46 protein-coding genes and 4 pseudogenes are annotated in these 57,671 nt (G+C 68.2%); 31 read left to right on the top strand and 19 right to left on the bottom strand.

The features are described 5' to 3' along the window. The first annotated feature begins 383 nt into the window (after window positions 1-383). From FHR82_RS12200 to FHR82_RS12175, 5 genes are all read left to right on the top strand, one after another. Complete coding sequence (locus FHR82_RS12200; RefSeq protein ID WP_184810366.1) at window positions 384-734, top strand: hypothetical protein; 351 nt, start codon at window positions 384-386, stop codon at window positions 732-734. After that, window positions 731-2,836 carry an AAA family ATPase gene (locus tag FHR82_RS12195; protein WP_184810365.1) on the top strand — a complete coding sequence of 702 codons (2,106 nt, stop codon included), beginning with the start codon at window positions 731-733 and terminating at the stop codon, window positions 2,834-2,836. Before FHR82_RS12200 ends, FHR82_RS12195 begins: the two co-directional genes overlap by 4 nt. Then, entirely contained in the window at window positions 2,836-4,104 is a 1,269-nt protein-coding gene (locus FHR82_RS48270) for a 5-methylcytosine restriction system specificity protein McrC (RefSeq protein ID WP_184810364.1), read from the top strand. Before FHR82_RS12195 ends, FHR82_RS48270 begins: the two co-directional genes overlap by 1 nt. Window positions 4,105-4,231: 127 nt before the next feature. After that, entirely contained in the window at window positions 4,232-4,936 is a 705-nt protein-coding gene (locus FHR82_RS12185; protein WP_184810363.1) for a hypothetical protein, read from the top strand. A gap of 878 nt (window positions 4,937-5,814) precedes the next feature. Beyond that, window positions 5,815-6,651 (top strand): hypothetical protein, encoded by an 837-nt coding sequence (locus FHR82_RS12175; RefSeq protein ID WP_184810362.1) that lies wholly within the window; start codon window positions 5,815-5,817, stop codon window positions 6,649-6,651. Window positions 6,652-6,655: 4 nt separating this feature from the next. Here the strand turns inward: FHR82_RS12175 and FHR82_RS12170 are convergent, their stop codons facing one another. From FHR82_RS12170 to FHR82_RS47995, 3 genes and pseudogenes are all read right to left on the bottom strand, one after another. Continuing rightward, complete coding sequence (locus FHR82_RS12170; protein WP_184810361.1) at window positions 6,656-7,540, bottom strand: DUF4231 domain-containing protein; 885 nt, start codon at window positions 7,538-7,540, stop codon at window positions 6,656-6,658. A 199-nt stretch (window positions 7,541-7,739) separates the two neighbouring features. Next, window positions 7,740-7,970, bottom strand: a pseudogene (locus FHR82_RS48000) (hypothetical protein); the annotation flags it as partial. 157 nt (window positions 7,971-8,127) lie between these two features. Continuing rightward, window positions 8,128-8,421 (bottom strand): annotated as a pseudogene (locus tag FHR82_RS47995) (DUF4231 domain-containing protein); the annotation flags it as partial. A gap of 212 nt (window positions 8,422-8,633) precedes the next feature. Between FHR82_RS47995 and FHR82_RS12160 the strand changes: the two are divergent. Continuing rightward, window positions 8,634-10,241: a hypothetical protein gene (locus FHR82_RS12160; RefSeq protein ID WP_184810360.1), complete on the top strand. Its 1,608-nt coding sequence runs from the start codon at window positions 8,634-8,636 to the stop codon at window positions 10,239-10,241. On the opposite strand, the gene FHR82_RS12155 is transcribed toward FHR82_RS12160, so the two are convergent. Beyond that, window positions 10,230-10,577, bottom strand: a complete 348-nt coding sequence (locus FHR82_RS12155; RefSeq protein WP_184810359.1) for a site-specific integrase — start codon at window positions 10,575-10,577, stop codon at window positions 10,230-10,232. The two genes, FHR82_RS12160 and FHR82_RS12155, sit on opposite strands and share 12 nt — an antisense overlap. Window positions 10,578-10,871: 294 nt before the next feature. Here FHR82_RS12155 and FHR82_RS12150 point away from each other — a divergent pair, with 294 nt between their 5' ends. Continuing rightward, the gene (locus FHR82_RS12150) at window positions 10,872-11,276 is read left to right on the top strand and encodes a transposase family protein (RefSeq protein WP_184810358.1); all 405 of its coding nucleotides are present in this window, start codon (window positions 10,872-10,874) and stop codon (window positions 11,274-11,276) included. Between the two features lie 630 nt (window positions 11,277-11,906). Here FHR82_RS12150 and FHR82_RS12145 read toward each other — a convergent pair. Continuing rightward, window positions 11,907-12,386 (bottom strand): DUF6326 family protein, encoded by a 480-nt coding sequence (locus FHR82_RS12145; protein ID WP_184810357.1) that lies wholly within the window; start codon window positions 12,384-12,386, stop codon window positions 11,907-11,909. 223 nt (window positions 12,387-12,609) lie between these two features. Between FHR82_RS12145 and FHR82_RS47365 the strand changes: the two genes are divergently transcribed. Together FHR82_RS47365 and FHR82_RS12135 are read left to right on the top strand one after the other, a co-directional pair. Continuing rightward, entirely contained in the window at window positions 12,610-13,839 is a 1,230-nt protein-coding gene (locus FHR82_RS47365; RefSeq protein WP_264082976.1) for a sensor histidine kinase, read from the top strand. Between the two features lie 51 nt (window positions 13,840-13,890). Further along, complete coding sequence (locus tag FHR82_RS12135; protein ID WP_184810355.1) at window positions 13,891-14,553, top strand: response regulator; 663 nt, start codon at window positions 13,891-13,893, stop codon at window positions 14,551-14,553. A gap of 1,242 nt (window positions 14,554-15,795) precedes the next feature. Here FHR82_RS12135 and FHR82_RS12130 read toward each other — a convergent pair. The 3 genes from FHR82_RS12130 to FHR82_RS12120 form a co-directional block, all read right to left on the bottom strand. Then, window positions 15,796-16,827, bottom strand: coding sequence for a class I SAM-dependent methyltransferase (locus tag FHR82_RS12130; protein ID WP_184810354.1), 1,032 nt, complete (start codon window positions 16,825-16,827; stop codon window positions 15,796-15,798). Between the two features lie 11 nt (window positions 16,828-16,838). Continuing rightward, entirely contained in the window at window positions 16,839-17,882 is a 1,044-nt protein-coding gene (locus FHR82_RS12125; protein ID WP_225943767.1) for a pyridoxal phosphate-dependent aminotransferase, read from the bottom strand. Between the two features lie 99 nt (window positions 17,883-17,981). After that, a complete protein-coding gene (locus FHR82_RS12120; RefSeq protein WP_184810352.1) occupies window positions 17,982-18,677 on the bottom strand; it encodes a helix-turn-helix transcriptional regulator in 696 nt (231 codons plus the stop codon). 280 nt (window positions 18,678-18,957) lie between these two features. On the opposite strand from FHR82_RS12120, the gene FHR82_RS12115 reads away from it, so the two are divergent. From FHR82_RS12115 to FHR82_RS12065, 11 genes are read left to right on the top strand one after another with little or no spacing between them, the layout of a single operon-like run. Then, window positions 18,958-19,167 (top strand): MbtH family protein, encoded by a 210-nt coding sequence (locus tag FHR82_RS12115; protein WP_184810351.1) that lies wholly within the window; start codon window positions 18,958-18,960, stop codon window positions 19,165-19,167. After that, window positions 19,167-20,480: an aminotransferase-like domain-containing protein gene (locus FHR82_RS12110; protein ID WP_184810350.1), complete on the top strand. Its 1,314-nt coding sequence runs from the start codon at window positions 19,167-19,169 to the stop codon at window positions 20,478-20,480. Before FHR82_RS12115 ends, FHR82_RS12110 begins: the two co-directional genes overlap by 1 nt. After that, window positions 20,477-26,752 carry a non-ribosomal peptide synthetase gene (locus FHR82_RS12105; protein ID WP_184810349.1) on the top strand — a complete coding sequence of 2,092 codons (6,276 nt, stop codon included), beginning with the start codon at window positions 20,477-20,479 and terminating at the stop codon, window positions 26,750-26,752. The genes FHR82_RS12110 and FHR82_RS12105 overlap by 4 nt, the downstream gene beginning before the upstream one ends. A gap of 1 nt (window position 26,753) precedes the next feature. Then, window positions 26,754-27,575, top strand: coding sequence for a class I SAM-dependent methyltransferase (locus FHR82_RS12100; protein ID WP_184810348.1), 822 nt, complete (start codon window positions 26,754-26,756; stop codon window positions 27,573-27,575). Next, window positions 27,572-31,453: a non-ribosomal peptide synthetase gene (locus tag FHR82_RS12095; protein ID WP_184810347.1), complete on the top strand. Its 3,882-nt coding sequence runs from the start codon at window positions 27,572-27,574 to the stop codon at window positions 31,451-31,453. Before FHR82_RS12100 ends, FHR82_RS12095 begins: the two co-directional genes overlap by 4 nt. Window positions 31,454-31,498: 45 nt before the next feature. Further along, window positions 31,499-32,629 carry a 3,5-dihydroxyphenylacetyl-CoA synthase DpgA gene (gene dpgA, locus FHR82_RS12090; RefSeq protein ID WP_311771023.1) on the top strand — a complete coding sequence of 377 codons (1,131 nt, stop codon included), beginning with the start codon at window positions 31,499-31,501 and terminating at the stop codon, window positions 32,627-32,629. 22 nt (window positions 32,630-32,651) lie between these two features. Then, window positions 32,652-33,314: an enoyl-CoA-hydratase DpgB gene (gene dpgB / locus FHR82_RS12085; RefSeq protein WP_184810345.1), complete on the top strand. Its 663-nt coding sequence runs from the start codon at window positions 32,652-32,654 to the stop codon at window positions 33,312-33,314. Next, window positions 33,301-34,602 carry a (3,5-dihydroxyphenyl)acetyl-CoA 1,2-dioxygenase DpgC gene (gene dpgC, locus FHR82_RS12080; RefSeq protein ID WP_184810344.1) on the top strand — a complete coding sequence of 434 codons (1,302 nt, stop codon included), beginning with the start codon at window positions 33,301-33,303 and terminating at the stop codon, window positions 34,600-34,602. The genes dpgB and dpgC overlap by 14 nt, the downstream gene beginning before the upstream one ends. Then, window positions 34,599-35,393, top strand: a complete 795-nt coding sequence (dpgD, locus tag FHR82_RS12075; RefSeq protein ID WP_184810343.1) for an enoyl-CoA-hydratase DpgD — start codon at window positions 34,599-34,601, stop codon at window positions 35,391-35,393. Before dpgC ends, dpgD begins: the two co-directional genes overlap by 4 nt. A 5-nt stretch (window positions 35,394-35,398) precedes the next feature. Next, window positions 35,399-36,649, top strand: coding sequence for an MFS transporter (locus FHR82_RS12070; RefSeq protein ID WP_221463624.1), 1,251 nt, complete (start codon window positions 35,399-35,401; stop codon window positions 36,647-36,649). Further along, window positions 36,646-37,821, top strand: a complete 1,176-nt coding sequence (locus tag FHR82_RS12065) for a nucleotide disphospho-sugar-binding domain-containing protein (protein WP_184810341.1) — start codon at window positions 36,646-36,648, stop codon at window positions 37,819-37,821. Before FHR82_RS12070 ends, FHR82_RS12065 begins: the two co-directional genes overlap by 4 nt. A gap of 579 nt (window positions 37,822-38,400) precedes the next feature. Here the strand turns inward: FHR82_RS12065 and FHR82_RS12055 are convergent. Together FHR82_RS12055 and FHR82_RS12050 are read right to left on the bottom strand one after the other, a co-directional pair. Further along, window positions 38,401-39,150 (bottom strand): tetratricopeptide repeat protein, encoded by a 750-nt coding sequence (locus FHR82_RS12055; RefSeq protein ID WP_184810339.1) that lies wholly within the window; start codon window positions 39,148-39,150, stop codon window positions 38,401-38,403. 47 nt (window positions 39,151-39,197) lie between these two features. Further along, window positions 39,198-39,467, bottom strand: coding sequence for a hypothetical protein (locus FHR82_RS12050; protein ID WP_184810338.1), 270 nt, complete (start codon window positions 39,465-39,467; stop codon window positions 39,198-39,200). Between the two features lie 249 nt (window positions 39,468-39,716). Here FHR82_RS12050 and FHR82_RS12045 point away from each other — a divergent pair, with 249 nt between their 5' ends. From FHR82_RS12045 to FHR82_RS12035, 3 genes are all read left to right on the top strand, one after another. Continuing rightward, window positions 39,717-41,003: an erythromycin esterase family protein gene (locus FHR82_RS12045; RefSeq protein ID WP_192772839.1), complete on the top strand. Its 1,287-nt coding sequence runs from the start codon at window positions 39,717-39,719 to the stop codon at window positions 41,001-41,003. A gap of 145 nt (window positions 41,004-41,148) precedes the next feature. Then, window positions 41,149-41,994, top strand: a complete 846-nt coding sequence (locus FHR82_RS12040; RefSeq protein ID WP_184810336.1) for a DUF2398 family protein — start codon at window positions 41,149-41,151, stop codon at window positions 41,992-41,994. After that, the gene (locus FHR82_RS12035; protein ID WP_184810335.1) at window positions 41,975-42,184 is read left to right on the top strand and encodes a hypothetical protein; all 210 of its coding nucleotides are present in this window, start codon (window positions 41,975-41,977) and stop codon (window positions 42,182-42,184) included. Before FHR82_RS12040 ends, FHR82_RS12035 begins: the two co-directional genes overlap by 20 nt. A gap of 518 nt (window positions 42,185-42,702) precedes the next feature. On the opposite strand, the gene FHR82_RS12030 is transcribed toward FHR82_RS12035, so the two are convergent. Next, window positions 42,703-42,861 carry a hypothetical protein gene (locus FHR82_RS12030; protein WP_184810334.1) on the bottom strand — a complete coding sequence of 53 codons (159 nt, stop codon included), beginning with the start codon at window positions 42,859-42,861 and terminating at the stop codon, window positions 42,703-42,705. A 454-nt stretch (window positions 42,862-43,315) separates the two neighbouring features. Between FHR82_RS12030 and qcrC the strand changes: the two genes are divergently transcribed. From qcrC to FHR82_RS12010, 4 genes are read left to right on the top strand one after another with little or no spacing between them, the layout of a single operon-like run. Continuing rightward, window positions 43,316-44,095, top strand: coding sequence for a cytochrome bc1 complex diheme cytochrome c subunit (gene qcrC, locus FHR82_RS12025; RefSeq protein WP_184810333.1), 780 nt, complete (start codon window positions 43,316-43,318; stop codon window positions 44,093-44,095). Continuing rightward, window positions 44,092-45,213, top strand: coding sequence for a cytochrome bc1 complex Rieske iron-sulfur subunit (qcrA, locus tag FHR82_RS12020; protein WP_184810332.1), 1,122 nt, complete (start codon window positions 44,092-44,094; stop codon window positions 45,211-45,213). The genes qcrC and qcrA overlap by 4 nt, the downstream gene beginning before the upstream one ends. After that, the gene (gene qcrB / locus FHR82_RS12015; RefSeq protein ID WP_184810331.1) at window positions 45,210-46,847 is read left to right on the top strand and encodes a cytochrome bc1 complex cytochrome b subunit; all 1,638 of its coding nucleotides are present in this window, start codon (window positions 45,210-45,212) and stop codon (window positions 46,845-46,847) included. Before qcrA ends, qcrB begins: the two co-directional genes overlap by 4 nt. Further along, on the top strand, window positions 46,831-47,190 hold the full coding sequence (locus FHR82_RS12010; protein ID WP_311771022.1) for a DUF3099 domain-containing protein: 360 nt from the start codon (window positions 46,831-46,833) through the stop codon (window positions 47,188-47,190). The genes qcrB and FHR82_RS12010 overlap by 17 nt, the downstream gene beginning before the upstream one ends. A gap of 1,196 nt (window positions 47,191-48,386) precedes the next feature. On the opposite strand, the gene FHR82_RS12005 is transcribed toward FHR82_RS12010, so the two are convergent. Then, window positions 48,387-48,629: a hypothetical protein gene (locus tag FHR82_RS12005; protein ID WP_184810330.1), complete on the bottom strand. Its 243-nt coding sequence runs from the start codon at window positions 48,627-48,629 to the stop codon at window positions 48,387-48,389. Between the two features lie 1,100 nt (window positions 48,630-49,729). Between FHR82_RS12005 and FHR82_RS12000 the strand changes: the two genes are divergently transcribed. Genes FHR82_RS12000 through FHR82_RS47360 form a run of 3 tightly spaced genes read left to right on the top strand, consistent with a single transcriptional unit; the run spans window position 49,730 to window position 52,402 of the window. Continuing rightward, window positions 49,730-50,944, top strand: coding sequence for a hypothetical protein (locus tag FHR82_RS12000; RefSeq protein WP_184810329.1), 1,215 nt, complete (start codon window positions 49,730-49,732; stop codon window positions 50,942-50,944). Between the two features lie 19 nt (window positions 50,945-50,963). Further along, on the top strand, window positions 50,964-51,347 hold the full coding sequence (locus FHR82_RS11995) for a hemerythrin domain-containing protein (RefSeq protein WP_184810328.1): 384 nt from the start codon (window positions 50,964-50,966) through the stop codon (window positions 51,345-51,347). 2 nt (window positions 51,348-51,349) lie between these two features. Continuing rightward, window positions 51,350-52,402, top strand: a complete 1,053-nt coding sequence (locus FHR82_RS47360) for a hemerythrin domain-containing protein (RefSeq protein ID WP_184810327.1) — start codon at window positions 51,350-51,352, stop codon at window positions 52,400-52,402. A 184-nt stretch (window positions 52,403-52,586) separates the two neighbouring features. On the opposite strand, the gene FHR82_RS11985 is transcribed toward FHR82_RS47360, so the two are convergent. The 4 genes and pseudogenes from FHR82_RS11985 to FHR82_RS47985 form a co-directional block, all read right to left on the bottom strand. Beyond that, window positions 52,587-52,904: a class I SAM-dependent methyltransferase gene (locus tag FHR82_RS11985; protein ID WP_184810326.1), complete on the bottom strand. Its 318-nt coding sequence runs from the start codon at window positions 52,902-52,904 to the stop codon at window positions 52,587-52,589. 181 nt (window positions 52,905-53,085) lie between these two features. Next, window positions 53,086-53,463 carry a WGxxGxxG family protein gene (locus FHR82_RS11980; RefSeq protein WP_184810325.1) on the bottom strand — a complete coding sequence of 126 codons (378 nt, stop codon included), beginning with the start codon at window positions 53,461-53,463 and terminating at the stop codon, window positions 53,086-53,088. Between the two features lie 177 nt (window positions 53,464-53,640). Next, window positions 53,641-53,981 (bottom strand): annotated as a pseudogene (locus FHR82_RS47990) (catalase/peroxidase HPI); the annotation flags it as partial. 30 nt (window positions 53,982-54,011) lie between these two features. Continuing rightward, window positions 54,012-54,260: pseudogene (locus tag FHR82_RS47985) on the bottom strand (protein kinase); the annotation flags it as partial. Window positions 54,261-55,198: 938 nt separating this feature from the next. On the opposite strand from FHR82_RS47985, the gene FHR82_RS11970 reads away from it, so the two are divergent. Then, entirely contained in the window at window positions 55,199-56,026 is an 828-nt protein-coding gene (locus tag FHR82_RS11970) for an ANTAR domain-containing protein (RefSeq protein ID WP_225944151.1), read from the top strand. Window positions 56,027-56,464: 438 nt separating this feature from the next. On the opposite strand, the gene FHR82_RS11965 is transcribed toward FHR82_RS11970, so the two are convergent. The 3 genes from FHR82_RS11965 to FHR82_RS45205 form a co-directional block, all read right to left on the bottom strand. After that, window positions 56,465-56,761, bottom strand: a complete 297-nt coding sequence (locus FHR82_RS11965) for an anti-sigma factor antagonist (RefSeq protein WP_184810322.1) — start codon at window positions 56,759-56,761, stop codon at window positions 56,465-56,467. A 108-nt stretch (window positions 56,762-56,869) separates the two neighbouring features. Further along, entirely contained in the window at window positions 56,870-57,082 is a 213-nt protein-coding gene (locus FHR82_RS11960; RefSeq protein WP_184810321.1) for a hypothetical protein, read from the bottom strand. 159 nt (window positions 57,083-57,241) lie between these two features. Continuing rightward, window positions 57,242-57,514, bottom strand: coding sequence for a cytochrome P450 family protein (locus FHR82_RS45205; protein ID WP_221463623.1), 273 nt, complete (start codon window positions 57,512-57,514; stop codon window positions 57,242-57,244). Window positions 57,515-57,671: the final 157 nt, after the last annotated feature.

The following is a 57,671-nucleotide window of genomic DNA, read 5'->3' as shown; positions in this document are numbered from 1 at the left end:
GTGATAACACAACGAACGGACGTACGCGCATCGGCATGAGCGGAAGTCGAAGATGGGTTGGGGAGCCAAGGCTGTGCCAGGGGTGAAGGCGTGGGCCATTACGTTCCTGGCGCGGGGGTGTTGCTGCCGATCCCGGTTCTCTGTTCCTGCGTGGCCACAGGGGCGGAGGTGTCTGGTGCGGATCGAGCGCTTCATCTGTGATGAGGGAGAAGGAAAAAATCAGGAGAGTTCACTATGCCGTTGATGAGGTAAGTTGCATTCAACTGACCTGAGCTACTTTGTTTTATGCAGGGGGTTCTTTATTTTCGCAGGTCGCGGAAATATGCAAACCGCGCTGACGGACAAGTTCACTTGTCGTTAGGGCGTGGGTTACGGCTCGTGTAGTGGAACTCGCCTACGTCACATACGACATGGCGGGGTTCGCCCGGAATCACGGCGGTGCCGGAGCGCCGTTTCGGTGGGGTGAGGAGCGGCGGTTCTGGTTGCGGGCCGAACTCGACGCGGCCTACTTCCATCTGTACGGCGTGCCGCGCGACGACGTGGACTACATCATGGACACGTTCCGCGCCTTCAAGAACAACGACCCGGAGCGGTTCGCCCGTACCAAGCAGGCGATCCTCGACATCTACGAAGACATGGCCAAGGCCATAGAGACCGGCGAGCCCTACCAGACCAGGCTCGACCCGCCGCCCGGCCACGGTCCGCGTCACCCGGCCAAGGGAGACAGCCAGTGACGTTCGCCGACCGGAACGCTCTCTACCTGCGTACCGCGATGGAGGTGTTGCGCGACGCGAAGGGACCGCTGCGTCGCCAAGAGGTCGCCGAGCGGGTTCGTGAGCGGGTTGATCTCGCCGACGACATGCTTTCGGTCGACGAACGCGGTCGGGTGAGATGGCAGGTCCAGATGGGCTTCCGCACCGGCGAGGCCGCGACGGTCGGTTGGCTGACCAAGGGCGGCGGCTCCTGGACTGTCACCGAGACCGGCCTCCAGGCGTTGCTCGACTTCCCTGGCACCGAGCTGCTGAACGAGCTGCGCCGCCTCTACCGTGCTCGCAACCAGGCCACGAAGAACCGCCAGTACCGCGACCCGCGCTGGGCCACGGTGTTGAGCGCCCTCGAACTCGTCGGGCCCGGAAACTGGACCACCTACGGCGACCTGGCCAACCTGGTCGGCATGTCCGGCCAGGGCATCGGCGGTTTCATGGCCGAACACAAGACTGCAAACGGTTATCGGGTCCTGACGCAGAACGGCACGATCTCACCGAACTTCCAGTGGTGGGACCCGGACCGCACAGACCTCCCGCGAGAGGTGCTCGAAGCCGAAGGTGTGGAGTTCGACGACCGTGGGCGTGCGAGTCCCGGCCAGCGGCTCACCACCGACGACTTCCGTGACCTGCTTGGCGACCTCCTTCCCCAGCCCACCACGCGACGGGCGTGGTTGGTGCGGGGGTCGTCCGTCGACGGGCGGGACCTGGTGCCGGTGTGGCTGCGCAGGCAGTCGGTTTCGCTGGCCGCGTCCGGTCTGCGTGCTATCTCCCCGCCCGTGCCGCGTACTGACCTGAAGTCGTTCGTGGACGAGGACTACCAGCACAAGCCCTACTCCGCCCGTGAGGCGAAGGTGAACGAGTTCGACGCCTTCTGCAACCGGATGCGGGTGGGCGATCTCGTGCTCACCACCACCGGTGGCAAGACCTACGTGGGCCGGATCGCCGGGGACGCCGAGTACGTCAGCTCCAGCGACAAGCGCTCCAACCTACGTCGTCGGACGACCTGGCTCAACGACACCGGTCCGGTGCCGTTCGCGAAGCTGCCGGACCCGTTGCCGGCGAAACTGCACAACCAGTCCGACGTCGTGGATCTCACCGAGAACCTCGCCGCGGTCGAAACACTGTTGCGCGACCTGGACGTCGAGGTCGAGGCACCCACTCCCACGCCCCAGAGGACGCTGGCCTTCACGCCGGTCAGTCCGGAGCTGGCCGACGAGCTGATGATCGACCAGGCCTGGTTGCAACGCCAGACCGACCTGTTGTGGCACCGCCGCCAGTTGATCCTCTACGGGCCGCCCGGCACCGGCAAGACGTTCCTCGCCCGCAAGATCGCCCAGCACCTGGCCGAGCCGAGCGCGATCAAGCTCGTGCAGTTCCATCCCTCCTACACGTACGAGGATTTCTTCGAGGGCTTCCGGCCGGTGCAACGCGACGACGGACAGCTGGCGTTCGAACTGCGGCCCGGCCCGTTCCGTGCGCTGGTCGACGACGCTCGTCAGCATCCGTCCGATCCCTACATCCTGATCATCGACGAGATCAACCGGGCGAACCTCGCCAAGGTGTTCGGTGAGCTGTACTTCCTCCTGGAGTACCGGGACGACTCGATCAGCCTGCTCTACTCGACCGAGGCAGACTTCACCCTGCCGAAGAACGTGTTCGTGATCGGCACGATGAACACCACGGACCGCTCTATCGCGCTGGTCGACGCGGCCATGCGGCGCAGGTTCGCGTTCGTCGAGCTGCATCCGTCGCTGCCACCCACGTCGGGCCTGCTCCGCGAGTGGTTGCGCCGCCGGGCCGAGGCGGGCGAGGTCGCCCACCATGCCGACGCGGCGGATCTGCTGGACGCGCTCAACCGTGCCATTGACGACCGCGATCTGGCTGTCGGTCCCTCGTACCTGATGCACTCCTACGTCTACGATCGACCGGACGCGCTGGCCGAGGTGTGGGAGACGTCGATCTTGCCGCTATTGGAGGAGCACCACTACGGCAGCCCACGCGAGGTGCTCGACCGGTACCGGCTCGATGCCCTGCGCAAGACCCTCGACGCGCCACCAGCAGAGTCCTGATGCCCGTCGTGGAGCTTGACGAGCTGGGTAGCTCGGACCATCCAATCATCACGGAGCAGGGCCGACGGCTCGCCCGCTCGGGAACGGTGTCGGCCGCGCCTTCGGCTCTGGTGCCCGGTCACTGGGACATCGCCGCCCGCGGCAAGGTCGGCGCCGCCCGGATCGGCGACATCGACCTCTGGGTTCGGCCGAAGCTCGACATCGCCCGGCTGCTGTTCATGGTCGGCTACGCGATCGACCCGAAAGGCTGGCGCGACGACGAGATCGCCATGGGCACCGGCGACGACCTGGTTCCCGCGGTCGCCAACGCGCTGTGGCGGCAAACCGAACGGGCGGTACGGCAGGGTCTGCTCCAGGGATATCGCGAAGTCGAGGAGACCTCCTATGTCCTGCGCGGCCGGCTGCGGGAGGCCGACCAGCTTCGCCGGCACCACGGCCGCGTGATACCCATGGAACTGCGGCACGACGACTTCACCGTGGACGTCACGGAGAACCAGATCCTACTGGCCGCGATCACCCGGATGCTCGCTGTTCCCCGAGTAAACCGGCGATCTCGGCAGCGGCTGACCGCGCTGCGCCTCCGTCTCGCCGACGCGACCACCCTTGTTCGCGGGACGCGGTTTGCCGAGTTGGCGGCCAAGTCGGCTCAACGCCCGCCACCACACGGCGCTTCGTCTGGCAGAGATCGTCTGGCGGGCCACCTCACCGGAGCATGCCCCCGGCGCCGTGACCGCCACCGGTTTCCTGTTCGACCTCGCCAGCATCTTCGAGGACTTCGTCACGGTCGCGCTCGCCGAGTCGCTGCCCACACACGCGTCCGGGACCGCGCACCGCCAGTACCCGTGCTCCACGGCGGCGGTCGAGGATACGAGCGGGCGGTTCTCCTGCTGATATCGCGCATCGGAGGGGGCTACATGGGCGGCCGCGCGGCTGTCAGCGCGAGCCCGCAAGCCGTCCGCCACCGATGCGACACGGTCGGCCAACGCCATCTCATGATCGACCGATGGTTCGGGCCAGCCTGCCCCAAGAAACGCCACCACGTAGCTGCCGAGGAGGCCGCTGACTCGCGCCACCTCGACCAGCAGCGCATCGTCAGGTGGCACGTTGTCCTGCGAATCTGCCTGGTTCATGGTGTCTCGTCTTTCTGGCTGTCGAACTCGCCACGACGACCGACTGCATCGAGGACGCGCATTCCTCAGAATGCGATAATGTTGGTCTACGATCAGGGTGGAAGCCATTCTGCAGGTTCACAGGGGGATTTCCGCTAGTCGCGAATGGAGCGTTTCGGGAGAGTGGGGCAGGTGCTCTGCCGAAACGCTTTCAGTGCGATGTGCATCGGTCTGATGATTGTGAACATGCCCGCCGGGCTGAGCCCATGGCGTATGATCGGGCGTCGTGGACGAACTTCTGTCAATTGGTTCGGGTAGCGTCGGACGTTTCCTCCGGCGCTGGTACGGCAACGTGGAGAGCGTGAGCGACGTACACCTCGACGCCAGCCTCCATGTGCCTGCCGAGCTGGTTGAGTGGCATGCGGCGGCAGCGCTTGCCGGTGTCCCTGTGACGTTCCAGGACCGACCCGTCGCGCTTCGGGACCTTGCGCCGGACTCTCGCGGCATGCTCGAGTTCTGGGTTGAGAATCAGAACAGCTACTTCTGGGCCGTTGACCTCGATGATGACAGGCTCCAGGTATTCTCCAGGGAGGCACGAGAAGGCGGCTGGACGGGAACGGGCGAGGTGCTCGGAGAATTTCTTCTGCATTGCACCGTGCGGGAAGCTGTCATCGGAGGCGCGTCCAAGTTCACCACCTTTGTTGATGCTTCAAAAATCGATTTGGCGCTGGAGTCGTGTGAGCCGCTGAAGTTCGTAGCGCTCGGCACTGAAGAGCCTCAGGTCAAGCTGTGGTGTAGTGAGGATGCACTGGTCCGCATGGCACCTCCGCCGACGGGATATGCGGGCCCCGGTGAACGTCTCTGGATGCTGACCTTTGCGGCTCCGGCTGATGCAAGTATCGAGCGGTACGCGTCTCGGTTCGGCCTTGAGCGCTTGACCGAGGCCGAGCCTGCTCGTGTGGAGCTTCCGTACGAGCCGCCGCCGTTCTAGATACATCGGGATGATTCCGACCGTAGTTGGCTGCCCGCCTTCGTCAGCTGGGCATCAAGGTGTGTACCCGGTTACGGCCGGGGAGCATGCTGGACGAGAAAAGACCCTTGTCACGGTGACCGTTCGGGACGGCCGCGGCACTGGCGCGTTGGCTCACCGATCGAATCGACCACCCGGACCGCCCGCCGATACCGCGCTGGCTCTGACCGCCACGACCCGTGCACGCCGAGCAGGTCACCACGCGCTCGAACACCGCGATGGGCCCCTGTCCGGCGGACCTCGCGGCGGTCCATCTCGCGCACCAGGGTGGCGATCATGCGCGCACCGGTCGCGCAGACCGGGTGGCCGAAGGAGCGTGCGTGTGGCACGCCCGCGACGGTCCAGGACACCAACCGGCAAGTGGTGCGCTGCGGGACGGTGGTGACGATGGCGGAAAGAGGTCAATCGTTCTCTCGCGGTAGTGCCCGCGGTTAGCATCAAGCGCTATGGGTGCGCCTTCTCGAGCTCTGGGTGTGGTCCTGTTGTTGGCTGGGGTGATTGCGTGGGCAGTGGGGATCGGCGTCTCCCTCTGTGCGTTCTACTGGGTCGGCTGGGGAGGTTTTCTCTCTGATGATCATCCGGCGTGGATGACTTTTTTCGTCTTCTTGGCTATGCCAGTGGGTGCGACTGTGGCGCATTACGGTCAGGTCGTGCGCCTGACCGGGCGCCGGCACCTCGCCAGGCCAGCGGCCTTTCCCGGCCAGGATGACCTTTACGTCCTGTACTTGCGGTCGTTTCGGGAGGATGTCGGCCGGGGGAAACTCGAACGGAGTTGGATACGCCCAGAGGCGGTATTCCCACCTAACGCCCTGGCTTCGACGTTCTTGTCCGGTCGCAGCATGGAAGAACATCTGATTGCGGCGTTTCGCCCGCTCGGACCAGTGCTCGCGGTCGGCAGTCCGCGCGACCAGCTGCCGCCGGTGGGCGCGCGGCGGCTCTATCTGCCGGGTGGCGACTGGAAGCCCCCGGTGCGCAGTCTCATGGTCCGGGCCCGCATGGTGGTCATCGCGCTTGACGCGACACCGGGGACCGTGTGGGAATTCGTGGAAGCCACCCGTGTTCTGCCGCCACAGCGGCTGATCCTGGCCGTGCCAGCGGACAAGGAGAAGTACGACGATTTCCGGTCCCGGGCCTTGATCGCGCTCACCGAGCGCGCCCACCTCGTGTCTCGTACGTCCGGGAAGCGGTGGTCCCCGCCGATACTGCCCGAGTACCGAGCTCCTGCGAGGTCGAACATCCCGCTGCGCGAGGACGTCATCAGCGGTCTGATCTTGTTCTCGCCGGACTGGTCGGCGACCTTCGAGCCCCTACGGTTCACGATCCCGCTGTTCGATGTCGGTCACGTGCGCATCAGCCAGGTCGCGCTGCCCGCGTTCGACCGGCTGGCCGCGTTCGAGGCAGGAGAGCCGGCGTCTCGCGAAGCTCAGGTCACCGCCGACCGGATCAGCTCGATCCGGCGCATGTTCGTCATGTTCGCGCTCGGTGTGGTGTTTGTCGGCCTGATCCGGATGTCCCCGGCCAACAACTGGGGCCTGCCTCAGACCAGCAGCGAGTGGTGGATGCTCGCCCTGTCGGCCCTGGTCGGGGTGGGCATGTTCTGGGGGTTGCGCCTGATGGAGAGGAAGGCGCGTTTGCTGGCCGTGCCGCGGCCGCGGCCGCGCGTGAAGACTGACTGACCAGTCAGGTCGCAGGGTGCTCGGTGCTCAGCCGCACCATCCAGCTCTCGTTCTGGATGGAGATCACTTGTTCGCACGCCTGCACGAACTCGTCGGCGTCGAGCTGCTCCTTGTCCGCGGCCGTGTAGCCGGCGGACAACCGCTCCAACTCCTCTGCGGTCCGGGTGAACTCGATCTGCTGGTACTCGAACCGGGAACCGCTGGCGTGCGCGGCGATCGCCGTCGCGACCGTGGTGAGAACACCGATCCAAGCCGACAGGCCCATGGTCGGGAAGATTGCCACGACCGCGCCGAACGCGGCGGCCATGATCCCCAGCCCCATTTCGAGGCGCCGGGCGAGCCGGACGCGGCCGGCCATCAAACGGGCCCTGGGTCGGTAGTAGCCGGTGATCTGCCCCTCGACCCGGACGCTGACGTAGGTGTCCACATCATGCACGTCGGGCAGCGGACGCTCGGCCGGTTCGATCCCGGTGATGTACCGCACCAGATCCCCGGCCAGCTCACCCAGTTCGTCTAGCCGCCGCAACGCCACCTCGTCGCGGTCATCACCGACGAACGGGCCGGTCCGTGACAGGTAGCAGTACGCGTCCGACTTCAGCGCCTCCGCCATCGAACGCGCCCGCGTCCAGTCCCGTACGACCGAAGGCGACGTCACCCGGACCGCGATCGACGCGAGAGCCAGCGCGACGGCCGCGGCCGCCGCCACAATGCGGCCAGGCAGCACATGCTCCTTGATCATTTCGGCTGCGGCAGTGCCCAGCACGGCACCTACGATGGCCAGCGCCAGTGCGACCACCCGCGACCGGCTGATCTGCCGTTTGAGCCGGTCGGAAGCCTGAGACCAGGCACTCTGTCGACGCCACACCAGCATGATCGGCTGAACACTCATGCGCACATCCTGGCCTGGGGCACCCGCCCGCCGGAAACCGCATAGGCACGGGTGTCGCTCGACCTCGGTTCGGTTCGCGTGCCTGTTGTTCGGTGTGGTGGGGACAGGTGACGGTGTAGTCAGCTCGGGTCCTGCGGTTGCGTCGGCGGCGGCGTGGTGATCGAGCGGGGCTGTTGTCGGTACGGGAGGACTCCAATTCCTGGTAGGCATATCGGGAGGCCGCCGCATGCGCGGTGAGTGCGGCAGCCACGGTGGTGACCGTCGCAACCCATCCGGATGCCCATGCCGATCCGAAGACAACGGACACGGCGCCCAGTGTCACGGCTGTCGCGGCCAAGGCCAGCTCCGTCAGGCGGATCTGGCTTGCCCGCCGATTCATGGCTGCTGCTCGGGGCCGGTAGTAACCCTCGATCTGACCAGCGACCCGCACATCGATGTAGGACTTGATGTCGGTGACCGCGGGAAGAGCGCGCTGGCGGTGGACGAGTCGGCTGATGTGGCCGACCAGTCGGATGCGTCCGCGGTGACCCGCTCGGCGCGCTCAAGCAACACTTCCGCGGCGTCCGCGTCCTGGTAGGGGCAACGCGGGCGAGGTAGGTGTAGGTCTCGCTCTTGAGTTCTTCGCTGACCGAACGCAGGCGGGTCCAGTCGCGGATCTGTCGTGGGCCTGCCCTGTTGGTGGCTAGCGGCGCCATCCCGACCGCGACGGCCGCCAGGAACGCCAGCGTTTTCCCACCCCGTCGCTCCACGACATGACCTGGGCGGCCGCGGCGCCGGCACACGCCGCCGCCACGCCCAGCACGAGGCCAACCGCTCTGGCCTTGCTGATCGACCGTTTGGCATTGTCGGCCGCCTGTGAACACACACTCTGGCGATCCCATAACCAGCCCACGGTTGATTCTTCCGAAGTCGCCACGCGCGTATTAGCGCAGCGCTACCGTGTGTGGCGGCGCGAGCACCAGGCCGAGCGACTGGGGGCTAGATGTCTGAATTTCACCACGACGAGAGGGCTGCTTCACCAACCCCGAGACGGCCTCCCCGACAGGCGGCCGTGATCGAACAGTCACCGCGACTAGGCTCGCGACTGGGCACCGTGGGCTGGTTCGCGGTGACACTGGGCAGCGTGTGCCTCGGGTTCCACGTCGAGGGCGCACCGGCCTTGGCGCAATGGACGCAACGGGGGACAGGCCTGATCATTGTCGTGGCCGGCGTGTGGGCGGTGCTGCGTGGGCGGCGACACCTGACACAGGTCCTGACCGACCTCCGTCTTCTCTTCGCGTACGAGCGGATCGTGTTGTTTCTCCGGGCATTCTCCGACGACAAAGGTTTCTCGCGGGTGAATGCGCAGCGGCCCTTACTACTGCTCTTGGGGTCGGTAGTGACGCCCGCTGATGTCCGCACCGAAGAGGACCAGGTTGCCCGTGCTGTCGCGCCGTTTGGGCGGATGGTCGCGCTCGGGAACCCAAGGGACAAACTTCCAGTTCCCGGTGCCGACCGCAGTTACGCCTCGGATGAGACATGGCGACACCAGGTGCTCGCCGCCCTCAGCCGCGCCAATCTCGTTGTGCTGGCCGCCGGGGCGGGAAGGGGCCTGGCCTGGGAGGTCGATCAGGTGGTACATCGCGACCCCAGGTGCCTGCTCCTCGTCGTCAGCCGCGACCGGCACCAGTACGCGCGGTTCCGGGAGTACTTTGCGCACCGTTTCCCCCGAGGGCTACCGGACTACCCGGTGCGGATGTGGCAGCGCATACTGCGGGGTCGCTACGTTCGCGCCGTCATCTGGTTCGACGGTGACTGGACACCGCACCTGGAAATGCTGGACGGCAGGTTTCCGCTGATCGGTGCCGCGCGTCGCACGCAACGCGCTCTCCGACGTGTTCTCCGGCCGGTCTACCAGCGGGCTGGTGTACCAGCACGGGTCAAGCCCACAATGGCGCGCCCGTGGGCGGTGAAACTCAGCATCGCATTAACCCTCATGTTCTGGCTAAGCCCCGTAATATGGCTCTCGCTCGTGGCTATCAATATAACAAGTGAGTCCAACAGTCCTGACCAGATTGCCGAGCCATCCACCACTGTGGATAGTGGCACCAGTTCACTCGTCGACCCCTGTTCGTTCATCCCCGACACCACAGGGTGCTACATTGGCTGCGAAGCCGGCGAATGCAAAATCTTCGCCGGCGAGGAACAGGTTTCCTCTTGTTCATTTGTCACAGCCAATAATGTCACTACCTGTTCATTCACTATCGGCAATGAAAGCGTTGTCTGTGTGGATCCCCCTCTTCTCGATAACTGTGCAGCTACCAGTGTCGATAGCACTGCCAGTCCGCCCACCGGTTCCGGCAACCCTACCCCCGTGGACGGTTTCGTCGGCTTCGTGGGGATCTGGTTGCTACTGATAGCCGGGCTGCTGGGTCCATGGATGTATCGGGTGTGGCGCGGTGGCCCCATCGCGATTACCATGGCTCGCGTCCAAAGTCTTTCTTTCCCAGTCTTACTTCTGGCATTAGCGGTGTCGTTGTTTTTTTCTCCCGCGGCCCTGTTCTCGTTCGCGTTCAGTATAGGAATTTCGGGGTTTGTGCTAGGTCCTTGGCTCGTGTTCTTCGGCCTGGCCTTGCTGGTGCTGGGCATGCTGGGTATGTTCGCCACCACGTTCTTGCTCATCCGCCGCGATGTACGTGAATGGATCGACTCACGTCTGTAGCGGCCCGCCGACGGGGTGACCGTTGCGGTGTGGCGAGACCAGGCGCTTGGCTCGGCGCGGGGACTCCCCGCCGCACCGCGACCCCGGCTGGCCGGCCACGGTGCGGATGTCGACTCCTGCTCGGATGAGTTCGGTGGCTGAGTAGTGCCGCGGCTTGTGGATACCCAGCCGTAGGACCATCCGGTGGTACTGGCAGGTCAGTGCTTGTGGTGATCCGGGCGTGCGTCCGTCGATGCGGAGTGAGAACACGTACCCGTCGGCTGGCAGGGTGACGTCGACGGCGGCGGCGCGTTGTTGTCGTTGCTGGTGGTAGTTGGTGAGGACGGCGATGGTCACCGGGTCGAGGGTGACGTGACGGCGTTGGCACAGTTTGGTGTCGGTCTCCCACATCTGGCCGTTGGCCTGCGCGATCCTTGCTTGTATGACCAGCACCTTCTGCGTGAGGTCAAGGTGAGGGTGTCAGATGGTCGGCTCTGTCCCTGGTGGCGTGATCAACTTTGTCGGGCCGGGCGCCGGTGTTGATCGAGCGTTTGTGATCATGGTCGACGTGTGATCATCAGTGGTTGGACGTGCTGCTACCGCATCTGGCTGGTGTGGTGGTCGAGCAGGTCGAGCGGGCCGGGGTCGACCGTGCGGGTGTGGGCGCGGGTCAAGGCGGAAGACGGGGCCTGTTCGTCTTGCGGTGGTCGGTCCCGCCGGGTGCTTAGCCGATATCACCGTGGGCTGGCCGACGTCTCGGTGGCCGGTCAACCGGTGGTGCTGCGCTTGCAGGTGCGCAGGTTCTTCTGCGACACCAACGACTGTCCGGCGCGGACGTTCACCGAGCAGGTTGACAGGTTGACCGTCAAGCACGCTCGTCGGACATCGTTGTGCCGCACCGCGTTGGAACACATCGGGTTGACGCTGGCTGGCCGGGCTGGCTCACGCCTGGCGGCACTGCTCGGGATGGTGGCGGGCAGGAACACGCTGCTTCGTCTGGTGCATGCGCTGCCAGAGCCCGAGGTGGGCCCGGTGGCGGTGCTCGGTGTCCGATGATTTCGCGATCAGGCGAGGCCGCAACGCGTCGAGCACGTCACGGTGCGTGTCCCGACCCGCCCCCGTGACGAGACACTCCGCGAACTGGACGAACTGGCGGCCCTAGCCGCTGTCGGAACAATGTGAGATCCGCTGTGTGGGCAGGTTCATCTCGGGCATTCGTTGGGCTGGGCGCACTTCTGTACCGCTGTTCCCATCCAAATCACCGACAGCACGGGCCGGAGCCCGCCGATCTGATATGCGTCGGCGTCGCCCAGAAATCTGCTGGGCGACGCCGGTCATTCGAGGAGTTGCCAGACCCCGGCCCGGTTCCACTCCGCCAGCAGCGACACCGGGGACATACGGGCACAGGCAATGCTGGACGACCTGGACCGATGGGACTGACACGATGGGTCCACACCTCGACCGCCCTTCGCGACGTGCGGGTCCCGCACACTGTGTCCATCGGCGGTGGCATCCACGGGTGCGGAGGAGCGAAGCGACGACCTGAACCTCACATGCTCGCCGGCAGATGAGGATGTTTCGTTGGGTTCGAGGACGGGCGGCCTCGGCAGTGGAAGCGCGCGAACGCCAGGCTTTCCGATCAGTTCCGTGGCGGCGGGCTTCACGCCGTAGGAGTTGCACGGATATCTACTGTCGAAGGTCGGTCGTCGCGGGACCGGCTGGGACGGCGGGGGTTCGAGGCCATTTCCGGGCGGAGCGCAGGATGAAGGCCAGGAGCAGCACCTCGATTCCGATGGAGAGGCCGTAGAAGGAGGCCCAGTCCCAGGACTCCCCTACCGCGTTGAACACCGAGAAGGGGATGTAGAGCAATGCAACGACGAGGTTCGTGGCGCGGTTCACCCGGGCGGGCAGCGTCATGGAGAGCATCACCATCAGGGCCGGGATCGCCACGGACGCGGTGAAAATAGTCAACAACGTCACGCTGATGTCGAACTCAAAGACGACGCCACCCCGGATTTCGTCGATGGCGCCAGGCTTGTAGAGGTGGAAGTAGTCGACGTAGATGTAGAGGAACATGAAGCTGGTCCATGCTGCCGCGAGCTTGGCCTGCACGGGGATCGGCGGGTTGTCGAGCCGGTTCGGGGTGTTCGTTCGGATCTCGCTCATCGTTTTCTCACTTCCTTTCCGCGCCCATTCGTTGGCGCAGGAATGGCCGGAATGCTGTTTCAGAGGTTTGTTGGGCCGTCCGTTCCGGTTATGTGGAAAGATTGCTGGAGCGGCCGCATGCGCCGCTACGAGCCGAGGTCGATGGCGGCGGGCCGAAGGTCTACACCTCGGGTTCGACTTTGGTCGGATGCCGTGGGGCCCGACCCGGCCGTACCCTTTGATCATGATGGCCGCGGCGGACCCGCAGGATCGGAGCCCGCTACCGGCGGGCGTGATCAGCGATGCTGACCACGATCCGGTTCACCCGGCCGAACGCACGGTCCGCGGCCGGGTCGTCGACGCCGCGTGTTTCCTGCTGGCCGTCGGCGTCGTAGTGCTCACCCTGGCCGACAGCCGCGCGCAGCACATCGCGCCGGGCCCGCTCACCGTCGACCTCGTCCTCGGCGGCCTGTGCAGTCTGGGGGTGTGGCTGCGCCGGCGCTGGCCGGTCGGCCTCGCCGTGGCCGCCGGTCTGGTCAGCGTCTACGCGACGTCCGCCGCGGGCGCGGCTCTCATCGCGCTGTTCACCGTCGCGGTCCACCGGCGCTTCGCAGTGGTCGCCCGGATCGCGGCCGGGTACGCGCTCGTACCGTTCCTCACGCTGCTGGTCCGCCCGGACGTCCCGGTCGGACCCTGGTCGCAGATCGTGCTGGGCGTCGTCTTCGCGCTCGCGGTGCTCGCCTGGGGCATGTTCGTGCGGGCCCGGCGCCAGTCGCTGCGCGATCGGGCCCGGCGGGTCGAGGCCGAACAGGAGCTGCGGGTCGCCGAGGCCCGCCAGGGCGAACGCAACCGGATCGCCCGGGAGATGCACGACGTGCTCGCCCACCGCCTGTCCCTGCTGAGCCTGCACGCCGGGGCGCTGGAGCTACGCCCCGACGCCGCGTCCGAGGAGGTCGCCCGCGCCGCCGGGGTGGTCCGCGACAGCGCCTACCAGGCGCTGGAGGACCTTCGGAAGGTGATCGGCGTCCTCCGCACCGGTTTCGACCGGTCCGACGAGACGCCAGAACGGCCGCAGCCCACCCTGGCCGACCTCCCCGACCTCGTCGACCAATCGCGGCGCGCCGGGATGACGGTACGGCTCGACTGCCAGACCGACGCGCTTTCGACCGTACCGGCTGGTGTGGGGCGCAGCGCGTACCGGATCGTGCAGGAAGGGCTGACCAACGCCCGCAAGCACGCCCCCGACGCCGAGGTGGCCGTCACCGTCCGGGCAACCCCGGGCGACAGCGTCACCGTCGAGATCCGCAACCCGTGCCCGATGGGCACCGGCGGTGGTACCCCAATTCCCGGCGCCGGCATCGGCCTCATCGGGCTCACCGAACGGGCCGCCCTCGCCGGCGGACACCTCGAACACGGACCCACCCCGGCCGGTGAGTTCCGGCTCTGGGCCTGGCTACCGTGGCCTACCCGCTGATCGCGGCCAGGGTCGGTTCGTAGCCCGGCTGGGCAGAGAGAAGGAGCCAACGTGAACGCAGCGGTGCGAGTCCTCGTCGTCGACGACGACCCGCTCGTGCGGGCCGGCCTGGCGATGGTCATCGGCGGCTCACCCGACCTGACCGTGGTGGGCGAGGCCGACGACGGAAGCGAAGTAGCCGCCGCCGTCGACGCCTACGCCCCGGACGTGGTGCTGATGGACATCCGCATGCCCACCCTCGACGGCCTCGCCGCCACCGAAGAACTCCGCGCCCGACCCAACCCACCCGAGGTCATCATCCTGACCACCTTCAACGCCGACGAGCACGTCCTGCGCGCCCTGCGCGCCGGGGCCAGCGGCTTCCTGCTCAAACACACCCCGCCCGCCGAGATCCTGCGCGCGATATCGCGGGTCGCCGCCGGCGAACCCATCCTGTCGCCGACCGTGACCCGACAGCTCATCACCCACCTCAGCGACACCGGCGCCGCCGCCCGGCAACGGCACGCCAGCACAGCACTGCATCAGCTCAGTGAACGCGAACGCGAGGTCGCCATCGCCGTCGGGCGAGGCAAGTCCAACGCCGAGATCGCTGGCGAGCTGTTCATGAGCGTGGCCACCGTGAAAGCCCACATTTCCCGCATACTCACCAAACTCAATCTCAACAACCGTACCCAGGTCGCCCTACTCGCCCACGACGCCGGCCTCACCGGCTGACACCGGTAGCCTTCTCGCCCGCCCGCACCAGGCATGGGCGGGCGAGCCGACCCGTTGGCCGGCGAGCCGGCCAACCCCTCACCGCCAGAGAGCTCAGGCGGGGCCATCGACCACTTGCCATTGCCCAACTTCCACTCATCGGCATGAGCGGACGTCGAGGATGAGCAGGGGAGTCAGCCTGTGCGAGCGGCGAAGGCGTGGGCAATAGCGTTCCTGGCGCGGGATGTGCCGCCGTGTGGTTGTTGTCGTTGATCCCGGTTCTCTGTCCCTTGCGTGGCGACCGGGACGGCGGTGTCTGGCGCGGCTCGATCGGTTCATCTGTGATGAAGGAGAAGGAGAAAATCGGGAGAGTTCACTCTGTATTGTGCAGGGGATTCTCTATTTCTGCAGGTCGCGGAATCATGCAAACCGCGCTGGGGTCAAGGGGTCGCAGGTTCAAATCCTGTCAGCCCGACCACGAGGGAAGTCGTCTACGCAGGTAGGCGGCTTTTCATGCTCTTGGAGCGGGCATCGAAGCAAGATCAAAGTCGCCCGTCCCAGGATTTTCCCAGAACTAATCTGGGTTTCGGTCCCTCCTTGTGCCTGAGGGTGCCTATGTGGGGTGCCGGATGGTGTGTGGTGCTGCCTCGGCAAAGTCGCTTTGGGACGGGGCCACCTACTGGTTGACTGGGGTGTCGCAGAAGCGGGGGGGCCGGTGTGAGCGAGGTCGAGGAGGACTCGGGTACTGCGGACACGAACGTGGCCATAGGACGGTTTCAGACGGCCCACCGGGACTACGTACCTGAGCCAGCAGCGGTGTCGATGCTGTCTCGGTTGGTTGACACCGCATGCCAGGACGCGAGCGATCCGCACGACGTCAGCTTGCGCGTCCAGTTGCTGGCTGATCAGGAGGACCCGCCGGTAGACCGGCCTGGTGCAGACCTTCCTGTACATCGTTGAGGGCACCCCAGTGGACGAACCGCGTTCGAGTGCGGGTCTCGTGCCGCTGACCGGACCCTCGTATCCGGTCGCTCTGCGTGATGCTGGAGAGAGCCTCGCCGACCTGTGGCTCGCGCTGGCATCCGAGTCACGCATCCAGCAGCCAGGGCTCGATGCTGGGACATCGCGTTCACTCTGGGGCTCGCGACGAACAAGCGTGACTCCGCACAGCACGCGGTAGGTGGAGACGGGGCCTCAGGGTGCCCCCTCCGTTCGGCCGCGGCCAACTCCGGCGACTCCTTGGCTGACCGGATCGGGGACTGGTCACCTGCCGCTTGACATGACGTCGCCGGTAACCGGGGTGGGGATGGGTTGGCGGGGAACCAGGTGGAAGATGTCGCTGTAGGCGATGCCCAGTGGCCGGCGGTCGCACAGTTTCCAGACCGAGTCCTCGAGCAGGTCCAGCCACTCGTTTGCCGTCGGGACGTGCTGGCCCATCAGGGCGTGCGTCAGTTCGAAGCCGAGTGTGAAGACCGGGGGTTGCCCGCCGTCTAGGGCTGGGGAACGGTAGGTGTCACTGAACAGGAAGTCGGTCACCTTTGGCAGGCGGTGCCGAAGGCGGGTCAACGTGTGCAGGCAGTTGTCCCGTGGCCAGAAGTCGTGGCCGAGGAAGAAGGAGAACGCCACCTCGGCCGTGGCGTACTCCGGGTGGTCGGACGGGTTGCGAACGTCGTCGTGGAGCACCGTGATCCGGTCGGTCAGGCCCGCGGCCGCGACCGCCTCGCGGGCGACCCGCACCGCGCCCGCGTCCATGTCGACCCCGATGAAGTGCTTGTCCGGCAGCCGGTTGGCCAGGCGGATGATGCGGTTGGCGCTGCCGCATCCCAGGTCGATGCCGACGTCGAAACGCAGGCCGTCGACGAGCTGTTCCACCACCGGATCGACGAAGTGGCCGCCGTAGTCCTTACCGGCTATCGCGATGTTGCCGCCGTCGCGGTGCGCCATGGGGTTCGTCGTCGCGCGGAAGGCTGGGTCGCAGAAGTCCGCCGCGTGGCTGAGCATCTGGCCGTAGCCACGGACGAGCCAGCGGAAGTAGCCCTTGTTCAGCCACACCTCGTCGAACTCCGGGCCCGCGGTCAGGATGACCGGGTTCGTGCCCACCGGCTCCACGACACCCGCGTGTGCCAGCACCTCCAGCAGTGCCTGCAGGGAGGGGCCGTGCAGGTCCCGTTGGTCCTGGAACGCCTGCACGTCCACCTTCGCGGCGTCGTGGAGCTCGTCCAGGAAGCCGAGTTCGTCGGTCGCGCTGATCGCGAAGGTGGTCAGCGCGGAGTTGAAAAGCGAGTTGGTCGGCATCCTGACCTTCTTTATCGTAGGGGTAGCAGGTCGGCCAGTCCGTCGAGGAACGCCTGCATCTGTTCCGGGGTGCCGATGGACACCCTGATGTGGTGCGGCAGACCCATGTCGGCGGTGTCGCGCACCGCGAAGCCGTTGGCGCGCAACAACATGACCAGGCTCTCGTGGGCCAGGCCAAGGTGCACGAGCACGAAGTTTCCCTGCGATGGCAGGGAACGCAGGCCAAGCGCGTGCAGGCGGTCGCGGAGGTGCTCCCGCGTGTCCACCGTCCTGGCCACCGACTCGCGCATGAACCGCTGGTCCGCCAGCGCGGCAACGGCGGCGCGTTGTGCCAGCCGGTTGACGTGGTAGGGCACCGCGGGGTGGAGCCGGTTGACCTTGGCGATGACGGCGGGATCGCCAACCACATAACCCACCCGCAGGCCTGCGAGACCGTACGCCTTGGAGAAGGTCTTCATGACACAGATGTTCCGGCCGGTGGCGGCGGCAGGCAGGGACGATGCGAAGCCCGCGGCCGCGAACTCGCCGTACGCCTCGTCGACGATCAGCACGCCGCCGCCCGCGATCGCGGCCTGGTGCAGCGTCGTGATCGCCGCCTCGTCGAGGACGCCGCCGGTCGGGTTGTGCGGCGTGCACACGAAGGCGAACGGCGCGCCGTCGCGCAGCCGTGCCGCGAGGTCGTCGACCGGGACGCGGTAGTCGCGCAGGGCGCAGGTCGTGTACGGCTGCCCGGTGGCACGCATGCTTTCCCGGTAGCTGGGGAAAGTCGCGTCGGTGGTCAGGGCGGCCCTGGTGCCGTCAGCGAGCGCGAGTACCAGTAGCAGGATGATCTCGTCCACGCCGTTGCCGATGCTGACCCGTTCCGGGGCGACACCGTGAAAACCGGCGATCGCGTGCACGAGTTCGGTGCCCTCGCTGTCGGGGTACCGGTGAAGATTCGACAGTTCCTCGGCAACCGCTTCGAGCACGAAGGAACTCGCGCCGTAAACATTCTCGCTGGCATGCAGGCGCAACACGTCGGTGTGTTTGTCAAGAGCCTGGATTCGTGCCGTCATCAAACCCCCGATGGAAAATTGCCTGGGATCTCGGCCGACGGTTCACCATGCTAGGCACGGCACGCGGCGGTCGGCAAGATTGTCGGGGGAACAGTGCTGTCATAAACCGGACAGCAGTTTGAGGTTGGCTGCCTTGGCCCCGGCCTGAAACCTGGAGGTGACGTTGAGGTCGCGCAGGACTTTCGCCACGTAGCGGCGATAGGTGCGTACCGAGATGCCCATTTCGCGGGCCGCCGCGTCGTCGAGGGTGCCGGCGTAGAGATAGGAGAGCACGATCGCCTGAATGCTGTCCTCTGCCCGCCGGGCGGACGCGATGTCCTCCGCGTGGTCCCACAATCCGCCGAACAGGTGGAGAAGGCCCGTGCTGAGTTCCTGGCTGTGGATGTGGACGACCTGGCGTCGCTCCTGACCGCGGTCGTGGTGCGCGACGGCGAAGACCTCGGCGCCGAAGACGAGCATGTCAGGCAGGCTCCGGTGGGTGACGCGCACCTCCGCGCCCAGCGCGCCGAGCCGGGTGAGCCGGGGGTGGGTCGCGGTGGCGAGTACCGACCGGTGCAGCAACAACTGCAGCCGGTGGCCGATGTGCAGGATGTCGCGGTGCAGCGTGTCGACGATGCCGAGCGATTCGCAGTCCGCCCACGACGCGCAGGAGGCCCTGGCGATCGCGGTGCCCGGCGCCTGGTCGGAAGTAATCTTTTCGATCAGTTCCATCCCGCGAATGTCGGCGACCAGATACGCCTTCTGGACTAATCGACTATCGCCATAAGGCGGTGCGTCGTTCCCCGATGCTGGCATATCTCGATCTCCCCAGTTTCACGGTCGTCGGTTGCGGAGTACTGGCCAGCATGCGGTCGGGCGCTCACTTTTTCATTGACGATGCCTCGTCCGGACCGGGGCGACTTCCGGCTGATCGCTGTCCAGTTCGTGACAGAACCCTGGTTCCGTTACGACACCTCGGGTACACATGACAACGGCTGGAGAAACGCTGGAACGGATGTTGGAGGCCGATTTTTCGCGGCCTCGCCGTCACCGTGGCGAGCAGCCAGTGAAATCCAACTATCGGGGAGGATTCGTGATGAATCCGTTCGACGACGAGAATGGCAGTTTCCAGGTCCTGGTGAACGACGAGGGTCAGCACTGCGTCTGGCCGTCATTCGCCGAGGTGCCCGCCGGCTGGACGGTGCGGCTGCCCGATTCACCGCGTGCGGCCTGTGTCGAATACGTCGAAACGAACTGGGTGGACATGCGGCCGGACAGCCTGATCGCCGCGATGCGGGCGGGTTGATGACCTCGGTGACCGGAATCGTTCCCCCGCTGGCCGTCGACGACCTGTGCTCGTTCGTCGGCTCGGCCGACGCGGACGTGATGAATTTCCTCAACGAGATCGCGTTGCGCTTTCCCGACGCCATCTCGTTCGCGGCGGGCAGGCCCTACGACGAGTTCTTCTCCACCGACCTGGTCCACCACTACGTGGACACGTATGTCGCGCACCTGATGCGGCAATGCGGCGGCGACGAGGTGCGGGTGCGCCGGACACTGCTCCAGTACGGCCGCACCAAGGGCATCATCCACGACCTCATCGCCAGGATGCTGCTCGTCGACGAGGGCATCGACGTCGATCCGGAGTCGATCGTGGTGACCGTCGGCGCCCAGGAGGCGATCTACCTCGTGCTGCGGGCGCTTCGCCGTACGGCCGACGACGTCGCGTTCTACGTGCGGCCAGCGTATGTCGGCTTCACCGGCGCCGCGCGGCTCGCGGATATGCGGGCCATTCCGGTGCCGAGCACCGCCGACGGCATCGACCTGGCCGAGCTGCGCACCGCGATCCACACGGCGCGTGCTGCCGGCGCGCGCCCGTGCGTGCTGTACCTCAACACCGACTTCGCCAACCCGACCGGGCTGAGCATGTCGCTCGCCACCCGGCGGGAGTTGCTGCGGATCGCCGAGGACGAGCAGATCCTGCTGATCGAAGACAACCCGTACAGCCTGTTCACTGGCGACCAGGAACGCGTGCCGACGCTGAAGGCGCTCGACACCTCCTGCCGGGTGGTGTACGTCTGCTCCTTCGCGAAGACGGTGTTCCCCGGCGCGCGGGTCGGGTTCGCCGTCGCGGACCAGCCGGTCACCGTCGGCGCGCGCACCGAGTCGCTCGCCGACCAGCTGGCCAAGCTGAAGAGCGTCCTGACGGTCAACACCGCGCCCATCGGGCAGGCGGTGATCGCCGGGAAGCTGCTGGACCACGGGTTCAGCATCCGGGCCGCCAACAAACGTGAGGTCGACGCCTGCCTGCGCAACCTGCGGATGCTGCGTGCCGGGCTGGCCGAGGCGTTTCCCGAGGGGACGACACCCGAGGTCACCTGGAACGACCCCGGCGGCGGGTTCTTCATCGTGCTGAACGTGCCGTTCGTGGCCGGGGACGAGGAGCTGGAACGGTCCGCACGCGACCACGGCGTGCTGTGGACGCCCATTCACCACTTCCACGGCGACGGGCGTGCCCGGCCGCGGATCCGGCTGTCGTTCAGCCACCTCAGCCCCGCGGAGATCACCGAAGGTATGAAACGGCTGACCGGCTTCGTGAAAGAGAGTGGCCAAGCATGATCCCGTTGTCGTTTTCGCAGCGCCGCCTGTGGTTCCTGCACCGGCTGGAAGGACCATCGGCCACCTACAACATCCCGGTGATCACCCGGATTCACGACGCGATGGACGTGGCCGCGCTGTCGGCGGCCATCGCTGACGTGGTGGCCAGGCACGAGGTGCTGCGCACCGTGTACGTCGAAGCCGACGGCGAGCCGGTGCAGCTGGTGATCCCGGTCGACGAGGTGCGGATCGACTTCGCGCACCAGGTGGTGGACGCCGCGGAGCTGGACGCGGCGGTGCTGGCCGCGTCCTCGCGGGTGTTCGACCTGGCGGCCGAGCCGCCGCTGTCGGCGCGGTTGTTCAGTGTGGGGGAACGCGAGCACGTGCTGGTGTTGACGCTGCACCACATCGCGGGCGACGGCGCGTCCATGGGTCCGTTGAGCCGTGATCTGTCGACGGCGTATGTCGCCCGCTGTGCAGGCGGCGCCCCCGAGTGGGAGCCGCTTCCGGTGCAGTACCAGGACTACACGTTGTGGCAGCGGGAACTGCTGGGCGCGGAGGACGACCCGGACAGCGAGATCAGCAGGCAGCTCCGGTACTGGCGCACGGCGCTGGACGGGCTGCCGGAGGAACTGGCGCTCCCGACGGACTTCCCGCGCCCGGCGCACGCGTCGTACCGCGCGGGCAGGGTGGACTTGACCATCGACGCCGCGATTCACGCCGCACTCGTCGACCTGGCCCGTACGCACGACGCGACGCTGTTCATGGTGGTGCAGGCGGCGACCGCGGCGTTGCTGACCCGGCTCGGCTGCGGCAGCGACATCCCGTTGGGGACCGTGGTCTCCGGCCGCGCCGACGAGGCGCTCGACGACATGGTCGGGTTCTTCGTGAACTCGCTGGTACTGCGGAACAACACCGAGGGCAACCCCACGTTCGCCGAGCTGGTCGACCGGACCAGGGACGCCGACCTGGCCGCGTTCGACCACCAGGACCTGCCGTTCGAGCGCCTCGTCGAACACCTCCATCCCACGCGGTCGCTCGCCAGGCACCCGCTCTTCCAGATGGCCATGACCGTCGACCGTGGGGACGTGCTGGCGTTGACCGGCCTCAACGGCGTCGCCGAGCAGCCGCCGTTCGACACCGCGAAGTTCGACCTGTTCTTCGGGTTCGTCGTCCGTGCCGACGGCGACCTGCAGCTGAAGGTCACCTACGCGGAGGACCTGTTCACCAGGGCCGGCGCCGAGACTGTGGGACACCGCCTGGTGCGGTTGCTGACCCAGGTCGCCGCCGCGCCGGACCTGCCGCTGTCCTCGGTCGAGATCCTCGGCGAGGCCGAGCGCACTCGCGTGCTCGACGAGTTCAACGCCGCCACGCCACGCGTGCCGCAAGAGACCCTGCCCGCCCTCTTCGAACAGCAGGTGCGCGAGCACCCGGACGAGGTCGCGGTCGTCGCCGGGCGGGACGTGACCTACCGCGAGCTGAACGCCATGGCCAACCGGCTGGCGCATCACCTCATCGGCCACGGTGTCGGCCCGGACGTGCACGTCGCGGTGTCGATGCGCCGGTCGCCGGACCTCGTCACGGTGATGCTGGCGGTCGCGAAGGCGGGCGGCTGCTACGTCCCGGTCGAGCCCGCCTACCCGACCGCGCGCAAGCAGCGGATCCTCGAGGAGACCGCGCCCGCCGTGGTCATCGTCGACGACGAGGACCACCTGCCGGTCACCGCCGCGCCACGGCTGAGCGCGGGCGCCGTTCTGTGGCACGAGATCGCGAGCCTGCCCGAGGACAACCCACCGCCCCGGCTGTCACTGGACAACGGCGCCTACGTGATCTACACGTCCGGCTCGACCGGCACCCCGAAGGGTGCGGTGCTCACGCACCGCGGCATCACCCGGCTGCAGCACCGCTTCCGCGACGACTTCGAGGTCCGGCCGGGCAGCCGCGTCCTGCAGATCTGCTCGATCGGCTTCGACGGCTCGCCGTGGGAGATCCTCATGGCGCTGCTGGCCGGTGGCGCCGTGATCCCCTTCGACCCGGACCGGCTCACCGCCGCCGACACCGCCGACGCCGAGCTGATCCGCCGGACCACACACGTCACGGTCACGCCGTCACTGCTCGCCTCGTTGCGGCCGGGGACGTTCCCGGCGAGCGCGATGCTCATCGTGGCCGGTGAGGAGGTGCCGCAGTGGCTGGTCGACAACTGGGGGACCGGCCACCGGCTGGTGAACTCCTACGGGCCGAGCGAGGCGACGGTCATCAGCACCGGTGCCTGGCTCCACGCGGATGAGCCGGTCACGCTCGGCGTGCCGGTCGCCAACACCGATCTCTACGTGCTGGACCAGTTCCTGCGGCCGGTACCGGTGGGCGTGGCAGGCGAGCTGTACGTGGCGGGCCCCGGTCTGGGGCGCGGCTACGTCGGCAGGCCCGCACTGACCGCGGCGAGCTGGGTCGCGTGCCCGTTCGGGCCGCCCGGCACGGTGATGTACCGCTCCGGGGACGTCGTGCGGTGGTTGCCCGACGGCAGGCTGGTGTTCGTCGGCCGCTCCGACAACCAGGTGAAGGTGCGGGGTTTCCGGATCGAGCTCGGCGAGATCGAGACCGCGCTGGCCGCCGTCGACTGCGTGCGGCAGGCCGCGGTGGTCGTGCGGACCGACCAGCCCGGCGACAAGCGGCTGGTGGCGTACGTGGTGCCTGCCGACGGGACGGTCGACGTGCCGGTGCTGCGCAGGGAACTGGGTGCGCGGCTGCCGGACTACATGGTGCCGTCGGCGTTCGTCCAGGTGGACGAGTTGCCGTTGACCTCGAACGGAAAGCTCGACTGGCGGGCGTTGCCAGCGCCGGCGTACGGCACGGGGGCGGGCAGCGGCAAGCCCCGCACGGCGCGGCAGGAGGTGCTGTGCCAGCTGTTCGCCGCCGTGCTCGGCCTGCCTGGGGTCGGTGTGGACGACAACTTCTTCGTCATGGGCGGGCATTCCCTGCTGGCGACGCGGCTGGTGAACCGGATCCGGTCGACGCTGAACGTGGAGTTGGGTGTCCGGCTGCTGTTCGAGAACGCCACGGTCGCCACGTTGGAGCCGCACCTGGTGTCCGGCGCCGTCCGCCCGCCGCTGCGCGCGGTCGCGGACCCACCGGAGCCGCTGCCGTTGTCGTTCGCGCAGCGCCGGTTGTGGTTCCTGCACCGCCTGGAGGGGGCGACCGCCACCTACAACGTGCCGGTGACGACCCGCCTGCGCGGTCGTGTCGACGTCGCGGCACTGCGGGCCGCCATCGGTGATGTGGTCACCCGCCACGAAGTGCTGCGCACGGTCTTCGCCGAGATCGACGGCGAGCCCGCGCAGCGGATCATCCCTGCCGCCATGGCCAGCGTCGACTTCGCGCACGAGACGGTGTCGCCCGACGCGCTGGAACCCGCGGTGACCGCGGCCTCGGCCCGCGCGTTCGACCTGGCTGCCGACCTCCCGCTGGCGGTCCGGTTGTTCAGTGTCAGCGACGAGGAGCACCTGCTGGTGCTGACACTGCACCACATCGCGGGCGACGGGGTCTCGATGGGCCCGCTGAGCCGGGACCTGTCCACCGCGTACGCCGCGCGCCGCGCCGGCGCCGCGCCGGTGTGGGCGGCACTGCCGGTGCAGTACCGGGACTACACGCTCTGGCAACGAGAACTGCTCGGCGAGGAGGACGATCCGGACGGCGAGATCAGCAGGCAGCTCCGGTACTGGAGCACGGCGCTGGCCGGACTGCCCGAGGAACTCGCGCTGCCGACGGACTTTCCGCGCCCGGCCCAGGCGTCCTACCGGGCGGGCCGAGTGGACGTGTCCGTCGACGCCGCGACGCACGCGAAGTTGCGGGCGCTGGCGCGCGCCAACGACGCGACGTCGTTCATGGTGGTGCAGGCCGCCATCGCGGCGCTGCTGACCAGGATGGGGTGCGGCACCGACATCCCGCTCGGCACCGTGGTCGCGGGCCGGGCCGACGACGTGCTGGACGATCTGGTCGGGTTCTTCGTCAACTCGCTGGTGCTGCGCAACGACACCTCGGGCAACCCGACCTTCGCCGAGCTGCTGTGCCGGGTCCGCGACGCCGACCTCACCGCGCTCGACCACCAGGACCTGCCGTTCGAGCGCCTCGTCGAGCACCTGCGCCCGGCCAGGTCGCTCGCCAGGCATCCGTTGTTCCAGGTCGCGCTGTCCCGCGCGGACCGGGCGCCCAGCTCGTTCCCGCTGGCAGGACTCGACGCGGAGGCGGAGCCGACCAGGCTGAACATCGTCAAGTTCGACCTGGACATCACGGTCTCCGACGAGCCGGTGGACGCCGATCTCGCCATCAGCATCGGCTACGCCACCGACCTGTTCACGCACGAGACCGCCGAGCTGCTCGGCACGCGGCTGGCCAGGATCCTGGCTCTGGCCGCGGCGGACCCGGCGACGAGGCTGGGCCGGTTCGACATCCTGACCGACGCCGAACGGCGTCTGCTCACCGAAGCGGACGACACCCCGGCCACCGAGCCCGGCACGGTCGTGGCGGCGTTCGACGCCGCGGTGGCACGGTCCCCGCACGCGGTCGCGGTCACCGACGGCACGACTGAACTGTCCTATGTGGAACTACAGGAGCGGGCCGAGCGGCTGGCCAGGGTGCTGCGCGCGGCGGGTGTCGGTGCGGAGACCACGGTCCCGGTGCTCATGGAACGATCTTCTGACCTCATCGTCGCGTTCCTGGCCACGCTCAAGGCGGGCGGCGCCTATCTGCCGATCTCCGCCGCGTACCCGCTCGCGCGGATGCGGTCGGTCGACGCGGACAGCGGCTCGCCGGTCCTCTTCGTGGACAAGGCGTTCGCCGACCACGAGCTCGCGGTCGCCGCGGCGCGGGCGGGCAGGCACGTGCTCACCTGCGACCACGTGATCGACGACGAGCCCGGGCCGTTGCCGGTCGTGCGACCCGGCCAGCTGTGCTACGTCATGTACACCTCCGGCTCCACCGGCGAGCCGAAGGGCATCCAGATCACCCACCAGGGTGTCGTCGACCTGATCCTGGACCCGGCGTGGGCCATGGGACCCGGCGACCGGGTGCTGTTGCACTCGCCGCACGCGTTCGACGCGACCACGTGGGAGATCTGGGGGCCGCTGCTCGCGGGCGGCACGGTCGTGGTCGCACCACCGGGTGACCTCGACGTCATGACGTTGCGGTCGCTGGTCCGCACGCGCGATGTCACGCGGCTGAGCCTGACCGCCGGGCTCTTCCGGGTGATCGCCGACGATCTAGTCGACGTCTTCGGTGACCTGACCGAGGTGACCACCGGCGGCGACGTGATCTCGGCGAGCGCGGTCGAGCACACCCTGCGGAACTGTCCGGACACGATCGTCCGCACGACGTACGGGCCGACGGAGATGACCCTGTGCGTGACGCAGTATCCGTGGCGGGCGGGCGAGGAGGTCGGGCCCACCGTCCCGTTGGGACACCCGATGCGCGGCACCCGCCGCTACGTGCTCGACGAGTTCCTGCAGCCGGTGCCGAGGGGCGTCGCGGGGGAGCTGTACCTCGCGGGCGCCGGCATGGCGCGCGGTTACGTCGGCAGGCCGGGCCTGACCGCGGAGCGGTTCGTGGCCTGTCCGTTCGGGCGGCCGGGCGAGCTGATGTACCGCACCGGTGACATGGTGCGCCACGACTCCGCTGGGCGCCTGCTGTTCCTCGGCCGCTCCGACGACCAGGTGAAGGTCCGGGGCTTCCGCGTCGAGCTCGGTGAGATCGAGAGCGCGCTGTCTGCGAGCGCCGAGGTGCGGCAGGCCGCGGTGCTCGCGCATACCGACCAGTCGGGTGAGAAGCGGTTGGTGGCCTACGTCGTGCCGTCGACAGTGGACGTGGCACGGCTGCGTGGTGAGCTGGCGGCCAGGCTGCCGGACTACATGATGCCCGCCGCGTTCGTGCCCGTCGACGCGTTGCCGTTGACCGCCAACGGAAAACTCGACCGCGACGCACTGCCCGCGCCCGTGTACCGCACGGGTGGCGGCGCCAGACCGGAGAACCCGCGTCAGGAAACGTTGTGCGGTCTGTTCGCCGACGTGCTGGGGCTGCCGGAGTTCGGGGTGGCTGACAACTTCTTCGACGCCGGCGGCCATTCCCTTCTCGCGACCCGCCTCGTGAACCGGATCCGGTCGACGTTGGGCGTGGAGATGAGCGTTCGGCTGCTCTTCGAGAACCCGACGGTCGCCACGCTCGAACCCAACCTGTTGACCGTGCGGTCGGCGCGGCCCGCCTTGCGGCGTCGGTCAACGGAACCCACCTCGAAAGGGAAATGAGATGACGGTGCCCCCGGTGCTGCTCAAAGGCGACGAACTGCTCGAACACGACCCCGGCGCCCAGTACGACACGTCACGCGACCTGTCGAAGTACCTGCTCATGCACTACGGCAGCCTCGAGGAGAACTTCACCAGGACATCGCACCCGCTCGCCTACGCGCACGGTTACTGCCAGCGGCTGTCCGACCTGCTCCAGTCGTGCGCGGCCAGCACCGGCACCGTGGTGGCCAGAGCGCTCGACGTCGGCTGCAACGTTGGCGGCCTCAGCCACGCACTCAGTCGATGGGTGCGGGATGACGTTCTCGGTGTGGACGCCAGCAGCCGGTCGGTCGGCATCGCCAGGGAGTTGACCGCCAACGGTGGTGGGACGTTCTCGGTGATCGAGGAGGGCCCGTTCTACCGCGAGGTGCGGATCCGCGTCGCCGATCCCGGCGAGCGGGCCAGGGTGCGGTTCGCGGTCGGCGACGCGAACACGTTGCAGGCACAGGAACATGCGTTCGACGCGGTCGTGCTGTCCAATGTGCTCGACCGGGTGTGGCGGCCGGAAGCGTGCCTGGCGCAGCTGTCGGCGTCGGTGGACTTCCTGCGCGCGGGCGGGCTGATGATGGTCTCCTGCCCGTGGGCGTGGCTCGCGGAGTACACCCCGCCCGGCGAGTGGCTCGGCTCCTCTGCGACCCGCACGCCGAGCGCGGAGGCGCTCAAGACGTTGCTGGACAGGGACTTCGACCTGATCACGGAGTCCGACGAGGCGGGTGTGCTGCGCGAGAACCCGCGCGAGTACAACTACTTCGAGTCCCACGTCACCGTCTGGCGGAAGCGGTGACCACGATACCGGCCGCGACGGACGAGCTGCCGCTGTCCTACGCGCAGCGGCGGTTCTGGTTCCTGCACCGGCTGGAGGGCCCGTCGCCCACCTACAACATCCCGTTGGTCAGCAGGGTGCACGCGGCGGTCGACACCGAAGCGTTGCGTGCCGCGGTCACGGATGTGGTGGGCAGGCACGAGGTCCTGCGCACGGTCTACGTCGACCGGGACGGCGAGCCCGCCCAGCGGATCCTGCCGGAACACGACGTGCGGATCGACCTGGTGCACGAGGTGATCGACGCGGCGGAACTGGACGACCGGCTGGCGGCGGCCACCTCGCGCGCGTTCGACCTGTCCCGCGACCTCCCGCTGTCGGTGCGGCTGATCACCGTCGGCCCGCGCGACCACGTGCTGGTCCTGCTGCTGCACCACATCGCGACCGACGGCGTGTCGATGGGCCCGCTGAGCCACGACCTGACCACCGCCTACCAGGCCCGGCTCGCCGGTGCCGCCCCGCAGTGGTCGCCGTTGCCCGTGCAGTACCGCGACTACGTGTACTGGCAACGGGAACTCATGGGCAGCGACGACGAGCCGACGAGCGAGTACCGCAGGCAGCTCGAGTTCTGGCGCGGGACGCTGGCCGGTCTGCCGGAGGAACTGACGCTGCCGACGGACTTCCCCCGCCCGGCCCAGTCCTCGTTCCGCGGTGGCACGGTCGACTTCGCGACCGGGCCGACCGTCCACAGGCGACTGTGCGACCTGGCCCACCGGGAGCGGACGAGTGTGTTCATGGTCGTGCACGCGGCCATCGCGACCCTGCTGACCCGGCTCGGCTGCGGCACGGACCTTCCGCTCGGCTCCGCGGTGGCCGGCCGGACCGACGAGGCGCTCGACGAGCTGGTCGGGCTGTTCGTGAACTCGTTGGTGCTGCGTGCCGACACCGGCGGGGACCCGACGTTCACCGAGCTGCTGCACCGGGCCCGCGACACCGACCTCGCCGCGTTCGAGCACCAGGACATGCCGTTCGACCGGCTCGTTGAGGCACTGCAACCGGCCCGCTCGCCGTCGAGGCACCCGCTGTTCCAGGTGTTCTTCACCCTCGCCAGTGGCGGCACCGGCCACGTGAACCTGCTCGGCCTGCCATGCACGGTCCTGCGGTCGGCGAGCGACGTCGCGAAGTTCGACCTCTCCTTCTACCTTGGCGAGGAGCGGGACGCGGCGGGGGAACCGGCAGGGGTCAAGGGTGTCGTTGAGTACGCCACCGACCTGTTCCGGCCCGACGCGGCCGAGTCCATCGCCCGGCAACTGGTGCGCGTGCTGGAAACGGTGGCCGCGGACCCGGACGTCCGGCTGAGCCAGGTCGACCTGCTCGACCATGAGGACAGGGAGCGGCTGCTCACCACGCGCAACGACACGGCGAGACCGCTCCCCGACGTCCGGCTCCTCGACCTGATCGCGGCGCAGGCGGACAAGACCCCGGACAACGTCGCGGTGGTGGCCGGCGACCGTCGTCTCACCTATCGCGAGCTGCTCGACCGGGCTGCCCGGCTGGCCGGGGTGCTCCGCGCGCGGGGCGTGCGCCAGGAACGGCTTGTCGCGCTCGCACTGTCCAGATCGGACTGGTTGCCGGTGGCGATCCTGGCGGTGTGGCAGGCGGGTGGCGCCTACCTGCCGGTCGACCCCGAGTACCCGGCGGAGCGCATCGCGTTCATGCTCGACGACGCCGGTCCCGTGGTCGTGCTGACCGACCGGGCGTCCGCCGGGCGGCTCCCCGCGGACCGCGACCGGATCGTGCTCGATGACCTCGATCTTGACCTCGATGTCGACACCGGGACCGGTGACGGGCACACCGCCGACGGTGCCGCGTACGTGATCTACACGTCGGGGTCGACCGGGCGGCCCAAGGGCGTGGTCGTGTCGCACCGCAACCTGGTGAACTTCCAGCTCGCCATGCGCGACCGGCTGCGTCTCGGCGAACAGGACCGGCTGGCCGCCGTGACGACCGCGGCGTTCGACGCCTCGGTGCTGGAGCTGTATCCGCCCCTGATCAGCGGCGGCACCCTGGTGCTCGTGCCCCGCGAGTCGGTGCGGGAGCCGGCCCGGCTCGCGGAGCTGATCGAGCGTGAGCACGTCACGATCATGCAGGCCACGCCCAGCCTGTGGCAGCTGCTGCTGACCATCGTGCCGGAGACGTTGCGCACGCTTCGCGTGCTCACCGGTGGGGAGGCGCTGCCACGGTACGTCGCCGACGAACTACGCAAGCTCGGCGGTGCGGTCGTCAATCTGTACGGCCCGACGGAGACCACGGTCTACTCGACCTGCGCCCGGCTCGACGGCCGCCTCGGCTCGCCCGCCATCGGCGCGCCGGTCGCCAACACCCGGGTGTACGTGCTCGACGACCGGCTGCGGCCGGTGCCGGACGCGACGGCAGGGGAGCTGTACATCGCGGGCGCCGGGGTGGCCCGTGGCTATCTCGGTCGGCCGGGCCTGACAGCGGGCCGGTTCGTCGCCGACCCGTACGGCCCGCCGGGATCCCGCATGTACCGCACCGGCGACCTCGGCCGGTGGGCCCGCGACGGCAGGCTGGAGTACCTCGGCCGCACCGACCACCAGGTGAAGATCCGCGGCTTCCGGATCGAGCTCGGCGAGATCGAGGCGGCGCTCGACCGGCACCAGGACGTGCGCGGGTCGGTCGTCGTCGCCCGCGAGACCCGACTCGGCGAGCTGTCGCTGGTCGGCTACCTCGTGCGGGGTGCGCGCGCTCCCGACCTCGACGACGTGCGGGCGCACCTCGCCACCACGCTCCCGGACTACATGGTCCCACCGGTGCTGGTGGTGCTGGACGCGTTGCCCCTGACCGCCAACGGCAAGGTCGACCGGGCCGCGTTGCCCGCGCCCGCCGCCCTGCCGGGCGGGCGGCAACCGGCCACGCCGCGCCAGCGGATCCTCCGCGACCTGTTCGCCGAGGTGCTCGACCTCGATGAGTCGGAGCTGGGCGTCGACGACAGCTTCTTCGAACTGGGCGGCCACTCGATGCTGGTGATCCGGCTGGTCAGCCGGATCAACGCGGTGCTCGGTGGCGAGCTCGAGGTGGGCGATGTGTTCGCGGCGCCGACCGTCGAGCAGCTCGACCGGCTCATGGCCGACGGCGGTTCGGCGCAGCTGGACACCGTGCTCACCTACCGCGGCGCGGGGGAGCGGGCGCCGGTGTTCCTGCTGCCGCCCGCGAACGGTCTCGGCTGGGGCTACTCGTCGCTGTCGCGACACATCCCCGCAGGCCACCCGGTGTACGCGTTGCAGGACATGCGACTGCGGGCCGGGCCCGTCGACGACCGGACCGCCACCCGCCTGGCCGCGGACTACCGGAACCGGATCATGGCGTTGTCCGGCAGCGGGCCGTACATCCTCGTCGGCTGGTCGTTCGGCGGCACCCTCGCGCACCAGGTGGCCGCGGACCTGCGGGACCGCGGCGAGGACGTGTCGCTGCTCGTCCTGCTGGACGCGCTGCCGGGCGGGGACGGGCCATCGGAGATCACCATCGAGGAGGCGAACCACGTCGGGCTGGACGGGCTCGTCGAGGGCGACGGCGCCGATCGCAGGGAACGGCTCGCCGCGGCCGCGAGCCCGCTCGACTCGCTCGACGACGAGACCCTCGACCGGCTGGTCGCCGTCACGATGGCCAACCTGCGTGCCATGACCGGCCACGCCCCCGGCACGTTCGACGGTCCGGTGCTCGGTTTCACCGCGGCGCACGACGAGACCGGGCTGTGGCAGCCGCACCTGACCGGCGCCACGACGTTCCACCGGCTCGACTGCGGCCACTTCGACATCGTCAAGCCGGACGTGATGGCCACGATCGGGCCGATCATCGGCGAAAGGATAGGGGACTTTGACTGAGCGGCGGACCAAGACACTGATCCGGAGCAAGACCCGCATGTGGGGGTGGACGTTCCGATGATGTCGCACCCCGGCCTGGTCCGGACCCTGGACACACCGGAGCTCGGGTCGACCGAGCTGGCCAGGATTTTCGCGGTGGGCACCGCGGTGCCGGAAACGGCGTATTCGCAACGGGATCTCATCGACCGGCTCGGCATCACCGACCCCCGGGTCCGTTCGGTCTACCTCAACAGCGCGATCGAACGCCGGTTCCTCACGCTGCCCGAGTCCGGTCCGGACGGGATCCGGGCGGAGACGACCGGTGAACTGCTGGCCAAGCACAAGGCACAGGGCGTCAGCATGGGGACCAGGGCGGTGCAGGAGTGTCTCAAGCACATCGGTGCCGAACCGCAGGACATCGGTTACCTGTGCTGTGTCACCTCGACCGGTTTCCTCACCCCCGGGTTCAGCGCGCTGCTGATGCCGCAGCTGGAGATGGGCAGGAACACCAGCCGCGTCGACGTGGTCGGGATGGGCTGCAACGCCGGTCTGAACAGCCTCAACGTGGTCTCCGGGTGGGCGCGGAGCCATCCGGGTGAGCTGGCGGTGATGGTGTGCATCGAGGCGTGTTCCGCCGCGTACGTGTTCGACGGGACGATGCGGACCTCGGTGGTGAACAGTCTCTTCGGGGACGGTTCCGCCGCCATCGCGCTGGTTGCCGGGACGACACCGGATACGCACACCGACCAGCGGCCGGCGCCCAGGATCGTGGACTTCACCAGCTGCGTCATCACCGAGGCGATGCAGGCGATGCGCTACGAGTGGGACACGGCGAAGAACGCGTTCAGCTTCTACCTGGACCCCGACATCCCTTACGTGGTCGGGCGGCACGCCCGGTCCACTGTGGACCGGTTGCTGGCGAGGGCCGGGTTGCGGCAGGACGACATCGCCCACTGGCTGGTCCACTCCGGTGGCAAGAAGGTCATCGACGCGGTCGGCGTGAACCTCGGGCTGACCCGGTACGACCTGCGGCACACCGTCGGGGTGCTGCGGGACTACGGAAACCTCTCTAGCGGGTCGTTCCTGTTCTCCTACGAGCGGTTGCTGGCCGAGGGCACCATCCGGCCCGGTGAGTACGGCGTGTTCATGACCATGGGCCCCGGCTCCACCATCGAGACCGCGCTGGTCCGCTGGTGACATTCACACGAGGAGCAAGAAAATGCAGGCGCACCACCACATCGACGGCCGCATGCCGGTCTCGGCGAATGTCATCGCGGCGCTGGACGTGTTCATCGACCAGGTCGAGGACGCGCCGGCCGGTGTCGTGCCGGTCATCACCGGCACCGGCGAACCCGGCGCGGCCGACGCGGACGCACCGGACGTCGCGCTGGTCAACAAATGGGAACGCGTGCTGCGCAGGCTGGAACGGCTGAACCGGCCGACCGTCGCGGTCGTGCACGGGGACTGCGGCGGCATCGCGGTCGAGGCGCTGCTGGCCACCGACCTGCGTGTGGCGGCGCCACGCACCCGGCTGCACCTGCCCGCCGGGCCGGGTGGGGTGTGGCCCGGCATGGGCCTGTACCGGCTGGCGAACCAGGTCGGGTTCGCGCGGGTGCGCAGGTGGATTCTGTTCGGCTACCCGCTGTCGGCCGCCGAGGCGGTCGGCGTCCACCTGGTCGACGAGGTGGCCGAGGACACCGGCGCCGCCATCGCCGCCGTGGTCGCGCGCCTGGAAACCGCGGACGGCGCGGACGTCGCCGTGCGCCGCCAGCTGATGCTCGACGCGACCACCACGACGTTCGAGGAAGCACTCGGCAGGCACCTCGCCGCGTGTGACCGTTTGTCGCGCCGCACCAGGGAGGTGGCCAATGTCGCGGGTTGACTCGCTCGCGGCGCTGCCGGAGGCCCGCGCGGTCACCGCGGCGCACGCGACGCTGTCCGGGGTGCTCGCCGACTGCGCACCGCCCAGCCTGCGCACGCCGAGGCAACGCGAGGCCGTCGCCTCGGCGCGGCACGAGGTCAGGCTCCGCACCGCCGGGTTCCTCCGCGCGTACACCGACCGGCTCTACGACGCGATCACCGCGGGCCGCACCCGTTTCCTCCGGCTGGCGGAGGTGTGTGACGCCGCCGCCACGGCGGTGCCCGGCCTCGCGCCGACGATGGCGGAGTCCGACGCGGAGCAGAACCGCCCGCCCGAGGACAAGGAGGGCCTCGATGTCGATCAGAGCATCCTGATCAGCCACCTGCTCCGTTCCAGCACCGCGGGGTCGCACCTGCTCGAGGCCATGCGCAGGCCGACACCGCGTGCGCTGCGCCTGCTGCCGGAGTTCGAACGCACCGGCCACCTGTCGCTCGACTCGGTTTACGTCCAGTGTTCGGCCGGCGTCGCCCACCTCACCATGCAGCGCGACGACTGCCTCAACGCCGAGGACAACCAGCAGGTCGAGGACATGGAAACCGCAGTCGACCTGATCCTGCTCGCGTCGGCGGCCGAGGTCGGGGTGATCCGTGGCGGCGTGATGAGCCACCCGCGCTACGCGGGCAGGCGGGTGTTCAGCTCCGGCATCAACCTCAAGAGCCTGCACGCGGGCCGCATCTCGTTCACCGGTTTCCTGCTCGGCAGGGAGATGGGCTACCTCGCGAAGATCATCCACGGCCTGACCGGGGTGCGCGACCACCACTGGGACCGCGGTGCCGTGCAGAAGCCTTGGCTGGCCGCGGTGGACTCGTTCGCGATCGGCGGCGGCGCGCAGCTGATGCTGGCCTGCGACCGGGTCATCGTCGAACGGGACGCCTACTTCACCATCCCGGCCGCCCGCGAAGGGATCATCCCGGGCGTCGCTGCCCTGCGTCTCGGCAGGCTGGTCGGCGCACGGCAGGCCAGGCAGATTATCCTCGCCGACGGGCGGGTGGCGGCCGCCGACCCGGTCGCGCGCCTGCTGTTCGACGAGGTGTGCGCGCCAGACGACATGGCGGCGGCGATCGCGGCCGAGGCGTCGCGGCTGGCGAGCCCCGCGGTGGTCGCGAACCGCCGCATGCTCAACCTCGCCGACGAGTCCCAGGAGTCGTTCCGGGAGTTCCTCGCCGAGTTCACCGTCCAGCAGGCAGGCCGGCTCTACGCCAAGGACGTGCTGAACAAGGTCTCCCGCTTCACCACGAGTGCGTCATGACGGCGGGCACGCGGCGGGTGCGGTACGAGAAACGGGGTCGCGTCGCCTACGTCACCCTCGACCGGCCGGACGTCCTCAACGCCATGGACTTGCGCATGCACGAGGAGCTCGCCGACGTGTGGGACGACTTCGCCGCCGACGACCGGCTGTGGGTCGCCGTCCTGTCCGGCGCGGGGTCGCGGGCGTTCTCCACCGGACAGGACCTCAAGGAACGGGTACGCGACGGCGGGCGCCCCACCACGTTCGGCAGCAGGGGACAACCGGGGTGGCCGCGGCTCACCGAACGGTTCGAACTGGTGAAACCCGTCATCGCCTGCGTGCAGGGCTACGCGCTGGGCGGCGGGTTCGAACTCGCGCTCGCCTGCGACCTCATCATCGCCGGGGAGAACGCCGTGTTCGCGTTGCCGGAGGCCAGACTGGGCCTGGTTCCCGGCGCGGGCGGTGTCTTCCGCCTGGTGCGGCAGCTGCCGCTGAAGACCGCCATGGGCTACCTGCTCACCGGCCGCCGTATGTCCGCTGCCCAGGCACTGCACCTCGGTCTGGTCAACGAGGTGGTGGCGGAGGAGGAACTGGACGGCTCCGTGGCCCGATGGGTCGACGAACTGCTTCGCTGCGGCCCCCTGGCCACCCGTGCCATCAAACAAGCGGCCATGCGCTCCCTCGACATGCCACTCGCCGACGCGTTCAGCGCGCGTTACGAGTGGGAGGAGCGCCGGTCGGTGAGCCAGGACGCGGTGGAGGGCCCGATGGCGTTCGTCGAGGGTCGCGAACCCGTGTGGCAAGGAAGGTGATGGTCATGGTCACTCCGGAAACACTCGACCCCGCCCCGGCGGAGGTCCCGCTCCGGCGCAACCGCAACTTCCAGTTGCTGTGGAGCGGTTCGGGACTTGCCTTGCTGGGCAGGGAGATCACGGATCTCGTCTACCCACTCGTGGTGCTCGCCGTCACCGGCTCACCGGCGTGGGCCGGTGCGTTCGGCGCCACCCAGATGGCGGTGTCGCTGCTGGCGGGGCTGCCTGCCGGCAAGCTCGCCGACACCCACGATCAGCGGCTCCTGCTGATCATCATGGAGACCGTCCGCGCCATCGCGACCACGAGCGTGCTGGTGGCCGTGCTGCACGACGCGATCACGTTGCCCCACCTGCTCGCCGTCGCCGCCATCGTCGGCGCGGTCCAGCCACTCGGCGGCTCCGCGCGCATGCTGCTGGTCCGCGCGGTCGTCCCACCACGGCAACTCACCGCGGCGCTGACCCAGGAGGAGGTGCGCAGCCATGCCGCGGCGCTCGGCGGGCCGTCGCTCGGCGGTCTGCTCTACGCGACCGCCACCGTCCTGCCCTTCCTCGCGACCGCGGTGTCCTTTGTGGTCTCACTCGTCTGCGCCCTGTTCGTCCGCCCACCGGCGCGCGCGCGGAAGCCCACTGTGGATGGTGACCGGCGGATGCTCGCTGGCCTGGCCCAGCTCTGGAAGGTGCCCATTCTCCGGCACAGCACCATGTTCGCCGCGGTGCTCAACGCGGTCTCGGCGCCGCTCGTCCTCGTCGTCATCGTGGTGCTCACCCGCGACGGCGCGTCGCCGGGCACGGTCGGGCTGACCATGGCGGGGCTGGCGGTCGGCGGCCTCGCGGGCACCGTGCTGGTCCGCCCGCTGCACGACCGGCTGACGCCCGGCGCGCTCATGCTGTGGCTCGGTGGCACGGCCGTTCTGCTGATCGCCGCCCTGTCCCTCCCGTTCGGCGCGTGGTGGCTCGCGATCGCGCTGTTCCTGCTCGGCCTCGGCGGCCCCTCCATGCGCGTGCTCATGGACATCCTCATCTTCCGGCAGGTCCCCGACGAACAACGTGGCAGGACCGTCACCGCGTTCATGACCGTGCTCGGTGTCGGCTCGTCGGCCGGCATGCTCGCCTCCGGTCTGCTGGTGGAGCACCTGTCCGCGCAGGCCGCCATCCTCACCCTGGCCACGGTGCTCGCGATCGCACTCGGCGTCAGCATCAGCGACCGCCGCATCCGGTCGGTCCAATGGCCGACCGAAACGGAGAACCGCTCATGAAGATCCTGTTCCTGACCTCACCCGGGTTCGGCCACAACCTGCCGGTCGTGTCGCTGGTCTGGGCGCTGCGCGCCGCGGGCCATGACGTCGTGCTCGGCACCGCGGGCGCGACCGCGACGCACCTGCCGGCACTCGCCAGGTCCGGCCTGGCGGTCGTCGAGCTGGCCACCGTCGCGCAGGTCACCGAGGTGTACCGCACGGGGACCGCGGACGTCGGTCTCGGCGGCCTCTCCGACAAGGAACTCCGCGGTATGGCACGCCGCGCGGCCGACACCCCGTACCACGAGGTGGACCGGCCGTTCGGCGCGTTGTCCGACGCGATGGCCGACGGTGCCGTCGAGTTCGCGCGGTGGTGGCGGCCGGACTTGGTGGTGCACAGCCGACTGCAGGGCGCTGGCCCGCTCGTCGCCGCCAAGCTCGGCGTGCCCGCCATCGAACACGCCGACGGGCTGACCAGCAACAGGGAGATCACGCTGAAGCTCGCCGCCGAACTCGACGACGCCTACCGCAGGCACGGCGTCGCCGGTTTCCCGGACCGGTACGAGCTGCTGAACATCGCCCCACCGAGCATGGTGACCGGCGATCGCGGCTGGGCCATGCGGCACGTGCCGTACCACGGTGGCATCGTGCTCCCGGAGTGGTTGCGGCGCACCCCGGACCGCCCGCGGATCACGATCACGATGGGCAGCATCCTGCCGATGTTGTGGCCGCGCCTGCGTCCGCTGCGCTGGATCGCCGACGTGGCCGCCGGGGTGGACGCCGAGTTCGTGCTGGCCCTCGCGGGCGTGGACACGTCGGTGCTCGGTCCGTTGCCGCCCAATGTCCGTACTGCCAACGAATGGCTCCCGGTCGACGCACTGGCGGCCACCACACACGCGATGATCCACCACGGGGGCTCGGGCAGCATGATGGCCGCGCTCGCCGCTGGCGTGCCACAGCTGGTGCTCCCGTTCGTCGGCGACGAGTTCGGCAACGCACGCGCGGTGGTCAGGCGCGGCGTGGGCCTCGAGATCGACATCGACCGCGAGCGGGTCACCGCGGCGGTCGTGCGACAACTCGTCGACGACGAGTCCCTGCGCACCGCCGCGGCCGAGGTACGCGCGGAGGTGGCGGCCATGCCATCACCGGCCGACCTCGTGCCCCGGGTCACCGACCTCGCACGTTCCCGCTGACCACCACGTGACCGGCGTCCTGACGTCGGTGAGGCTATTTCTCGCCTGTAGGCGCGCGTAGATCTTGCTTGCGGGTTGTCTGCAGGGCTGAACTGGTGCTCGGACTCCGCGAAGTGGGTGTGGGCGCACAGCGGCGTGGACGTGACCGGGCTGTCCCCGGAGCCGGGCAGGTGGCCTGGTTCGCCGTGCCCGAACATCCGGCCATGCCGAGGAGCGTGTGTTCGACAGATCGCCAGCCTTGCCATCCTCGATACACGAGCGGCGGATTGGGCTCTTCCTGCCCGAGACGACTGCTGAACCTCCTCTCGGCATGGCTTATGCGCTCTATCGGTTGGGTCGGCCGCACGTCGGTGCGGGTCGCCGTAAGATCATGGCGGTAGCGCTCATTGGGGATGTGGACCGCGCGGTGGCGATCGCCGCCGAGAACGGCACGGGAAGTCTCAAGTCCGGTTCGGCGGAAGTCCGCGCCAGCTGAGTCCAGACCATGTCTGACATCTTGTTGCGCGGATCCTGCCGTCGCGGCGGCACCAGGTCAGCTGTGGTCGATGGCCGGGTGGTTCCTGGCCCGGTGACCTCGGCTTACAGGAAGCCGGTCTTCCGGCACGGTGCGGTTGCCTTCGGCAGGTGCTCGTCCTTGTTCTGCACGCCTTTGAGGTGTCGGTCGAATTCCACCGACCAGTGGTCGTTGATGAACTCGGTGATCGTGCGGTTCAGCTCCTCGCACAGCTTGGGACGGTCGTTCGGGATGCCCACGCCGTAGCTCTCCTGGCCGATCTCGATGCTGCTCGCGTCCTGCCAGGCGGCCCGCTTGCCCTGCTTGCGGTTCTCGGCGAACGCTTGGAGTATCGACATGTCGGTGGACACGGTGCGATCACTGTTCGGGTTTTCCACGAACTGCCGCATGCACGCCAACAGTGACCGTTCGGCACTGGGCTTCCAGCCCAGGTCGGCGAGCCGGTCGTTGCCTGTGGTGCCGCTGGCGGTGCACACCTCGCCCGGGACGACCTCTTCCAGGTTACGGAAGTCCCGCATCTCCCGGTAGGCGTTGCCGAGCGCGGTGAGGTTTCGGCTCTCGCCTTGCCGGTTACCGGTCTCTCGGAACACGATGAGCGCTTGTTCCAAGCATCGCAGAGAATCCTCAAACCGGCCCTGGCTCCGGTATACCCCACCCAGGTTGTAGATGGCCGCCGCCTCACCCCAACGGAACTCGATGTCGCGGCAGATGTCCAACGCCTGCTGCGAGTAGTCGACGGCTTCGTCCAAGCGATCCAGCTCCCGGAAGGCGTGGCCCAGACTGGCGAGTATCCACGCCCTCGCCAAGCCGGTCACCGACGCGACGGGCCGAACGCAACCCGATATCGTAGGCCTGCAACCAGTCACCCCCACGCCCGACGCAGGTTGAAGAATCCCAGCAACGCCATGGGAAGCCTCCACCCGATGTCGTGATGGTCGCCTGCGGCGGCCTGTCGGACCGCAGCCAGGAGGTTCGCGCGTTCCGCGTCGTACCACGACAGGGCCTCGGCAAAGTTCTCGAACTCCGGCACCCGGCCGACGGGGTCATCCAGTTCGATGGGCGGGAGTTCGGGCAGCAGTACTCGTTGCGCCGCGTTGGCTGTGTGCAGGTACCAGGTGAGTAGTCGGCGCACTGCTGCGCGACGGAGAGGGTCTGGCTCCTCACGCGCGCACTCGCTGGCGTAGACCCTGACCAGGTCGTGGCTGCGGTAGCGGCCAGATTTGATGCGTTCCAGCAGGTTTACGCTGCGAGCGAAGCGGTCCTTCGTGTCTCCCCAGGTCGAGCCGAGTGGCGAGATGCCTCCACTCTGTCCTGAGTGGCCGCCCGAGCGTAGGTGTATATTGTACGCCTACGCGGTCGATGAGGAGGACAACCGGTGGACATGGCCCGAACCGTGCGTGCATGGATACGCGACAAGAGCGTTCCGTTGACCACTATCGATCCGGCGGATCCGCTCGACGATCTCGCGCCCTTCGGACAGTTTGTCGGTGCGGCGCGAGTCGTCGCGCTGGGCGAGAGTTCACACCACGTCCACGAGTTCTACCGGCTGCGGCACCGGCTCATCCGATATCTCGTCGAGCGGCACGGCTTCACCGTGCTGGCTCTGGAGGCCCCGTTCACCGAAGCGCTGATCCTCGACCACTGGGTGCATGGGGGCGCAGGCACCGCCCCGCAGGTCGCGTCAGCCGGGGTTGCCCTGGGGCTCGGCGACACCCCAGAGTTTCACGAGACGCTGACGTGGATCCGCGAACACAATGCCGTCAACAACGGCACACCGCTTCGGTGTGTCGGGGCCGATCTGCCCGGCTCTCTCGGCTCCCCTCTCCCGGCCCTGCAACAGGTCCACGCTTACCTGCTGCAAACAGACACACCAGGCGCTGAACTCGCGCAGCAGGCCATCGCGCTGGCGGAGAAGTTCCACGATCCATGGCCGATCACCGCGCTGTCCACCTATCCCCTCCTCAGCCAGAGCGACCGCGACGCTCTCTCCGCGACACTCGGTCTCCTCCTCGCCCGCATGCGACGCACGGCCCCAGCGCGGCACCTGGCGGGACACGGGGCCGCGCATGAAGACGCCCTTCACCACCTCATGGGCGCCTGGCAACTCGATCACCTGCACCGCTCACTCCCAACCGAAGGCATCAGCGCCGCATCGACCTTCCGCGACCACTACATCGCGGCATCGGTCCTCCGACTCCTGGAAAACGACCCCGGATGCCGCGTCATCCTCGCCGCCCACAACTGGCACATCCACACCGCCACCCAACGCGACGACGGCGGCGGCGACCTCTACCCCGCCGGCCACCACCTTCGCGCGGCACTCCGGGGCGACTACCTCGCGGTGGCGCTCACCGCGGGACGCGGCACGACCGGCGTCGCCTTCGAGGTCGAGAACCCGGAAACCCCGTCCTTCACCGAAGCGACGCTGCCACCGACTGAACCGGACACCATCGAGTCGATATTCCCCGACGACGCGGCCTGGTACCTGGCCGACCTCCGCGGCGCCGCCGACACCGCCATCGACGCCGCCCAACACCCCCGAATGCGCATGGCGGACTACTTCCTCGACCAGCCGGCCCTCACCGGGTTCGACGCCATCGCGCACGTGACTGAAACCCGCGCATCCGAGTACGCCCGCGGCCACGCCAACAACCCGCCAGCCGTCTGAGTCAGTCATCGGCAGCGGTGACGACCACGCGAACGGCGACTCACGTCAGGATCAGCTATCGCTGCGGCACGTCAACGTGAGGCCCCTACTTACGTTCTTCCTGGGTCCGGAGTGGTGGAGAAGCGGAACGGCCAGGGCGCACTGCATGACCACGACCACCACCGGAACCCGGGAGCACCGGGCCGACAGCGTTCGTGCGGCGGCACGGGTGCTGTTGATGACGCCCGTGGTCACCTCGGCCCGGCACCCCGAGACGTTCGCGTTGATCCGCGGCCACGCGTCCGACCTGAGGCGCCTGTTCAACCGCGTGCTGGGGTACCAGCTGGTGGTCGAGTCGACTTTCGCCAGGCTGCGGAAGCCGCCTCTCAGCGACGACACTGTCGTACGTCCGGCGCGCACCGGCAACGACAGGCCTTTCTCCTCGCGGACCTACACCTATCTGGCACTCGTGTGCGCCAGCCTGCTCTCGCCCGGCACGGGCGACCAGGTCCTGATGAACTCGCTGGTCGAGCAGGTCCGTGCCGATGCCGTCACCGCGGGTGTGACGGCGGAGGACACGATCGTCGAGCGGCGGCACCTGGTGCGCGCGATCGGGCTGCTCGTGGACTGGGGTGTGCTGACCGAGACCGACGGTTCGGTCGCCGGGTGGGAGAACCGGCAGGAAGAGGCTCTGCTCGACGTCAACCGCCCCCTCCTGCCCCACCTGCTGACGCGCGCCCTGCGTGACGTGGACGGGTCCGGAGCACCTGCTCGACGGATCCCGTGCGGACCCAGCCCCCTGAGCAGCCGCGCCGCGGCCTGCGTCGCAAGCTCGTCGAGAACCCGCTCGTGCGCCGCGAGGAGAACGCAACTCGAAGCACGCGATGGTGCTGCTCGACCTTTGGCCACAACCACGACGAGGACCTGTGGGGCGACCTGTGCCCTTCCGCCCGGAACGTTTCCTCGGCCGCGACATCGGTCCGTTCGAGCCGGTGCCACAGGGCGCCGGTGACCCGACCACGAACCACCGCTGCCCGGGTGAGCCCGCCGTGGTGGCGATGGTGCGGACTCTCGCGGTGCGGCTGGCCCGCCTGGACTACGAGGTGCCCGACCAGGATCTGACCATCTCGCTGCGGTGGGTCCCCGCCCGCCCGCGAGCGGGTTCGTCCTCAACCCGGCGCTGCGACGTTCTCATGACCTGACTGGGTCGGCGCGGCCGACGCGTAGTCGTCGGCGTTTGCCGCACCGGGGTCGTGGTTCTGTCAGCGGAACACCCCGGCGCCCTGCGTAGGACAGGTGTCCGCCCAGGGCACCGCCGGTTCTAGCACGTGTCGACGCGGCGTTGCCGCTCGTCGAGGTCGGCATCGCCGGTGAGGTCCGAAGTAGTGCGGTCGGCGCGGTCGCGGCGAGCCCGAGGCCGGTCAGTTCCGTACCTCGTCCTGGTTCCAGCAGGTTGTGCACGTCCATGCCGGCCCGTTACCCGCTTTGAGCCGGTTCTATCTCCGGTCAGCTGATCGGATGGTCTGCTCGTGCACTCGTGGCGACCAGGGGGTCTCCCTGGCACCGGGGCTGCGGTAGCTGGCCGGTGTGCGGGAGCTTCTGCCGCTCGCGGTGCGCGCTCCTGGTCGGCGCGGCCGTGATCCGGCCCTCGCGTTCGTCGAGCAGGAGTCACAACCTCGCCATCGGATCCCGGCCGGTCGCCGCTGGTCGCCATCCGGGGTCAATCAGTCGAGTCCGGCTCGTTCCCCTGGTGCTCGGGCCACCGCTCCTCGGGCGGTGCGGAGACGTCGCGCTCGACGTCGTCGAGCGGGGCTTCGCTGTTCTCCTCCGCGTAACCACGTTCGACGTCCTCGTTCTTCTCGTGCGTCGGCTCGGACATGGCAGTTACTCATTCATCGGCAGACGAAGTGACTACCCGCCCGGGAGTGGGCGAACCGCATTACCTCCTCGCTACCAAGCGTTGCGCTGACGACATCGAAGGTGGTTCGGCTTCGCGGCAGTGAGCCGGTCGAGAGCCCGGCAGTACAGCGCGGTGTCAGGCACCCATGGCGGAGCCGTGCCGTTGCACCGCCGCCGCGATGCCGGAGACCGACACGGTGTCGATGACGTCCCGCAGAGGGGTCAGCAGATCTCGCAGCTCCTGGCACAACCACCCGTCGGGCCGTGGCGACTTGTCCGAATCCGATGCGTTTGGTTGCGGCGTTTGCGGGCAGACAGTGGCGTGGGTCGGTTCTTGAACTCACAGGGATTCGACGTCGTGCCGCGTGTCGGCTGACGTGTGCAGGTGTCCGGCCCTGCTCGCCCTCCAGTCTTTCTCACGATTGGGCTCAGTCATGACGAACCTCCGATGGCGGCGAAGACTGGCCCGGACGATGTTGCTGTTGCTCGCCCTCCTCGTCACCGGTTCGGCGTACAGCGTGCTCGCGCCCGCGCCGCCGGTGGTGGTGGCGGACCAGGATCCCGCTCTGGTGCGGCAGGGCGAGGAGCTGTTCCGCACCTCGTGCGTGAGCTGCCACGGCGCGAATCTGGAAGGTGTCGAGGGCATGGGGCCGAGCCTGGTCGGGGTGGGCGAGGCGGCGGTGTACTTCCAGGTGTCGACCGGCCGGATGCCGTTGGCGCGGCAGGAGGCGCAGTCCCATCGCAAACCCCCGGTGTTCACGCCCGCGCAGATCGATGCGCTCGCCGCGTACGTTCACGCCCACGGCGGTGGGGACGCGATGCCTGGGGAGCGGGGCGCCGAGCTGCGGGGTGACGTGGCGCGGGGTGGGGACCTGTTCCGGCTCAACTGCGCGTCGTGTCACAACTTCACCGGGCGCGGCGGTGCGCTGTCCTCGGGCAAGTCCGCCCCGGAGCTCGACCCGGCGAACGAGGAGCAGATCTACACCGCGATGCTGACGGGTCCGTCGAACATGCCGGTGTTCTCCGAGCGGGCGCTGACCCCGGAGCAGAAGCGGGACATCATCGCCTACGTCAAGTCGGTGCAGGGTGAGCGGGACAGCTACGGCGGCCAGTCGCTGGGGAAGATCGGCCCGGTCGCCGAGGGTGCGGCCGCGTTCGTGATCGGGGTCGTGGCGCTCCTGGCGCTGTGTGTCTGGATCGGGGCGCGGTCATGAGCGAGCGGCGTAAGGACGAGGTCACCGCCGAGCAGCTCGACGAGATGGACCGTGCGGACCTGGTCCGGCTCGGCACGTCGCTCGACGATGTGGAGCTGGTCTCCTACGAGGAACGGTGGCCGGTGCGCGGCACACAGGCCGAGCGGCGCGCTGAGCGCCGGGTTCTGATGTGGTTTCTGCTGTCCGCGGTGTTCGGGCTGGCGTTCGTCGGGGTGTTCCTGTGGTGGCCGTGGGACTACCGCGCACCGGGCGAGGCTGGCTATGCGTTGCGGGTGCTGTACACCCCGTTGGTCGGGCTCACGTTCGGGTTGACTGCGCTCTGCCTGATGTTCGGTGTCATCAGCTACGCGAAGAAGTTCCTGCCGCACGAACTGGCAGCCCAGCAGCGGCACTCGGGCAGTTCGTCCGAAGTGGACCGGCGGACCGTCGCGGCGGAGTTCGCGGACGCGGGGGAGCGCAGCGGTCTGCGCCGCCGCACTGTGCTCAGACGTGCGCTGGGGCTCGGCGGCGGTGTGTTCGGCATGGGCATCGGTGTGCTCGCGATCGCCCCGCTGGTGCGCGACCCGTGGAAGGACACCGAGGGCCCTGACTCGTTGTGGCACACCGCCTGGCGGTCCTCCCCAGGCGAGAAGGTCTGGCTCCGCGTCGACACCGGCGAACCGGAGGAGGTCGTGCTGCTGCGGCCCGAGGACATGCACGCGGGCGGCCTGGTGACCGTGTTCCCGTTCCGCGAGGAAGAACGGGAACACGCCGAACGGCTCGCGGCCGCACTGCGCCGTGCCGACAGCGCGGTGCTGGTGTTCCGGTTGCGGCCCGGCACGAAGGTGACCACCCGGCCGGGTCAGGAGGAGTTCAACTACGGGGACTTCTACGCGTACTCGAAGGTCTGCACGCACCTCGGCTGCCCGGTGTCGCTCTACCAGCAGCGGGACAACCTACTGCTGTGCCCGTGTCACCAGTCCCAGTTCTCGTTGGTGGGCAACGCGCGGCCGGTCTTCGGTCCGGCCACGCGGCCGTTGCCGCAGCTGCCGCTCGACGTCGACGAGGACGGGTACTTCGTGGCACGCGGCGACTTCGTCGAGGCCGTCGGCCCCGCGTTCTGGGAGCTGGGGACATGACTTCACTGGACAGACCGACCAAGCAGCGCGGCGGCCGCATCGGGCGGGTCGCCGACGCCGCGGACGACCGGTTCCACGCCGCGGCCGCCGTCCGCAGGCAGATCAACAAGGTCTTCCCGACCCACTGGTCTTTCCTGCTCGGCGAGATCGCGCTGTACAGCTTCGTGGTGCTGCTGCTGTCGGGCACCTACCTCGCGCTGTTCTTCGACCCGTCCATGGTCGAGGTGCGCTACCAGGGTGCCTATGACGGGCTGCGCGGCGTGGACATGTCCCGGGCGTACGAGAGCACGCTGCAGATCACGTTCGAGGTGCGCGGCGGCTTGTTCGTGCGGCAGATCCACCACTGGTCCGCGCTGATCTTCATGGCCGCGATCCTGGTGCACATGCTGCGGGTGTTCTTCACCGGCGCGTTCCGCAGACCGAGGGAGACCAACTGGGTGATCGGCATCCTGCTGTTCACGCTCGGGATGGCAGAAGGGTTCGCGGGCTACTCGCTGCCCGACGACCTGCTGTCCGGCACGGGTTTGCGGATCATGTCGGGCATCGTGCAGGCCATCCCGGTCGTGGGCACGTGGGCGCACTGGCTGGTCTTCGGGTCGGAGTTTCCCGGTACCGAGATCATCCCGCGGCTCTACATCGTCCACGCGCTGCTGCTGCCGGGAATCCTGCTCGCGTTGATCGTCGTGCACCTCGCTCTGGTGTGGTACCAGAAGCACACCCAGTTCCCCGGCGTGGGGCGCACCGAGCACAACGTCGTCGGAGTGCGGATCCTGCCGGTGTTCGCGGTGAAGAGCGGTGCGTTCTTCGTCGGGGTCGTCGCGGTCCTCGGCCTGATGGCAGGACTCCTCCAGATCAATCCGGTCTGGCTGTTCGGCCCGTACAACGCCGCGCACGTGTCCGCCGGTTCGCAGCCGGACTGGTACATCGGTTGGCTCGACGGTTCCAGCCGGCTCTGGCCGCCCTGGGACCTGCACCTGGGCAACTACGTGATCCCGGCCCAGTTCTGGCCCACCGCGGCGCTGCCACTGGTCATGATCACCCTCGCGGCGCTCTACCCATGGCTGGAGCGGCGCCTGTCCGGCGACACCGCCTGGCACAACCTCCTGCAGCGTCCACGGGACGTGCCGGTACGCACCAGCCTCGGCGTGATGGCACTGACGTTCTTCGGCGTGCTGCTGGTCTCCGGCGGCAACGACATCATCGCCAACAAGTTCGCCATCTCCCTCAACGCCATCACCTGGGCAGGGCGGATCGGACTGCTCATCCTGCCGCCGATCGCCTACGTGCTCACCTACTGGACCTGCCTCGGCCTGCAGCGCGGCGACCGGCGCGTCCTCGAACACGGCGTGGAAACCGGGATCATCAAACGACTCCCGCACGGCGCGTTCATCGAGGTGCACCAACCACTCGACAGCGATGGCGCCCACCTGACCTACCAGGGCACCCCGGTGCCGACGAAGATGAACCAGCTCGGCGCCGCGGGTTCCCCCAAACAAGGCGGGTTCTTCAGCCCCGACCCGGACGACGAAGTGGCCGCCCTGCACCAGGCGAGGGCGAACGCCGGCACGGACGACGGTGACCTCACGGCGGAAGACAGTCGAACGAGACCGGCGGGACGTGGTCACGGCGGATGAGGACCGGGACAACCCGAATGTGGAGGTGTGCGTGAAGCACGAGCGGGACAGGGAACCGGTTCTCATCACCGAAGCCGCGCCGTCGCACGAGGAGGAACAAGCGGCGCGCAAACGGAAGTACCTGACGATCATGCTCGTGCGCATCTCATGCCTGGCGATCGCGGGGGTCCTCCACAGCACCTGGTGGCTGGCACTGGCACTTGCGCTGCTGTCGATCCCACTGCCGTGGATCGCGGTGCTGATCGCCAACGACCGCCCACCCCGCAGGCGGAAGAAGGTCAACCGGTACCAGCGGTCGGCGACGGCGATCGACACCGGCGACCACCCCGTCATCGACAGCTGATGGGAGCCGGGGTGCCGCTATGCGTACGGACCGCGGTCAACGTCGCCGCTCGTCCGCGCCGAGTGCCGTGGTCATCGGCGTTTGCGGATCGAGAACCATGTTATCCGGCCTTCGCCCGTCGTCAGTGGCGTGGTTTCCCGGTCAGGCAGCGTGCCCGTCCCATCCGAGGCATGACGTCGGCCTATCTGCGAGGAAGCCATGACTTTCGCTGGACACCACGCCAAGGGTGCGGACGGCCAGGTCCACGTGGTGGTCATCGGTGGACCTCGGTGAGGAGGTTCGAACCCGGCGAGGTGAACAAGGACCCCGGTCGACGGTGATGTCGTCGAGTTAGCTGACACCGCCGCTGGCGGCGCACGAACCGGGCGTCGCGTCCGTGACTGCTGTGACACCGCGAAGACCACCACGCCCTGCGACAGCGACCCACCTCGTGCGGATGGCGGTCTTTGTTCCCGCGCGAGATCGCGTCGGAGTGGTGCCCGCGGATGTTCGTTCCATGCGTGGCCTGCTCGTCTTGGCACCCATTTCCGATCAGGATTCGAACCATCGTTCAACGCGGGGCAGATGCCAATCTCGGTTGAGCGGCCAAGAACCGGGAACCCACCCCCCATGGCACATGACCGAGGACGTACCGAGCACCCAGAAGAACCCGCCGAGGGCGGCCGCGAGGAAGGCGAAGAGGCCGAGACCCGCGTACGGGAACAGCAGCAGGACGACGTGGAGGAATGACCGAACGTCACGGTTGTCCGGCCGTGGTTCGGCCCTATCCGCTACCGGCCAGATCAGCGCGCTGAAGCTCCGTGACGGGCGAACTCATTCGGGAAAGGCGACGCCCTGTCGCGCAGGCCGAGCTGAACGGTGTCGACGCGGTCCTCCACGACCTTCTGGTCGTCTTCTCGCCCGAACCTACGAGCGTGCGCCGACGTCCCGTCGGAAGCTTTCCAGTCGGACGGCGGTGGGAGCGCCCAGACGGGGCCGAACGGGCGAGAGACGATCACCATCGTCGCACCTGCGGCCCATGCTGCGAAGCGGGTTCCGGTGCGGTAGACGTGGGGATCCCGTTCGTCGAACGCGGCAAGGGACCGGCGGTTCGGTCTAGGTCTGCGGGACAGCACGTCCGGTCGCCGGGGAGCACGTGTGCGAGCACGGCTTCGACCGCTCAAACGCACCTGAATATGGTCCGCCTGGTGAGGATGTCAGGGGATGCGCTGGTTCGGCACGAGCTGCAGGCTGTCGCGGGCTGCGAGCAGCGCTGACCTGGCTTGCTCGGTTTCGGCGTGGCTGAGACAGGCGCGAGCGTCCCGCACCTGTGACACGGCTGGGGCGATCCGGCATGTGTCGCCGGCGGCCGCGGTCCACGCGAGTGCGGTACGCAGGATGTCGTCGAGACGGGCGGGGTCAGCGTCGTCGGCGTCGAGGTCGGCCAGCACCGTGTCCACGGCTCGCCGAAGTCGCTCACCGGGGACGGCCGCGGTCCGCTTCCGGACGGGGGAAACATGTCTTGGGGATGGCATGGAGGACTGTTGCTTGGCCACCGCGACCCTACGTAGGTCTCCCGATGTGTCCCAGCTGGCGTCGGGGGAGCCGGTCTGGTCGCGGGATCATTTCCGGGGACGGGTCCAGCGTGCGGCCAGCACGTCGCGCGTCCCGGCCGTTCGCCGTCCTGGTGGGTGAGCACGGCCTTGTCATCCGCGCGACCGGGTCCGGATGGACCGGGGGGAACGCCTGGTGCGATTGGTGGGGAACCGGAGAGTCGCGGTCACAGATCGAGGTTGAGCACGATCGTGAGGATGACGGACGCGAGCACGGAGAAGACGATCATCAGGAGGCAGCCGAGCCCGCCTCCGAGGGGCCGGATCCTCATGGGGTCGCCCACCGTCCCGCCGTGGCGTTGCTCGCCGCGCTGGTCATGTCATCGTCATCTCCGGACCGAACGATGTCGGTGGCGTTTTCGAGGAGTTGGTCGTTGCTGAGCCGAACGACGGCGAACATCGCTGACGCCATGGGCCCGCGCATACCTGAGGTCGCGCGCGACCGGGGCGACGATCCCGGAAGGGGTCGAGCCGCTGCCCGCAGCCATATGCCGTCCCGGGCACACCTCACGACGGCTGCGCCCGCGGCCGCGAGGCACGCCGCGATCGAGCGCCCGACATCGGCGGAACCACCGGTCACCAGCATGACCCGGCCTTCGACAGATCGTCTGGGGAACATGCGCGGGGCATACCCTGTTGGAACCCGGCCGACGCATGATTCCCCCGGTTGGTGGCTGGCTGGGGCGATACTTCGCGTTCACACCGCGCGCACGTGATCGCAGCGGGGTCGTGCTCGGCGTCGCGCACTCGAACTTCGATGGCGATCACCACCACACGATCGGGTGGTCACCGGTTCCTTGCTGGTGCCCTTGGTCGCCGATCGTGTGCCCAAACGGCCCCGCCGGCGTCGTCAAGGTCGAAATATCCCACGGTCGGTCGTCGAGTACCTGTCGGTGCGACGGGTACTCGCCCGAGACGGCAACACTCCTCCGTTCATTGGACCGGCGATGACTTTCAATCCGCTTGAGCAGCAGGGCATCCCGCTTGACCAGCAGATGCGAAACTGGCGGGAGCTGGACGTGCTTCCCGTGGACCCGGATCTCAGTGATCCATACACGTTGTGCCGGATCATCACGATGAACGGCATCGAGGTCGAGTCGATCATGTTCAGCCACAACTTCGCCAGGGTGTGCCAGGACCAGGACGTCACCCGGAAGCTGGCTGAGATCCGTTACATCGAGCAACAGCAGCAGAAGGTGGTGAACTGGCTGCTGCCGGGTCAGTCCTCTCCGTTGGAGACGACGATCTTCTACGAGCAGGTGGCGGTGGACCTGACGGCGTGGATCGCGCGGATGGAACCCGATCCCTACCTGAAGCAGGCCTACGAGTTCGGAGTGCTGGAGGATTTCGACCATCTCTACCGGTACTCGAACCTCTACGAGATGATCCAGCACCGTAAGGCGGAGAAGCTTGTGCAGGGCCTCACCGAGGTGATGCCCGGCCGTCCGACGAAGTACCACCACCGGCACCCGGTTGACAACGTCCGCGACCCGTACGACCGCAACAGCGCGGCGCCGTTGTCGAAGATGCACGCGTTGACGGTGATGTCCGCCGAGCAGCAGACCATGAACTTCTACATGAACGTCGGCCCGCAGTACATGGAACCGATCGCGCGACAGCTCTACCAGGAGATCGCGATGATCGAGGAGGAGCACGTGACGCACTACGAGTCGCTGGTCGACCCCGGCGAGACGTGGTGGGAGCGGTTGGTCCTGCACGAGTACAACGAGGTCTACCTCTATCACTCGTTCATGCAGCACGAGTCCGATCCGAAGGTGAAGGCGATCTGGGAGCTGCACCTGAACATGGAGATCGAGCAACTGCGGATCGCGGTCGAATTGTTCCGTAAGCACGACAAGCGGGACCCCGACGAGCTCCTTCCGCCGGAGTTGCCCGCACCGGTGACGTTCGAGCCGAACAAGGAATACCTGCGCCACCTGCTCGACACGCAGATCGACCTGACCACCCTGGGCGCCGGCTATGTGACCGACGCGCACGAGCGGTTCGAGAAGTTGCAGGACAAGCTCATGGCAGGTGAGCTCCCGCCCAGCGAACTGGTCGTCGACCAGCACCAAACCCAGTTCGGCACCGACTACCGAGCGGAGACCGACGGCCCGCACCCCGTGTCCGAACTGCGACAGCAGTCCGGCAGCAAGGCCTGAACGTCTCGAGGAGAAGGACATGACCGACCCCGCGGTCGAACAGGATGTGGTTGACCTGCTGGTCGAGCAGCACACGCGGATCCGCGACTTGTTCGTCGAAGTCGAATCGAGTTCCTCGGCAGCCAGGGCGCACGCCTTCCACGGCCTGGTGCGGCTGCTGACGGTGCACGAGGCCGCCGCCGAGCAGGTGTTGCACCCCCCGACCCGGCTGTATGTGCACGGCGGCGACCACATCGTCGCCGACCTGCTCGCCGAGGAGTACCGCACCGGACAGACGCTGGCCGCGTTCCGCTACCTGCGCCGGGATGTACCCGCAGGCGAGCTACGAGCCTTCTCCGCCGCGCTGAGAACCGCTGAGGCGGTCACACCCACTCGCCCGACCCCCGCCGCAGGGAAGGACTGACCATGTCGACCGACGCCATCGTGCTACTCAAAGAGGACCACAAGGAGATCCGTCGCCTGTTCCGGGAGTTCCAGTCCGCGGAGACAAAGAGAAGCAAGGGCGCAGCCATGCGGCGCGTCGTCAAGGCGTTGACCATCTACTCGTACCTGGAAAACGAGTGCATGCACCCCGAACTGCGCAAGCGGCTGCCGGATCTCGAGGACGACGTACTGCGTTCCTACGAGGAAAACCACGTAGCGGAAGTGTTGTGTACGGAGCTGGCGGCGATGACGCCAGACGACGAACGCTTCAACGCCAAGGCCACCGTGCTGATCGAGACGGTGTCACGCCACTTCGGCAAAGAGGAAGAGGGCTGGTTCCCGCAAGTCCGCGAAGGCCTGGGCCGCAAGCAGCTGCAGGAGATCGGCGCTCAGATGATCAAACTTCGCAAGAAAGCGCCGCGCAAACCAGCACAGCTGCCCGGTGCCGCCACGGTCACGGGCGACGGCAAACCGGACGGCTCGGCGGAGCAGGATGTGGTAGATCTGCTGCTCCGCCAGCACACCCAGATTCGCGACCTGTTCATCGAGGTCGAGTCGGCCACGGGGAAAGCACGTACGGATGCGTTCCAGCGACTGGTGCGACTGCTCGCCGTGCACGAGACCGCCGAGGAGCAGGTGGTCCATCCCCTGACCCGGTTGCGGGTACACGGCGGTGACGACATCGTCGACGACCGGCTCGCCGAGGAACACTCCGCCAAGGAGACCCTGGCGGAGTTGGAGAAGATGGGCCCGGATGCCCCCGAGTTCCCCCAGTTGCTCGACCAGTTGCGCATCGACGTCCTCGACCACGCCAGCAAGGAGGAGGCCTACGAGTTCCGCTACCTGCGGCGCGAGGTCGGGGGCGCCGAGCTGCGCACCATGACGGCCGCGGTCAAGGCAGCGGAAGCGGTCGCACCGACCCACCCCCACCCCGGCGTCGAGTCCGCTACCGCGAACACCCTCGCCGGACCGGCCCTGTCGCTGTTCGACCGCACCAAGGACCTCGTTCAGAAGGCGATCACGGCGCCGAGCTGAGCGCTCGGGCTGCTGGTGACAGCTCGCCCGACCCGTCTCATGCCGGCGGGTCGGGCAGGCCTGACTCCGGCAGTGGTCAAGCCGCCAGGTGGTGAACATTCGGCCGTCTGGCTGCGGGTAGCCCGCTGTAGCCGAGGCAGCCCGGTGGGTCTCGGACTCCTCATCCCACAGTGAAGCGTGGTGTTCACTCGCACAGTGCGGAGTGGGCGGTGAGAAGACCGCGGCCTGGTGCGAGGAGATCGGGTGGTGCGGTGCACAACCGGTCGAGAACGGTGCGGCCGTCGATACCGACTTCCACGCGCTGCTGGAGCCGCGTGCGGGAACACCCGGGACGCCGGGCACGTACGGGGTTGGCCAGCACGAGACCGAACCGGAGACCCGCACCCGGTCGAACCTCCAGGACATCGGCCCCGGGCCCGACGCCGGCGTCGCGCAGGGCCTTGGCCAGCAGCCAGGTGCCGCCCTGTGGGTGGTAAACGCCGGACGGTCGCGGCAGCCACATGAGCACAGCTACCTCCGGGCACACCCTTCAAACAACACAAAGGACCAAGGCAACCTTCGCGGTGTGTTCGGACCAGGCGGTGCCGTCAGCTCCGCCTGCCATCCGTTCGGTGGCACGCCGGCTGGGCAACCTCGCCCGGGGACGCGACGGTGCTGTTGTGCGCGTGTGGTCGCATTGACCGCTACAGCTGCCGGTATCCACCGTCGCGCGGTGGCCGGGCGGGATCGGCGTACTGCTGCGGCGCGCCGGGCTGAATGTGGTCGACCGGCTGACGGGCCGGCATCTCCGACTGGGTGACCGGTGGCGCGACCGCCGGTCCGGCGAGCTGGTCGTTCCGGCGTCCTCGTCGGATCAACCCGAGTAGACCGACGAGCCCGACGAGGCCGAGCAGCCCCCATAGTCCATGGTCGTCGTCCTGGTCCCCGCGATCCCGGTCCTCGTCCTGCTGCTGGGCCATGACGGTGTGCGGCACGGCCGGTGTGGCCGTGGCCGCGGGTCCCCCGATCACCACGGCAAGGGTGGCCGCTGCCACGAGACCGTTCCGGACTGTGCGTTTCATGTCCCACTCCGATCCTTCGGTGAAACCGACGTGTCCGGTGAGTTCCCCGATTGAGCCAACAGAAAGACGGAGACGACTGTTACCACTCGATCTGGTGCCGATCCACAGAGGACGAACGCGCTTCGGATCGCCCAGCCATGATCAGCCGCGTTCGTCGTGTTCTTCAGTACAACCGGCTCAGGCGAGGTCGGACCAGTCGAGCTCCATGACTTTCGGCCACGCCGCGACGAAGTCGGTCACGAACCGCTCGCGGGCGTCCTGGCTGGCGTAGACCTCCGCGAGAGCCCGCAACTGGGAGTTGGAGCCGACGACGAGGTCGACCCGCGGTTGCGGTCCACCTCACCTCGTCGGTCGGCCGGTCGGTGAGGACACCGTGCCGGTGCCGCCGACGTTGGCGCCGAGGGAGCGCAGGCCGCCGAGGAGGACGGTCATCTCGGGTGCGGTCAGGTCGAGCAGTAGGCGCGTTCGACGAGCTGCACCTCCGGCTGGAGCTTGATGTCGCGGTGCACGATGTCCCGGGCGTGGACGTAGGCGAGTACGTCCGCCAGCCGGGCGCCGGAAGCGGGCGACGGCGGCGGGTTCCAGTGGGCCGCGGTCGAGCACGTCGCGCAGAGTGGGCCGTTGACCAGTTGCATGACCAGGAAGGGTTTGTCGCTGTCGAGGCAGACGTCGTAGACGGTGACGAGCGCGGGGTGGGCCAGCCCTGCGAGCAGGCGGGCTTCCGCGGTGAACCGGTAGCGGGCGACCGCGTTGCCCTCTGGCTGGAACATCTTCACCGCGACGGGGCACCCGAGCATGACGTCGAGGGCTTCGTACACCCTGCCCGCACCACGACCCGCCGGTCGAAGGCGCGCCGGTCGTCACGGGCGGCGCAGTGCGAGGTCGACCGGCCACGGCCGCCGCGCGAGCCGGGGCAGTGGCAGGTGGTGCCCGCGCAGCGCCACGGGCGCGAGGTCGGGAAGCAGGTCGTGCACTCGCGTGGTCAGCTCCGCGCGGGTGGTGATGTGGGGCGGATGAGCTGCTCGTAACTGACGTCCACGGTCCGTTGCCACGGGGACCCAAGGCGTAGGCACAGCCAGTGCGCGGAGTGCGTCACGTACTGTCGTGCGGAGCGAAGTACGCGATCGGCCTGCTGGGTCTCCTCCGCCGCGACGAGTAGGCCCGCGTCGAGGCCGACAACGCCAGGTCGGGCGTTCCTGACGCGGTTCGTGCACATTTTCGCTCGCCGGTCACCTCCGACCGGGAGGCAGTGGTGCCCGGCTCGGGTTGGCACTGGCTGAGCACGTCCGCGAGCACAACGGCGGGTGCGGGTCGAGGACCGGCCAGGTGGTGGCCCCCCACGAGCAACCCGAGTAACAGACCCGCGGTGCCGTGAGCGGCAGGCTGCGGCGCCCGGTGCGATCGAGCAGGAGCACGACCATGGTGAACACCACGTTGGTCAGTCCTCGAGCATGAGAAAGCGCGGATTGCCAGGGACCCGCTCGGCGAGAGCGATGTAGGCCGAGGACGGCGGCCCGTGCTCCAGCTAAGCAGCTGCCACCTCGACGCCGACCGCGCGAGCCACGCCTCGACGTAGAAACGCAGCGCTACCGCTCGGCATGGCTGGCGTCCGCATCCATGACGTTCTCCCCGAGCGTCCACGGCCCAGGCCCGTTGGCCGGCGACTCGCTATACGTACGGTGGCTGAGGCCCCGGAGTGACAAGACGAGGTGGCCGATCTACTGTCGGAGTCGTGATGGTCGATCACGGGATGATCTCGCCTGACTGGAAACCTTTGGTCATCCTTCTCGAGGATGTGCTCGGTCGACTGTTCGACGACCTCGCGCCGCAGGAGCCTGTCGGAGCGACGATCACCGTTGGGCATCGCGCGGCCGGAGAGGGATACGGCCTGGTGCGACTCGCCAACGTGGGTGCTGTCGGCGAGCTGGTGGACGCGCAGATCGAGCAGCTCGGTGGTCCCGTTCTCGATGCGGTGGCCTCCGACTTGCCGGTGACGACGGACGATGTCTGGGCCGACTCACGCTGGCCCGCTCTCACCCGGCAAGCGATGAAGGAACGGACGCCCCACCTGTACGACACCTGGAGCCGGATCCGCGGCGTGGCCGCCCTCGCCGCCGGTTGGGACGGCGCCGGCGTGCTCGTCCTGTCCTGCTGCGTCACCGGCCCAGCTGACGAGACTGTGCTGTCGAGCCTGCGTCGCTACGAGGCCCTCGCCGCCGCCACCCTGGCCGTGGTATATGCCTCCACGACTGATGGATCCCCACAGGTGCTCGCGATGCTGCGGTCGCGGGGTGTCATCGAACAGGCCAAGGGTGCGATCATGGACGCCGTCCGCTGCGACGCGGACGCCGCCTGGCGCAGGCTCTCCATCGCCAGCCAGCACCTCAACGTCAAGCTCCGCGATCTGGCCATGGTCCTGGTCGAATACCTGGGCAACGCACCCGCCGAGCAACCCACCGGCCTGCCTTCCAACAAACCAGACACCGCCAGGGGCGTGGACGCCGCGAAGCTGTGGCAGATCCTCACCGAGCCGGGCTCCACGGAGAGCCGGTGTAGCAGCTGACGGATTACGTTCCTCCACTTCGCGCGCGTACAGCGGTAGGCGCTCAAGCCGACGCGCTCACCGTCAATCCACCCCCGCAACGGAGCGACACAGATGGTGTCGTTGCTCAGGGCCACCAGTCGCCTTTCGGTGGTTCGGCCTGGTCAGATGGTTGAAATGGGGGCGGCCGCCAGCACCGCCACCCGCCGTTCCCTACCGCTACGCGGTTCCACAACCTGTGCCCGGTCTACCAGACCGGCCAGCCGCATCCGCCCAGCACCCGGAGCCGAGCGCTCTGAGTGGTGGGCACGATCTTGCGCAATGTGGGTTGGACACATCCGGTGGGTGTCCCGGCATGACCGCCGCCTGATTATCGTTGCTCCCCGGCTCCTACCGCTTCGTCCACGGAGTGGTACAGCCGCAACACGTTGTCCAGGCCGGTGACCTGGATGGGCCGGATCACGGGACGGTGGAGTCCACCACGATGCGCAGTGGTTCCCGTCGCGCCTCACCGAAGCTGGTCGCCTCCACCAGGGTAGTGAGACCGGCGGAGCCGAGAAACGTGACCGTGGTCAGGTCCAGGACACAGGGCTCGCCACGTGTCCGCTCGATCCCGGCGGTGACTGCCTTGTGCAGCGCGGGCGCGGTCTGCAGGTCGACCTCACCCGTGACCGCGATGACCAGCATGCTGTCCACCTCGTGGTACACGATGTCCAGCCCAACAGGGACTGGACCGGTCTCGGGGTGCTCGCTCACGGTACTGAACCGTACTCGGTCGCCGATTGTCTTGGACCGGTGCCGTTCGGAACGTTCACGACAGTGGATCGACCACAAGCGTCTGCCGTGGTTGATCAAAGTGAGCCGTCAGACGCTGGGAGCCAGGCAGTGGCGGTGCGCGTTGGTGACCGGTTCGTCGGTTACCAGAACCGCGTCGTCGACGATACCGGCGTGGTCAGTCAACAGGTCGCGGACCAGTTGGCGGATGCCCTTGGTCGGGACGTGGTCGAGCCCCCGGCTGGCGTTGACCGGACTCGGTTCGTCGCTTGGCACGCTATGCGATCGCACCGGCATCGTCACACCACCTTTGTCATCGAGTCGCTGGTTCGACTGCGACAACTCGTTTTGGGATGTCCGTGACATCGCGAGCCGAACCTCACCCGGGCAGATCGGACGAATGCGGTCATGGATGTCCTCTTCCCCGTCGGCGGCAGCGCATGTCCGGGAAACGCCTCGTCGTCATGAATGGTTCGGGACAAGGACGAAGCCGCTGCGGACGCGTGCCGGCACGCGACGCAGGGAGATGGTCAGGTCCTGGTCGGGCACGCGATAGTCCAGGCGAGAGAGGCGGATGGCGAGGGTGCGCAGGATCGCGACGGTCGACGGCTCGCCGGGGCAGCGGTGGTTGGTGTGCGGGTCGCCGGCACCCTGCGGTACCAGCTCGAACGGGTCGACCTGCCGGCCGAGGAACCGCTCCGGGCGGAACTCGTACGGGTTGTCCCACAGCTCCACGTCGTGGTTCTGCCCCCCACAGGTCGGGCAGGACCAGCGAGAACCGCGGGATGGGCTCGCCGCGCCAGGTCAGTCTTCGCATGGCGCGCCCACCGATGAAGGGCGCGAACGGGTAGAACCGGCGCACCTCGTGTGCGAACGCCTCGGCGAAGTGGGT

Source organism: Actinophytocola algeriensis (genome assembly GCF_014203735.1).
GTDB classification, from domain to species: domain Bacteria; phylum Actinomycetota; class Actinomycetes; order Mycobacteriales; family Pseudonocardiaceae; genus Actinophytocola; species Actinophytocola algeriensis.
This window is presented reverse-complemented; position numbering and strand designations above follow the sequence as displayed.

Excerpts from the sequence above, each read along its gene's own strand:
- FHR82_RS48270 (WP_184810364.1), top strand. The coding sequence starts at position 2,836 with ATGCCCGTCGTGGAGCTTGACGAGCTGGGTAGCTCGGACCATCCAATC.
- FHR82_RS12175 (WP_184810362.1), top strand. The coding sequence starts at position 5,815 with ATGGAAGAACATCTGATTGCGGCGTTTCGCCCGCTCGGACCAGTGCTC.
- FHR82_RS12170 (WP_184810361.1), bottom strand. The coding sequence starts at position 7,540 with ATGAGTGTTCAGCCGATCATGCTGGTGTGGCGTCGACAGAGTGCCTGG.
- FHR82_RS12145 (WP_184810357.1), bottom strand. The coding sequence starts at position 12,386 with ATGAGCGAGATCCGAACGAACACCCCGAACCGGCTCGACAACCCGCCG.
- FHR82_RS47365 (WP_264082976.1), top strand. The coding sequence starts at position 12,610 with ATGATGGCCGCGGCGGACCCGCAGGATCGGAGCCCGCTACCGGCGGGC.
- FHR82_RS12130 (WP_184810354.1), bottom strand. The coding sequence starts at position 16,827 with ATGCCGACCAACTCGCTTTTCAACTCCGCGCTGACCACCTTCGCGATC.
- FHR82_RS12125 (WP_225943767.1), bottom strand. The coding sequence starts at position 17,882 with ATGACGGCACGAATCCAGGCTCTTGACAAACACACCGACGTGTTGCGC.
- FHR82_RS12120 (WP_184810352.1), bottom strand. The coding sequence starts at position 18,677 with ATGCCAGCATCGGGGAACGACGCACCGCCTTATGGCGATAGTCGATTA.
- FHR82_RS12115 (WP_184810351.1), top strand. The coding sequence starts at position 18,958 with ATGAATCCGTTCGACGACGAGAATGGCAGTTTCCAGGTCCTGGTGAAC.
- FHR82_RS12110 (WP_184810350.1), top strand. The coding sequence starts at position 19,167 with ATGACCTCGGTGACCGGAATCGTTCCCCCGCTGGCCGTCGACGACCTG.
- FHR82_RS12105 (WP_184810349.1), top strand. The coding sequence starts at position 20,477 with ATGATCCCGTTGTCGTTTTCGCAGCGCCGCCTGTGGTTCCTGCACCGG.
- FHR82_RS12100 (WP_184810348.1), top strand. The coding sequence starts at position 26,754 with ATGACGGTGCCCCCGGTGCTGCTCAAAGGCGACGAACTGCTCGAACAC.
- dpgB (WP_184810345.1), top strand. The coding sequence starts at position 32,652 with ATGCAGGCGCACCACCACATCGACGGCCGCATGCCGGTCTCGGCGAAT.
- dpgC (WP_184810344.1), top strand. The coding sequence starts at position 33,301 with ATGTCGCGGGTTGACTCGCTCGCGGCGCTGCCGGAGGCCCGCGCGGTC.
- dpgD (WP_184810343.1), top strand. The coding sequence starts at position 34,599 with ATGACGGCGGGCACGCGGCGGGTGCGGTACGAGAAACGGGGTCGCGTC.
- FHR82_RS12070 (WP_221463624.1), top strand. The coding sequence starts at position 35,399 with ATGGTCACTCCGGAAACACTCGACCCCGCCCCGGCGGAGGTCCCGCTC.
- FHR82_RS12065 (WP_184810341.1), top strand. The coding sequence starts at position 36,646 with ATGAAGATCCTGTTCCTGACCTCACCCGGGTTCGGCCACAACCTGCCG.
- FHR82_RS12045 (WP_192772839.1), top strand. The coding sequence starts at position 39,717 with ATGGCCCGAACCGTGCGTGCATGGATACGCGACAAGAGCGTTCCGTTG.
- FHR82_RS12040 (WP_184810336.1), top strand. The coding sequence starts at position 41,149 with ATGACCACGACCACCACCGGAACCCGGGAGCACCGGGCCGACAGCGTT.
- FHR82_RS12030 (WP_184810334.1), bottom strand. The coding sequence starts at position 42,861 with ATGTCCGAGCCGACGCACGAGAAGAACGAGGACGTCGAACGTGGTTAC.
- qcrC (WP_184810333.1), top strand. The coding sequence starts at position 43,316 with ATGACGAACCTCCGATGGCGGCGAAGACTGGCCCGGACGATGTTGCTG.
- qcrA (WP_184810332.1), top strand. The coding sequence starts at position 44,092 with ATGAGCGAGCGGCGTAAGGACGAGGTCACCGCCGAGCAGCTCGACGAG.
- qcrB (WP_184810331.1), top strand. The coding sequence starts at position 45,210 with ATGACTTCACTGGACAGACCGACCAAGCAGCGCGGCGGCCGCATCGGG.
- FHR82_RS12000 (WP_184810329.1), top strand. The coding sequence starts at position 49,730 with ATGACTTTCAATCCGCTTGAGCAGCAGGGCATCCCGCTTGACCAGCAG.
- FHR82_RS11995 (WP_184810328.1), top strand. The coding sequence starts at position 50,964 with ATGACCGACCCCGCGGTCGAACAGGATGTGGTTGACCTGCTGGTCGAG.
- FHR82_RS47360 (WP_184810327.1), top strand. The coding sequence starts at position 51,350 with ATGTCGACCGACGCCATCGTGCTACTCAAAGAGGACCACAAGGAGATC.
- FHR82_RS11985 (WP_184810326.1), bottom strand. The coding sequence starts at position 52,904 with ATGTGGCTGCCGCGACCGTCCGGCGTTTACCACCCACAGGGCGGCACC.
- FHR82_RS11980 (WP_184810325.1), bottom strand. The coding sequence starts at position 53,463 with ATGAAACGCACAGTCCGGAACGGTCTCGTGGCAGCGGCCACCCTTGCC.
- FHR82_RS11970 (WP_225944151.1), top strand. The coding sequence starts at position 55,199 with ATGGTCGATCACGGGATGATCTCGCCTGACTGGAAACCTTTGGTCATC.